The 57,671-nt window shown below is 62.3% G+C and carries 46 protein-coding genes and 3 tRNA genes (2 of these 49 running past the window's edge); 27 read left to right on the top strand and 22 right to left on the bottom strand.

What is annotated here, in order from left to right:
* Nucleotides 1–683, top strand: the 3' portion of a protein-coding gene (locus tag F759_RS0104470) for a cystathionine beta-lyase (protein WP_027798793.1). Its footprint begins 502 nt before the window's first position; only the last 683 of its 1,185 coding nucleotides appear in the window; its start codon lies off the left edge, out of view; it ends in the stop codon at nucleotides 681–683.
* A gap of 62 nt (nucleotides 684–745) precedes the next feature.
* Here the strand turns inward: F759_RS0104470 and serB are convergent, their stop codons facing one another.
* Nucleotides 746–1,585 (bottom strand): phosphoserine phosphatase SerB, encoded by an 840-nt coding sequence (gene serB / locus F759_RS0104465; protein WP_027798792.1) that lies wholly within the window; start codon nucleotides 1,583–1,585, stop codon nucleotides 746–748.
* 345 nt (nucleotides 1,586–1,930) lie between these two features.
* Between serB and F759_RS0104460 the strand changes: the two genes are divergently transcribed.
* The 4 genes from F759_RS0104460 (at nucleotide 1,931) to F759_RS0104440 (ending at nucleotide 7,918) form a co-directional block, all read left to right on the top strand.
* Nucleotides 1,931–3,178, top strand: coding sequence for a cytochrome P450 (locus F759_RS0104460; RefSeq protein ID WP_027798791.1), 1,248 nt, complete (start codon nucleotides 1,931–1,933; stop codon nucleotides 3,176–3,178).
* Nucleotides 3,179–3,340: 162 nt separating this feature from the next.
* Entirely contained in the window at nucleotides 3,341–4,354 is a 1,014-nt protein-coding gene (ku, locus tag F759_RS0104455) for a non-homologous end joining protein Ku (RefSeq protein ID WP_027798790.1), read from the top strand.
* A 154-nt stretch (nucleotides 4,355–4,508) separates the two neighbouring features.
* On the top strand, nucleotides 4,509–7,562 hold the full coding sequence (ligD, locus tag F759_RS0104445) for a DNA ligase D (protein ID WP_027798789.1): 3,054 nt from the start codon (nucleotides 4,509–4,511) through the stop codon (nucleotides 7,560–7,562).
* Nucleotides 7,563–7,615: 53 nt separating this feature from the next.
* Nucleotides 7,616–7,918 carry a hypothetical protein gene (locus F759_RS0104440; protein WP_027798788.1) on the top strand — a complete coding sequence of 101 codons (303 nt, stop codon included), beginning with the start codon at nucleotides 7,616–7,618 and terminating at the stop codon, nucleotides 7,916–7,918.
* A 237-nt stretch (nucleotides 7,919–8,155) separates the two neighbouring features.
* Here F759_RS0104440 and F759_RS0104435 read toward each other — a convergent pair whose 3' ends face one another.
* The gene (locus F759_RS0104435) at nucleotides 8,156–9,118 is read right to left on the bottom strand and encodes a LysR family transcriptional regulator (protein ID WP_027798787.1); all 963 of its coding nucleotides are present in this window, start codon (nucleotides 9,116–9,118) and stop codon (nucleotides 8,156–8,158) included.
* A 170-nt stretch (nucleotides 9,119–9,288) separates the two neighbouring features.
* Here F759_RS0104435 and F759_RS0104430 point away from each other — a divergent pair, with 170 nt between their 5' ends.
* Both F759_RS0104430 and F759_RS0104425 read left to right on the top strand, forming a co-directional pair.
* Entirely contained in the window at nucleotides 9,289–10,305 is a 1,017-nt protein-coding gene (locus F759_RS0104430) for a zinc-binding alcohol dehydrogenase family protein (protein ID WP_027798786.1), read from the top strand.
* Nucleotides 10,306–10,503: 198 nt separating this feature from the next.
* Nucleotides 10,504–11,067 carry a DUF6013 family protein gene (locus tag F759_RS0104425; RefSeq protein WP_027798785.1) on the top strand — a complete coding sequence of 188 codons (564 nt, stop codon included), beginning with the start codon at nucleotides 10,504–10,506 and terminating at the stop codon, nucleotides 11,065–11,067.
* A gap of 72 nt (nucleotides 11,068–11,139) precedes the next feature.
* Here F759_RS0104425 and F759_RS0104420 read toward each other — a convergent pair whose 3' ends face one another.
* Complete coding sequence (locus F759_RS0104420; protein WP_027798784.1) at nucleotides 11,140–11,946, bottom strand: ABC transporter permease; 807 nt, start codon at nucleotides 11,944–11,946, stop codon at nucleotides 11,140–11,142.
* On the bottom strand, nucleotides 11,943–12,653 hold the full coding sequence (locus tag F759_RS0104415; protein WP_027798783.1) for an ABC transporter ATP-binding protein: 711 nt from the start codon (nucleotides 12,651–12,653) through the stop codon (nucleotides 11,943–11,945). Before F759_RS0104415 ends, F759_RS0104420 begins: the two co-directional genes overlap by 4 nt.
* Before the next feature lie 269 nt (nucleotides 12,654–12,922).
* Between F759_RS0104415 and F759_RS0104410 the strand changes: the two genes are divergently transcribed.
* Nucleotides 12,923–15,322: an AsmA family protein gene (locus F759_RS0104410; protein WP_027798782.1), complete on the top strand. Its 2,400-nt coding sequence runs from the start codon at nucleotides 12,923–12,925 to the stop codon at nucleotides 15,320–15,322.
* A gap of 312 nt (nucleotides 15,323–15,634) precedes the next feature.
* Here F759_RS0104410 and F759_RS0104405 read toward each other — a convergent pair whose 3' ends face one another.
* Nucleotides 15,635–16,126 carry a hypothetical protein gene (locus tag F759_RS0104405; protein ID WP_006048904.1) on the bottom strand — a complete coding sequence of 164 codons (492 nt, stop codon included), beginning with the start codon at nucleotides 16,124–16,126 and terminating at the stop codon, nucleotides 15,635–15,637.
* Between the two features lie 333 nt (nucleotides 16,127–16,459).
* Between F759_RS0104405 and F759_RS0104400 the strand changes: the two genes are divergently transcribed.
* From F759_RS0104400 to F759_RS0104390, 3 genes are all read left to right on the top strand, one after another.
* Nucleotides 16,460–18,070, top strand: coding sequence for a sensor histidine kinase (locus F759_RS0104400; RefSeq protein WP_027798781.1), 1,611 nt, complete (start codon nucleotides 16,460–16,462; stop codon nucleotides 18,068–18,070).
* 117 nt (nucleotides 18,071–18,187) lie between these two features.
* Nucleotides 18,188–18,691, top strand: a complete 504-nt coding sequence (locus F759_RS0104395) for a response regulator (RefSeq protein ID WP_027798780.1) — start codon at nucleotides 18,188–18,190, stop codon at nucleotides 18,689–18,691.
* 51 nt (nucleotides 18,692–18,742) lie between these two features.
* Nucleotides 18,743–20,716, top strand: a complete 1,974-nt coding sequence (locus F759_RS0104390) for a hybrid sensor histidine kinase/response regulator (RefSeq protein WP_027798779.1) — start codon at nucleotides 18,743–18,745, stop codon at nucleotides 20,714–20,716.
* Nucleotides 20,717–20,832: 116 nt separating this feature from the next.
* Here the strand turns inward: F759_RS0104390 and mscL are convergent, their stop codons facing one another.
* The 4 genes from mscL to mfd form a co-directional block, all read right to left on the bottom strand.
* The gene (gene mscL, locus F759_RS0104385; protein WP_027798778.1) at nucleotides 20,833–21,279 is read right to left on the bottom strand and encodes a large conductance mechanosensitive channel protein MscL; all 447 of its coding nucleotides are present in this window, start codon (nucleotides 21,277–21,279) and stop codon (nucleotides 20,833–20,835) included.
* Between the two features lie 96 nt (nucleotides 21,280–21,375).
* A complete protein-coding gene (locus F759_RS0104380; protein WP_027798777.1) occupies nucleotides 21,376–22,410 on the bottom strand; it encodes a threonine/serine dehydratase in 1,035 nt (344 codons plus the stop codon).
* Nucleotides 22,411–22,489: 79 nt separating this feature from the next.
* Nucleotides 22,490–23,740: an acetylornithine deacetylase gene (gene argE, locus F759_RS0104375; RefSeq protein ID WP_027798776.1), complete on the bottom strand. Its 1,251-nt coding sequence runs from the start codon at nucleotides 23,738–23,740 to the stop codon at nucleotides 22,490–22,492.
* 193 nt (nucleotides 23,741–23,933) lie between these two features.
* Entirely contained in the window at nucleotides 23,934–27,416 is a 3,483-nt protein-coding gene (gene mfd, locus F759_RS0104370; RefSeq protein WP_027798775.1) for a transcription-repair coupling factor, read from the bottom strand.
* Nucleotides 27,417–27,536: 120 nt separating this feature from the next.
* Between mfd and ispD the strand changes: the two genes are divergently transcribed.
* Both ispD and ispF read left to right on the top strand, forming a co-directional pair.
* Nucleotides 27,537–28,250 (top strand): 2-C-methyl-D-erythritol 4-phosphate cytidylyltransferase, encoded by a 714-nt coding sequence (gene ispD / locus F759_RS0104365; protein ID WP_027798774.1) that lies wholly within the window; start codon nucleotides 27,537–27,539, stop codon nucleotides 28,248–28,250.
* Between the two features lie 46 nt (nucleotides 28,251–28,296).
* Nucleotides 28,297–28,776, top strand: coding sequence for a 2-C-methyl-D-erythritol 2,4-cyclodiphosphate synthase (ispF, locus tag F759_RS0104360; protein WP_027798773.1), 480 nt, complete (start codon nucleotides 28,297–28,299; stop codon nucleotides 28,774–28,776).
* 102 nt (nucleotides 28,777–28,878) lie between these two features.
* Here ispF and F759_RS0104355 read toward each other — a convergent pair whose 3' ends face one another.
* From F759_RS0104355 to ompR, 4 genes are all read right to left on the bottom strand, one after another.
* The gene (locus tag F759_RS0104355; RefSeq protein ID WP_027798772.1) at nucleotides 28,879–29,397 is read right to left on the bottom strand and encodes a carboxymuconolactone decarboxylase family protein; all 519 of its coding nucleotides are present in this window, start codon (nucleotides 29,395–29,397) and stop codon (nucleotides 28,879–28,881) included.
* A gap of 74 nt (nucleotides 29,398–29,471) precedes the next feature.
* Nucleotides 29,472–30,020 carry a peroxiredoxin gene (locus F759_RS0104350; RefSeq protein ID WP_027798771.1) on the bottom strand — a complete coding sequence of 183 codons (549 nt, stop codon included), beginning with the start codon at nucleotides 30,018–30,020 and terminating at the stop codon, nucleotides 29,472–29,474.
* Between the two features lie 237 nt (nucleotides 30,021–30,257).
* The gene (locus tag F759_RS0104345; protein WP_027798770.1) at nucleotides 30,258–31,607 is read right to left on the bottom strand and encodes an ATP-binding protein; all 1,350 of its coding nucleotides are present in this window, start codon (nucleotides 31,605–31,607) and stop codon (nucleotides 30,258–30,260) included.
* Nucleotides 31,608–31,660: 53 nt separating this feature from the next.
* Nucleotides 31,661–32,395, bottom strand: a complete 735-nt coding sequence (gene ompR / locus F759_RS0104340; RefSeq protein WP_027798769.1) for an osmolarity response regulator transcription factor OmpR — start codon at nucleotides 32,393–32,395, stop codon at nucleotides 31,661–31,663.
* 229 nt (nucleotides 32,396–32,624) lie between these two features.
* Here ompR and F759_RS43935 point away from each other — a divergent pair, with 229 nt between their 5' ends.
* The gene (locus tag F759_RS43935; RefSeq protein WP_084534196.1) at nucleotides 32,625–32,951 is read left to right on the top strand and encodes a hypothetical protein; all 327 of its coding nucleotides are present in this window, start codon (nucleotides 32,625–32,627) and stop codon (nucleotides 32,949–32,951) included.
* On the opposite strand, the gene F759_RS0104330 is transcribed toward F759_RS43935, so the two are convergent.
* Entirely contained in the window at nucleotides 32,939–33,169 is a 231-nt protein-coding gene (locus F759_RS0104330; RefSeq protein ID WP_152530584.1) for a hypothetical protein, read from the bottom strand. The genes F759_RS43935 and F759_RS0104330 overlap by 13 nt on opposite strands.
* Before the next feature lie 245 nt (nucleotides 33,170–33,414).
* Between F759_RS0104330 and F759_RS0104325 the strand changes: the two genes are divergently transcribed.
* Nucleotides 33,415–34,578 (top strand): DUF1501 domain-containing protein, encoded by a 1,164-nt coding sequence (locus tag F759_RS0104325; RefSeq protein ID WP_027798767.1) that lies wholly within the window; start codon nucleotides 33,415–33,417, stop codon nucleotides 34,576–34,578.
* A gap of 59 nt (nucleotides 34,579–34,637) precedes the next feature.
* Here F759_RS0104325 and F759_RS0104320 read toward each other — a convergent pair whose 3' ends face one another.
* Nucleotides 34,638–35,474 (bottom strand): squalene/phytoene synthase family protein, encoded by an 837-nt coding sequence (locus F759_RS0104320; RefSeq protein WP_027798766.1) that lies wholly within the window; start codon nucleotides 35,472–35,474, stop codon nucleotides 34,638–34,640.
* A 217-nt stretch (nucleotides 35,475–35,691) separates the two neighbouring features.
* Here F759_RS0104320 and F759_RS0104315 point away from each other — a divergent pair.
* Nucleotides 35,692–35,778 (top strand) — tRNA-Leu (locus F759_RS0104315).
* A 78-nt stretch (nucleotides 35,779–35,856) separates the two neighbouring features.
* Here the strand turns inward: F759_RS0104315 and F759_RS0104310 are convergent.
* Nucleotides 35,857–36,144, bottom strand: coding sequence for a hypothetical protein (locus F759_RS0104310; protein ID WP_027798765.1), 288 nt, complete (start codon nucleotides 36,142–36,144; stop codon nucleotides 35,857–35,859).
* Between the two features lie 521 nt (nucleotides 36,145–36,665).
* On the opposite strand from F759_RS0104310, the gene F759_RS0104305 reads away from it, so the two are divergent.
* Together F759_RS0104305 and F759_RS0104300 are read left to right on the top strand one after the other, a co-directional pair.
* The gene (locus tag F759_RS0104305; RefSeq protein WP_027798764.1) at nucleotides 36,666–40,010 is read left to right on the top strand and encodes a DUF2339 domain-containing protein; all 3,345 of its coding nucleotides are present in this window, start codon (nucleotides 36,666–36,668) and stop codon (nucleotides 40,008–40,010) included.
* On the top strand, nucleotides 40,007–41,539 hold the full coding sequence (locus tag F759_RS0104300; RefSeq protein ID WP_027798763.1) for a DUF3999 domain-containing protein: 1,533 nt from the start codon (nucleotides 40,007–40,009) through the stop codon (nucleotides 41,537–41,539). Before F759_RS0104305 ends, F759_RS0104300 begins: the two co-directional genes overlap by 4 nt.
* Nucleotides 41,540–41,730: 191 nt before the next feature.
* On the opposite strand, the gene F759_RS0104295 is transcribed toward F759_RS0104300, so the two are convergent.
* A complete protein-coding gene (locus F759_RS0104295; RefSeq protein WP_027798762.1) occupies nucleotides 41,731–42,183 on the bottom strand; it encodes a MarR family winged helix-turn-helix transcriptional regulator in 453 nt (150 codons plus the stop codon).
* A gap of 64 nt (nucleotides 42,184–42,247) precedes the next feature.
* Complete coding sequence (locus F759_RS0104290) at nucleotides 42,248–43,393, bottom strand: glycerate kinase (protein WP_027798761.1); 1,146 nt, start codon at nucleotides 43,391–43,393, stop codon at nucleotides 42,248–42,250.
* A gap of 435 nt (nucleotides 43,394–43,828) precedes the next feature.
* Here F759_RS0104290 and tig point away from each other — a divergent pair, with 435 nt between their 5' ends.
* From tig to F759_RS0104250, 8 genes are all read left to right on the top strand, one after another.
* A complete protein-coding gene (gene tig, locus F759_RS0104285) occupies nucleotides 43,829–45,175 on the top strand; it encodes a trigger factor (RefSeq protein ID WP_027798760.1) in 1,347 nt (448 codons plus the stop codon).
* A 232-nt stretch (nucleotides 45,176–45,407) separates the two neighbouring features.
* Nucleotides 45,408–46,061 carry an ATP-dependent Clp endopeptidase proteolytic subunit ClpP gene (gene clpP, locus F759_RS0104280; protein ID WP_006048927.1) on the top strand — a complete coding sequence of 218 codons (654 nt, stop codon included), beginning with the start codon at nucleotides 45,408–45,410 and terminating at the stop codon, nucleotides 46,059–46,061.
* Between the two features lie 179 nt (nucleotides 46,062–46,240).
* A complete protein-coding gene (clpX, locus tag F759_RS0104275; RefSeq protein ID WP_006048928.1) occupies nucleotides 46,241–47,512 on the top strand; it encodes an ATP-dependent Clp protease ATP-binding subunit ClpX in 1,272 nt (423 codons plus the stop codon).
* 198 nt (nucleotides 47,513–47,710) lie between these two features.
* Nucleotides 47,711–50,134, top strand: a complete 2,424-nt coding sequence (lon, locus tag F759_RS0104270) for an endopeptidase La (protein WP_027798759.1) — start codon at nucleotides 47,711–47,713, stop codon at nucleotides 50,132–50,134.
* A 333-nt stretch (nucleotides 50,135–50,467) separates the two neighbouring features.
* Nucleotides 50,468–50,740: an HU family DNA-binding protein gene (locus tag F759_RS0104265; protein WP_006048930.1), complete on the top strand. Its 273-nt coding sequence runs from the start codon at nucleotides 50,468–50,470 to the stop codon at nucleotides 50,738–50,740.
* Nucleotides 50,741–50,872: 132 nt separating this feature from the next.
* A tRNA-Val gene (locus F759_RS0104260) sits at nucleotides 50,873–50,948 on the top strand.
* Nucleotides 50,949–51,004: 56 nt separating this feature from the next.
* Nucleotides 51,005–51,081 (top strand) — tRNA-Asp (locus F759_RS0104255).
* 83 nt (nucleotides 51,082–51,164) lie between these two features.
* Nucleotides 51,165–53,102 (top strand): SurA N-terminal domain-containing protein, encoded by a 1,938-nt coding sequence (locus F759_RS0104250; protein ID WP_027798758.1) that lies wholly within the window; start codon nucleotides 51,165–51,167, stop codon nucleotides 53,100–53,102.
* A gap of 208 nt (nucleotides 53,103–53,310) precedes the next feature.
* On the opposite strand, the gene F759_RS0104245 is transcribed toward F759_RS0104250, so the two are convergent.
* Together F759_RS0104245 and F759_RS0104240 are read right to left on the bottom strand one after the other, a co-directional pair.
* On the bottom strand, nucleotides 53,311–53,652 hold the full coding sequence (locus F759_RS0104245) for a hypothetical protein (protein ID WP_027798757.1): 342 nt from the start codon (nucleotides 53,650–53,652) through the stop codon (nucleotides 53,311–53,313).
* A gap of 116 nt (nucleotides 53,653–53,768) precedes the next feature.
* Nucleotides 53,769–54,458: an arylesterase gene (locus F759_RS0104240; RefSeq protein WP_027798756.1), complete on the bottom strand. Its 690-nt coding sequence runs from the start codon at nucleotides 54,456–54,458 to the stop codon at nucleotides 53,769–53,771.
* Nucleotides 54,459–54,486: 28 nt separating this feature from the next.
* On the opposite strand from F759_RS0104240, the gene F759_RS0104235 reads away from it, so the two are divergent.
* Nucleotides 54,487–55,173, top strand: a complete 687-nt coding sequence (locus F759_RS0104235; RefSeq protein WP_027798755.1) for an ABC transporter ATP-binding protein — start codon at nucleotides 54,487–54,489, stop codon at nucleotides 55,171–55,173.
* 162 nt (nucleotides 55,174–55,335) lie between these two features.
* On the opposite strand, the gene pgi is transcribed toward F759_RS0104235, so the two are convergent.
* Together pgi and F759_RS0104225 are read right to left on the bottom strand one after the other, a co-directional pair.
* Nucleotides 55,336–56,958, bottom strand: coding sequence for a glucose-6-phosphate isomerase (pgi, locus tag F759_RS0104230; RefSeq protein WP_027798754.1), 1,623 nt, complete (start codon nucleotides 56,956–56,958; stop codon nucleotides 55,336–55,338).
* Nucleotides 56,959–57,342: 384 nt separating this feature from the next.
* Nucleotides 57,343–57,671, bottom strand: partial view of an NAD(P)H-hydrate dehydratase gene (locus F759_RS0104225; protein WP_027798753.1) — the 3' portion only. The gene runs 1,258 nt beyond the window's last position; 329 of the gene's 1,587 nt are visible here — the last part of the coding sequence; its start codon lies beyond the right edge, outside the window — the gene reads right to left on this strand; the stop codon is at nucleotides 57,343–57,345.

The raw sequence follows: 57,671 nt of genomic DNA, 5'->3' as shown, positions 1-57,671 counted from the left end.
ACGTTCCCGCGATCACCGCCGCCGCTCGCGCCCGCAACGTGGTGACCGCAATCGACAACACGTGGTCCGCCGGACTCGGCTTCCGTCCGTTCGATCACGGCGTGGACATCTCGGTGCAGGCGCTGACAAAGTATCAATCGGGTGGCGGCGACGTGCTGATGGGCGCGACCATTACCGTCGACCGCGATCTGCATCTGAAGCTTAAGGCAGCGCGCATGCGCATGGGTATCGGCGTATCGTCGGACGACTGTTCGCTGATCCTGCGCAGCCTGCCGACGATGCAGGTGCGTTTCCAGCAGCATGACCGCTCGGCGCTTGCGCTCGCGCAGTGGTTGAAGACACGACCGGAGATCGCCGCGGTATTGCATCCGGCAATTGCCGACTGTCCGGGACACGAGTTTTTCAAGCGCGACTTCACGGGTGCGGGCGGATTATTTTCCGTCGTGTTCGACGGCCGCTACAGCGCCGCGCACATCGACGCCTTCTGCGAGTCGCTGGAGTTGTTTGCTATCGGCTGGAGTTGGGGCGGCGCGCACAGTCTCGTGATGCCGTACGACATTGCGTCGATGCGTACCGAAGGCGACTGGCCGCATCGCGGAACGCTGGTGCGGTTCTATATCGGCCTCGAGGAAGAAGCCGATTTGCGCGCGGATATCGAGCAGTGTCTCGCGGCACTCGCGTGAACTGACGCTGCGTCGGTGCAGTGAGAAAGCCCACCGCGATGTCTTCACGGTGGGTTTTTTCTTCAAAACAACCGCAACAATCCATCCAGCGCCACGTAGTTAAACGCCACGCTGGCCGCTTCGCGCACTACCGGTTTCGCACGGAATGCGACAGAAAGTCCCGCTTCGGCCATCATCTTGAGATCGTTCGAACCGTCGCCCATCGCAATCGCACGAGACGGTTCAATGTTCAGCTGCGCGCAGGTCTCACGCAGCGTGCGCGCTTTCACCTCCGCGTTGACGATTTCGCCAAGCACTTTTCCCGTCAGCTTGCCGTCCACGATTTCGAGCGTATTGGCGCGCGTGAAGTCGAGGCCGAGCCGCGCCTTGAGTTTCTCGGTGAAGAAATTGAATCCGCCCGACACCAGCAACGTTTTCAGTCCGGCTTCTTTCGCGCCTGCCAGCATACGCTCGGCGCCCGGCGAGAGCTGCAGACGTTCTTCATAAACGCGTTCGAGCGCGCTCGCGTCGAGTCCCGAGAGGAGCGCGACGCGGCGCGTCAGGCTTTCGTTGAAGTCCTTGATCTCGCCGCGCATCGAGGCCTCGGTGATCGCGGCGACTTCCGCTTTCAGGCCGCAGAAGTCAGCGATTTCATCGATACATTCGATCGTGATCAACGTCGAATCCATGTCCATCGCGACGAGGCCGAAGTCGCGCAACTGGCGGCCTGCTTCGACAAACGCGTAGTCCAGCCGATGCGTGCCGCAATAAACGTCGAGGTCCGGGCGTTGTGCGATATCGGCGCTGGCGATGCGGATCGCGTTCGCGTCGATGATGGTGACGTGCGAACCCCGCGCGAGCGCGACGAGCGTTTTGTGGTGATCGGCGGAAATGGGCGCGGGGCTTTGGATGACGAGGTTCATGAACGACGCATTGACGCAGGAAAGGGCGAGCGCACAGCTCGCGCGGAAAATCCCGCTATTGTAACGGTTCGACGGCATGCGCCGCCGCCGCAACGCCTGCACGCGAGCCGCGGGTTAGCGGCAATGCAATCCGTGCGCACCCGGTTCATACTGACGCATCAAACGACGCCCGCCGCCCGCTGCATGCAAGCCTCGTTTGCCGTCGCGAGGACTTCGCCATCAGGAGGCCCGGCGAAGCGCACGGAGATTCAGGCACAGACCAAAGCCTCGCTAAGCGCACTCAGAGCGCGGAGAGCCGGGCATTGCAATGCAGAGGCAACGAGGCACACCACTTGGAGACAATGCATGCCCACTGCGACCGCCGACGACGCAGCCGCCCTCGCGCGCGACTTCGATCTGCGCCATCTGAGCCCTGAGTTCTACGTGAACCCGTATCCGGTCTACCACGCATTGCGTACTTATGAGCCTGTCAAGCGCATGCCGGACGGGTCGCTTTTCCTCACGCGTTTTCGCGACGTACAAGCTGTGTACCGCGACCCGAAAACCTTCAGTTCGGACAAGACCGTCGAATTCAGGCCGAAGTACGGTGACTCGCCGTTATACGCACATCACACGACGAGCCTCGTGTTCAACGATCCGCCGCGGCATACGCGCGTGCGCAAGCTGATCGCCGGAGCGCTGACCGCGCGCGCGATCGCGGCAATGGAGCCGGCTCTCGTCCGTCTCGTCGACGGCCTGCTGGATGCGGCGGCCGGGCGCGGGCGCATCGATCTGATCGGCGAGTTCGCGTCGGCGATTCCGGTGGAGATCATCGGCAATCTGCTCGACGTGCCGCATGCCGAACGCGCGCCGTTGCGCGACTGGTCGCTTGCGATTCTCGGCGCGCTCGAACCTTCGCTCACCGACGCCCAGTTCGAGCGTGGCAATCGCGCCGTGAGCGAGTTCGTCGACTATTTGCGCGGTCTCGTCGCGCGCCGCCGACGCGAGCCGGGCGACCCTCAACACGATGTCCTGACGCGGCTGATCCAGGGCGAGCGCGGCCAGAACGGCGAAAGTAGCGAGCAATTGTCGGAAGAAGAGTTGCTGCAAAACTGCATCTTCATTTTGAATGCCGGCCATGAAACGACCACGAATCTGATCGGCAACGGGCTCGTTACGCTGACCGAATGGCCCGACCAGCGGGCCGCGTTGCTGGAGGAACCCGCGTTGATCGAATCGGCCGTCGAGGAGTGCTTGCGTTTCGAGAGCTCGAACCAGCTCGGCAACCGCATGACGACGATCGACACCGAGATCGGCGGCATGCCGGTCGCGCGTGGCACGCCGATCACACTGTGCATCGGCGCGGCGAATCGCGACCCGGACCAGTTTCCGGAGCCGGACAGCTTCGACATCCGCCGCGCGCCCAACCGGCACCTCGCCTTCGGCTTCGGCATCCATCAATGCGCGGGTCTGTCGCTCGCACGGCTTGAGGCGCGCATCGCGATCGGCCGTTTCGTCCAGCGTTTTCCTTCTTATCGACTGGATGGCGAGCCGACGCGCGGCGGCCGCGTGCGCTTTCGCGGCTTTGCGTCAGTACCGTTGCTCTGCCGATAGAATCCCGAAGCCGCAATGCGCCGGACTCCGTAGTTTTTGCCGCCATCATGCAAGACTTACAGCGCGGCGCGCGCCTAAGGCGACGGCCGTGCGCCGCGCTCCGCTAGAAAACCGTGGCACGCTTGCTGCTTCGTCATGGGTCTTAGGCCTAGGGAGCGCACGATGGCACACATGATCTGGAAAGGCGCGATCAGCTTCGGCCTCGTCCATGTACCGGTGCAGTTATATCCGGCGACGAAGTCGGAGAAGGTCGGCTTCAATCTGCTCGACAAGCGCACCATCGACCCGGTCGGCTACAAGCAGATCAATAAGCGCACGGGCAAGGACGTGACGCGCGATAACATCGTGCGCGGCTTCGAATACGAGAAGGATAAGTACGTGGTGCTCTCGGATGAGGAGATTCGCGCGGCCAATCCCGAATCCACGCAGACGGTAGACATTCTTGCATTCGTCGACGCACCCGATATCTCGTTTCTCTATCTCGACACGCCTTACTTTCTGACGCCGGACCGCAAGGGCGAAAAGGTCTATGCGCTATTGCGCGAGGCGATGAAATCGTCGGGCAAGGTCGGCGTAGCAAGCGTCGTCCTGCATAACAAGCAGCATCTTGCCGCGCTGATTCCAGTCGGGCCGGTGCTCGCTCTGAACACGCTGCGCTGGGCCGAGGAGGTACGCGATTTCGACGAATTCAAGCTGCCCGCCGAAGGGACCAAGGCCGCGGGCGTGAGCGCGCGCGAGCTCGACATGGCGCAGAAGTTGATCGACGACATGAGCGACAACTGGGACCCGTCGAAATACCACGACACGTTTCGCGACGACATCATGGCGCTCGTCGATCGGAAGGTCCGCGAAGGCAAGACAGAGGAAATCACCGACATCGAAACGCCGCGTGAGTCGCGTCAATCGGCCGATATTCTCGATCTGTCCGACCTGCTCAAACGCAGCCTTGGACGCGGCAAGAGCAAGCCCGCGTCCGGCACGCGCAAGCGCGCCGCTGACGACGACACTGCCGACGAAGATGCCGATGCGGAAAAAGACAGCGGCTCCACAGCATCGCGTAAAAAACCACGCACGACGCGCTCGACACGCGCGCCTCGGGCAAGCGGCAGCGGCGGCGGCAGCCGCGCCACCGCGAAGTCGACTACGACCGCGCGCAAGCGCCGCGCGGCGGCATGATGGACCGGCGAGCGCAACAGGGGACCGATCGCCGCATGAACCGACGTATGCCCGAACCGGATAGCCGTGCCCAAGCGCCGCAGCCCATCGCCATCGCCATCCTGATCCTGATCTCCGTCCCGATACCGGTCTCGGTCCCGATGGAGTTCGCGCCATGAACGACAGACTCGACCTCTACAACCGCAAGCGCCGCTTCGACGACACGCCGGAGCCCGCGGGCGCCAAGGCGACGAAGAAGCGCGCCGGCCGCAAGGCGGCGCGGCACGCACCGGACGAGGGGCTGTCGTACGTCATCCAGGAGCATCACGCGAGGCGTTTGCACTACGACTTCCGGCTCGAACTGAACGGCGCGCTGCTTTCGTGGGCGGTGCCGAAAGGGCCGTGCCTCGATCCTTCGGTGAAGCGTCTTGCCGTGCATGTCGAAGACCATCCGGTCGAATACGGTTCGTTCGAAGGCGAGATTCCGCCGGGCAATTATGGCGCGGGCACGGTGATCGTCTGGGATCGCGGCACCTGGGAGCCGGTCGGCGGCGCGGCCGAGGCGGCGCGTGCCTATCAGGCCGGCAAGCTCAAATTTCATCTGCATGGCGAAAAACTGCACGGCGGCTGGACGCTCGTGCGCAGCCACATGCGCGGCAACGCCGACAAGGAGCAGTGGCTGCTGATCAAGGAGCGCGACGACGAGGCGCGCGACGAGAGCGAATACGACATTCTTGCGGAGCGCCCCGGCAGCGTGCTCGGTGGCGAGGCGGCGCCCGCCTCGAAAGGAAAAGCCGGCAGGCAGGACAGCAAGCAGACAGATAAGCAGCTTGCCGTTAAAAAGAGCAAGTCGACATCGGTACGCGGCGATCCGAAGCGGCCCGACATCGTGGCGACGCGCAGTAGCGAGTCGCTGCGCGAACTCGCTGCGTCGCCGGCGATAGAGGGCGCGGTCAAGGCCAAACTGCCTGCCACGCTCAAGCCCCAGTTGGCGACGCTTGTCGACGCCACGCCGCCCGGCGACGACTGGTCGTACGAAATCAAGTTCGACGGGTATCGCGTGCTTGCCCGTATCGAAGCGAGTGCGAAGGATCGCAAGGTGCAGGTCTTCACGCGAGCGGGCAACGACTGGACAGCGAAGTTCAGCAAGCAGGTAAAGGCGTTGCAGCAACTGGGCGTGGACAGCGCGTGGCTCGACGGCGAGGCCGTGGTGCTCGACGAGAACGGCGTGCCGAGCTTCCAGGCGCTGCAAAACGCGTTCGACTCCAACCGGCCGCAGGACATCGTCGTGTATCTGTTCGACGTGCCGTTCCTGAACGGCTACGACTTGCGCGGCGTGCCGCTGCAACAGCGCCGCGCGATCCTGCGCGCGCTGCTCGAACCGGTTGGCGACAGCGTGCTGCGCTTTTCAAACGACTTCGAGTTCAGCGCCGACGATCTGCTGAAGAGCGCATGCGACATGGCGCTCGAAGGCATCATCGGCAAGCGGCGCGACAGCGGCTATGTGTCCGGCCGCTCGGCCACGTGGATCAAGCTGAAATGCCGCCGACGCCAGGAGTTCGTGATCGGCGGCTATTCGGAACCGTCAGGCAGCCGCGCAGCGTTCGGCGCGTTGCTGCTCGGCGTGCACGACAGCAAGGGCAAACTGCAATATGCAGGGCGCGTCGGCACAGGTTTCGATGCGGCGCTGCTGCGCTCGGTGAAGAAAGAACTCGACGCGCACGAAACGAAGCGCATGCCATTTGCGAGCCCGCCGCGCGAGCGCAGCCGCACACCGGTGCATTGGGTCGAACCGGTGCTCGTCGCGGAATGCAATTTCGCCGAATGGACGAGCGACGGCATCGTCCGCCAGGCGTCGTTCGTGAGTTTGCGCAGCGACAAGCCGGCGCGCCAGATCGTCAAGGAAGCACCACGCAAGGGAGACGACGTGCAACAGCAAACCGATATCGAGGCGGACTCCGACGCGGCGCCGAAGAAACGTTCGGCACGGGGCGGGGCGGCTGAGGCTGATGGCGACGTGCAGACTTCGGGCGCAAGTAAGAAGCGCGCCGCCGGAAAGGCAGCGCCGAAAGAAACCGTGGAAAAGGGCGAAGACACAGCCGCTAAAACGGCGGTTAAAACCACCGCAAAAACTCGAGCTAAGACGACGAACAAGACGACGAATAAGACAGGCGGCGAAACAACGGCTAGAACGGCGACGGCGTCCAAAACAGCAGCGAAGACAACAGCCGGAGCCGCGGCGAAATCCGACGCATCGAACAAACAAAGCGTCGATACCAGCCTCACAAGCGACGCCGCAAGCAAAACCGCCGCGCCGCGATCGAAAAAATCCGCATCGCCCGCCGAAGTCGCCGGCGTTCGCGTGTCGCACCCGGACCGTGTGATCGACAAGGGCACCGGCGCGCGCAAGATCGACCTCGTGCAGTATTACGAATCCGTCGCGCAATGGATGTTGCCGCATCTGGTCGATCGGCCCGTGTCGCTCGTGCGCGCGCCCGAGGACATCGGCGGGGAACTTTTTTTCCAGAAGCACAGCCAGAAACTGTCGATCCCGAACATTACGCAGCATCCCGGACTCGATCCCGGCCATCCTCCGCTCATCACGGTAGAGAGCGTAAAAGCGCTGGTCGGCGCCGCGCAAATGGGCACGATCGAATTTCACACGTGGAACGGCGTGGCGTCGAACATCGAGAAGCCAGATCGCGTGGTGTTCGACCTTGATCCGGACCCGTCGCTTGGCTGGGAGCGAATGATCGAGGCCGCGCAATTGACGCGCTCTCTGCTCGACGAACTCGGCCTCGCGTCGTTTTGCAAGACGAGTGGCGGAAAGGGCTTGCACGTCGTCGTGCCGCTCTCGAAACACGCGGGCTGGGACGAAGTGAAGGAGTTTTCGCAGGCCGTCGCGCAGCACATGGCGAGCACGCTGCCGAAGTACTTCAGCGCGAAAATGGGCGCACAAAATCGGAAGCAGAAAATCTTCGTCGACTATTTGCGCAATAACCGCGGCTCAAGCACGGTCGCCGCCTTTTCGGTGCGGGCCCGGCCCGGGCTCGGCGTTTCGGTGCCACTCGCTTGGGACGAAGTCGCGGCGACCGCTGGCGGCGATCAGTGGAATATCCGCAACCTGCATGAGCGTCTATCGGAGTTGAAGAGCGACCCGTGGGCCGACTACGCAAAAACGCGCCAGCGCATCACCGCCGCAATGAGAAAGCGCCTCAGCGGAGCTTAGCCGTGCGGGTTTGCGTCGTCGGCTGCAGTACTAACAGATAAAAGGAGCACGCTATGAAGAGCACACCGCAATCGTCGGATGGCGACAAGCAGGCCGATCCGCACGCAAAGAAGCATCCGCGCTCACTGGAAGATGCAGCCGCGCCGCTGCCGCATGAGAACGATCAGAATGCGGAGTCGCAGAACGATGAAGATCCACGGCGTATCGGCAAACAGGCGCATAGCGACGTCGAGCGCGGTCTGCAGGACACCGACCGTCGCGGTGGCGGCGAGTATCAGGAAAAGACGCAGAACGACGCGCATACCGACGTGAACTCGGACGACAGATCACCCGGCGCGGGAGCCGGCAAACGCTGACTCGCGGCGCACTTGAAGCCGGGTTCAGGGGACCGGGCGGCGGCTGAATTCTGGCTGGCGCGGGCGTCGGCAGATGGACTGCCGGCCGACTTGAGGCCCGCTCGAAGCCGATTGGAGGAGGCGCCGACTAGAGGTAGGCTCGAAGCCGACTAGAGGCGGGCTCGGGCCAACGCCAGGGCAATGTCAAGCCAACATCAAGCCAGCTTCACGCCAACCTGACGTCAACCTCACTCCCGCTCACTCCGGCTCGGCATCCCAATAAGGCGGATCGCCGAAATGCCCGGCAAGGAACTCGATGAAGGCGAGCGTCTTCGGCGGTACGAATGCGCGGCTTGGATACACGGCCCAGATCGCCACCTTCTCGGCGAGCGGATAGTTTTCGAGCACGCTGACCAGTTCACCGCTGCGCAGAAACGGCGCCACGTCCCACGTCGATTTGAGCGCGATCCCGAAACCCGCGAGGAGTGCGTCGCGGATCACTTCGCCGTTATCGGTGACGATGCGCCCGCTCACGCGCACTTCGAGCGGTCCGGCCGGCGTTTCGAAGGCCCAGTCGCGCTGGTCCGACAGAATCATGCACTCGTGCTGAGCGAGATCCGACGGATGGTGCGGCGTGCCGCGCTGCGCCAGATACGACGGCGCAGCGCACAGCACGCGCCGGTTGACCGCGAGCCGGCGCGCGACCAGAGACGAATCCTTTAGCGCGCCGACCCGGATCGCCACGTCGATACCCGCATCGACGAGATCGACGAGTTGATCCGTCAACCGCAAATCGACGCTGACACCAGGATAACGGCGCAAAAACTCGCTGATGACGGGCGACACGTGCTGCCGCCCGAACGACGACGGCATCGACACGCGCAAGCGGCCTTGCGGCTCGGCTTGTCCACGGCCCACCGACGTGCGTGCGGCCGCGGCCGCGTCGAGCAGCGCTTCGGCGCGCGTCATGAAGACTTCGCCGTCCTGCGTGAGACTGATGCGGCGCGTGGTCCGATGCAGGAGCCGCGCGCCGAGCAGCTTTTCCAGTTGCGCGATGCGCGAACTCGCCACCGCCGCCGACAAGCCGAACTCCCGTCCCGCCGCTGACACGTTCGCGAGCAGTGCGGCGCGCACGAACAGCGCGACGTCGAGCAAATCGAGCCGTTCACGGCCGCTGGCAGCCGGGGGCGCATTAGCTGTAACGGAATAGGAGAGGTCCATTCTTCGGAAAATCAAAAAGATGTTTCAGCGATTATGCCGCTTTTGTCACAGTAAGAGGCGGCTTACGATCACGTGCATGGATCGGCGATATGTGTGAGCGGTGCGAGCGGCTTCAAACCCGCCGACTTCGCCGGTCCGCCAACCTCAACGGAACAAACCAGGGAGCATCCATGAAAGCCGTCGGCCTCCATCGCTATTTGCCCATTCACCACGACGAAGCCTTGATCGACATCGAGATACCGAAACCGAAAGCTACCGGGCGCGACTTGCTGGTCAAGGTCGAGGCCATCTCGGTCAATCCCGTGGACACCAAGGTGCGCGCGCCGAAAGACAGCGTCGAAAAAGAGCCGCGCGTGCTGGGTTGGGACGCCGCCGGCACCGTCGTCGCGGCGGGTCCGGACGTGACGCTGTTCAAGGTCGGCGATCCGGTCTTCTATGCGGGCAGCATTACGCGGCCGGGCGCGAACAGCGAGTTTCATCTCGTCGACGAGCGGATCGTCGGGCGCAAGCCCGCATCGCTCGATTTCACGGACGCGGCCGCGTTGCCGTTGACGGCGATCACCGCGTGGGAAGCGTTGTTCGACCGGCTCGGCGTCTCGCCGCAAGGCGCCCACGAAGGCCGCACTGTGCTGATTTTCGGCGGGGCGGGCGGCGTCGGCTCGATCGGCATTCAACTGGCCAAACAGCTTGCGAAGCTGAAAGTGATTGCGACCGCGTCGCGTCCCGAGTCGGCGAAATGGGCGGCCGACCTGGGTGCGGATCATATCGTCGATCACTTCGGCGACATGCCCGCTCAGTTGAAGAAGCTCGGCATCGACCAGGTGGACTACGTGCTGATATTCAACGACACCGACAGGAACTTTCCAGGTGCGGCTGAGCTTGTCAAACCGCAAGGCGGCATCTGCACGATCGTCGAAAACAGTAAGCCGGTGCCGGTCGAATTGTTGAAGGCGAAGAGCGCCGCATTTCACTGGGAGTTCATGTTCACGCGTTCGATGTTCGGCACGCCCGACATGATCGAGCAGCACAAGCTGCTGACCGAAGTGGCCCGTCTCGTCGATGCCGGCACCTTGCGCACGACCGTCGGGCAAAGCCTCGGCGCGATCAATGCGGCGAACCTGCGCCGCGCTCATGCTCTGCTCGAAGAAGGGCGCGCAATCGGCAAGCTTGTCCTGACCGGCTTCTGATAAAACGCGTCCACGCAAGCGGGGTAACACCCGATGCTGGCGGAGCGCGCGCGACATCGCTTGGCGGTAGACTGGTGACGCATCATGCTAAAACGGCTGCGTGGCTCATTGCGCTGTCGGCTCCCGCAAGCTTCACCTGGACCACGTGCGGAGCCGCGCTCATGCGCTCGCGCAGCGGCACAACAACGAGGTGACAGTATGAGCTCCAGCTTCAAACTTTCCGCCGTTCCAGTTGTCGTTTCTCTCGCTTGCGTGCTGTCCTGCGGCGTGCTCGCGCCGGCCGCTCACGCGGCCACACCGATTACGGTGACGTCGCAATCCGCGCTCGACGGTCCGATTCGTTATACCGTCCGCGTCACGTCCAAACAGTTCGGCAACTCGCAGGAAACGCGCACGATCCGCTCCGGTCAGTCGGACGACTTCACGTGGAAAACCGTGCCGCCCGGGGGCGCCATTCCCGCGACCGATGCGTGTCCGAACTACGCGTCGCTGCCGCTCGATTCCAACGGCGCAATGATCCGCCAGACGCAGATCCGCCTCGCGCCGGTCGTCGGCGAAGACGGCACGGCGACCGTGCAATTGAGCTTCCAGGCACATAAGCCGGACGGCGTGAAGACCGTCACGGCGAGTGGAAAATCGCTCAAGTGTCCGAACGATGTCAGCGTGAGCCAGGTGCTGCGGTTCACGATGCCGGTGAACGGCAGCACGAAGACGGTCACGCTCAGCGACGGCACGGTCGTGGCGGTCAGCGCCAGGCGCTGAGTGCGCTGAGTGCGGTGAGCGTGCTGAGTGTGCTGAATCCGGTTGGATCGCTGAATCCGGCGTGTGCGCAGTTCAACGCCGTGCGGCCGCTCGTTCGACCAGCCGCGCGGACAGGAACCGGTGCTCCGCCGAAAACAGGCGCCGATACGTGAGCAGCACGGCACCCACTGTTCCGAGCGCCGACGAGGCCGCGATCAGAAACATGATCACGATCTGATAGCGCACCGCCTGCAACGGCGACTGGCCGGCGAGCACCTGGCCGGTCATCATGCCTGGCAGGCTCACCACGCCGACCACGGCCATCTGGTTGAGCGTCGGCATCATGCCTGCGCGCACCGCCTGACGCGCGGGCGCCTGCGCGGCTTCCCAGCGCGTCGCGCCGAGCGCGAGCGCCATTTCGACGCGGTCGCGCCGCGCGGTCAATTCCTCGGTCATCCTTTCTATGCCAAGCGAGACACCCGTCAGCGTATTTCCGAGGATCATGCCGAGAATCGGAATCGCATACTGCGGTTCGTACCAAGGGCGAATGCGGATCACGACGAAGAGCCCGACCGCGGCTACGAGCCATGAACTGATCCAGATCGACAGCAGACTGTCCGCACGTTGTCCCGCGTAGGTGCGAGTGCCGCGTTGCGCGCCCGCGAAGCCGGCGATCAGCGTCATCACGGTCATCAACGGCAGCACGACGAACCAGTGGTCGTAGCGGAACACCCAGCCGAGCACATAGCCGATCGCGAGCAACTGGACGACCGTGCGCACGGCGGCCCACGCGAGCTTGCGTTCGAGATCGAGCTTGAGCGCCACCGACACCGCGCCGTTCACGACGATCAGCAACGCGGCGATCGCGACGTCCCAGAGACTCAGGTTTTGCAAGGTCATCGGCTGGCTGCTCCGTGCATCGTGGTGACCGCAGATTCGTCGAGCACGCCTGCACGCATCGTCAGATGGCGCTCGCTCATGCGCGCGGCTTGCGCCGGATCGTGAGACACCCAGATCGACGCGTGAGCGCGACGATCCGCGTCGAACCATGCACGCACGAGTTCCTCGATGGCGTGCGACGACTCCGGGTCGAGCGACGCAGTCGGTTCATCGAGCAGGAGCACTTCGGGCGCGAGCTGCAGCACGCGGATCAGCGCGGTGATTTGCGCTTCGCCGCCTGACAGTTCGCTTGCGCGTTTGTCGAGGAAGCCGGCGGCGCGGCCCGACTGCGCAACCAGATTTGCCGCGTGTTCGCGGTCAAAGCGCGTGTCGCGATATGCGCGCAATTCGAACGGATAACGCAGATTGTCTTCCACTGTGCCGTCGAGCAGCGCCGGCCGCTGCCGGAGATACGCGACGCTGCGCCGATAGCGCGGGATCGCGGCGCGGGCGACAGGCGCGCCATGCCAGACGACGCGTCCGGCGTCGAGCGGATCGAGCAGCGCAAGTGCGCGCAGAAATACGCTCTTGCCGGAGCCGGACCCTCCGGTGATTGCGACGCGGTCGCCGGCATGCAGCGCGAAGGTGGCGGGGTGCAACAGTGTCTGGCCGCGCGACGCATCGCGCCGGACGATGCCATCAGCGAAGACGAGGGGTACATCGGTCATAGGCAGGCGTAGTAGTGAGAAGCGCGATAAGCGATGAGCAATGAGCAATGAGCAATGAGCAATGAGCAATGAGCAATGAGCAATGAGCAATGAGCGATGAGCGATGAGCGATGCAGCATCATAAAGCGCTGGCAGCGACTGCGAGCCAAAGTAGCGCAATGCGCTGCACAGATACCGCCGAAGCCACGACTAACGGCTCCGCATACAGACCCAGCGGGCACAATATCTGCTGAACGATCGACAATGAAGAAAAATGCGGGAGCTCTTTGATGGCAGGGTCGAGCACAATCGGAAGACGGGTTGGCAAAATCGTCGCGTGGATACTGGCGATCATCGTCATTCTCGTGGTTGCGCTGACCGTTTTTATTCTGACCTTCGACTGGAACCGCGCGCGGCCGTATGTCAATGACAAGGTCACACAGGCTATCGGCCGGCAGTTCACCATCAACGGCGATCTGAAGGTCGGTTTCCGGCATCCGGTCGGCGAGACCGGCTGGAAAAGCTGGGTGCCCTGGCCGCGTTTCTCGGCGGCCAACATCACGATCGCGAACCCCGACTGGGCGAAGCGCCCGCAGTTCGCAACGCTCGACGAAATCGACTTCCAGGTGAAGGTGCTGCCGCTTCTCGCGCATGACATCGTGATTCCGGCGATCAATCTGGTGAATCCTTCAGTCGATCTGGAACGCATGCTCGATGGACGCAATACCTGGACATTCCAGTTGCCGTCATCGAAGACGCCGTCGCAGTGGAAGCTGCAATTGCACGACATCGTGTTCGCGAAGGGCAACATCGCGTTGTCCGACCAGCAGAAGAAGGTCGACGTGCAGATGGTCGTCGATACGCTCGGTCAGCCGATTCCGATCGGCGAGGCGATGAAGCAGCAGGAGGAGGCATCGCGCAAGGCATCGGCGGAAGCGGTCGGCAAGAACGGCGCGAAAAAACTGGGCGCGCAAGCCGATGCGCAGGCGGCATCGGCCGCTTCGGCGGCTGCGGCTGCTGCATCGGGCGCGAACGGCACGAGCGGCATGAACGGTGCGAACGGCGCCAGCAGTACGAACGCAGCGCGTGGCGCACAGCGCGATATTCCGCCGTACGCGATCGGGTGGACGCTGAAAGGCACCTACAACAAGACGCCGGTTTTGGGCAGCGGCAAAGTTGGCGGCGTGCTGGCGCTCCAGGACGCGAACCGGCCATTCCCCGTACAAGCGGATGTGAAGGCGGGCGACCTGCACGTCGGGCTCGTCGGCACACTTACGGACCCGGCGCATCTCGCCGCCGTCGACCTGCGCCTGTGGGTGCAGGGCAGCAGCATGGCAAAGCTCTATTCGCTAACGGGCGTGACCCTGCCCGACACGCCGCCTTACGCAACGGAAGGCCGTCTCATCGGCCAGTTCAAGACGAGCGGCAACGTCTTCAAGTATGAAAACTTTACAGGCCGCGTCGGCGGCAGCGATCTGAACGGCTCGCTCACCTACACGGCACGTCAACCGCGGCCGCTGCTGCAGGGCGAACTCGTGTCGCACCTGTTGCAGTTCTCCGATCTCGCGCCGGTCATCGGCGCGGACTCGAACGCGAGCAAGGCGAAGCGCGGCGATGCGGCTAAGCAGCCTTCGAACAAGGTCTTGCCCGTCGAGGAATTCCGCACCGACCGCTGGAAGGCGATCGACGCCGACGTGAAGTTCACCGGTCGACGCATCGTCAAGAACGCGGATCTGCCGATCACCGATCTGTACACCCACATCGTGATGACGGACGGCGTGCTGTCGCTCGAGCCGTTGAAGTTCGGCGTGGCCGGGGGCACGCTCGCCTCCGATATTCATCTCGATGGTAGCGGCACGCCGTTGAAGGGACGCTTTGCAACCGCCGCGCGGCATCTGAAGCTCAAGCAACTGTTCCCGAACTTCAAGACGATGCAGAACGCGCTCGGCGAAATCAATGGCGACGCCGCGTTGACCGCGACGGGCAACTCGCCTGCGGCTCTCGCCGCGACCTCGAACGGCGAGGTGAAGGCGCTCGTCACCGAAGGCACCGTGAGCCGCCTGCTAATGGAAGCCGCGGGACTGAACGTCGCGAACGTCGTGTATGAGAAGCTCTTCGGCAATCGGGACGTGAAGATCAACTGTGCGGCCGCCGATTTCGTGGCGACCAATGGCGTGCTCGATTCACGCGTGTTCGCACTGGATACCGACGACGCCGTGATCGACATCGACGGCAACGTCAATATGCGGGACGAAACGATGGACCTCGGCGTGCATCCGCATACGAAGGGGTTCCGCGTGTTCTCGCTGCGCTCGCCGCTGTATGCAAAGGGAACGTTCAAGGACCCGCATGTCGGCGTGAACGTGGGTGCGCTGGCGTTACGGGGCGGCGCGGCCGTGGGCCTCGGGCTCATCAATCCGTTCGCGGCGCTGCTGCCCTTGCTCGCGCCGAGTAACAACAAGCCCTTGCCGTGCACTCAACTGCTGTCGCAAGTGCGGCAGGCGCCGACGGCGCCGCCGCCCGGCAGCAAGCAGAAGCAGAAGCCCGCCATTTCGCTCGAGGGTGTGCCCGTCAACAAGCGTTCCTCGGGCGCGGCTTCGGCGGCTTCGGCTGCGTCCGCGTCTTTACCGGCCGGACGCAAGCCCGCCACGGTTTCGCCTGCAAGCGCAGCCGAATACAAGGGAAGCTGATGCACTACCTGTTTCCGGCAGACTGGTTGAACTGGACGCTAGGCGGCGGGCTTTCTTTCGTCTCCTGTGGGTGATCAGCGTGCCGCCGACATAGCCGCAGCTACGTGATTCATCCGCGTGAACGGATCACGCTACGCAGTGGTGAGACGGAAAGGACCAGACGAAGGTGAAGCCGAAGGCACTGTGTCGCTCGCTGCCGCGTCGCGCGCTTCGCTCACGAGAGCACACGTGGCATGGCGAAACGAGACGACGGCCACAAGCAGGAAAGCAAGCAGCAAAACAGGCAGGCAAGCAAAGCAGAAACAAAGCTGCCTATCGCAACGACCGCGGCGTCGCGTCGCCGGCCGCATCCTGCCGGCGAACTCCGCGACGTGCACCTACGCGTGTCGCGCCGAACTCGGTCAAGATTTTGCCGCGAGCGCGGCTTGCGAACACCAGGAAGCCGAAGCCATCGGCCTCATACCAGTAACCGCCGTTCTCGAGACCGTCGAGCGGTTGTTCCAGTGCGTTCGTAATGGATTCGATGCAACGCCGCCGCAATTCCGCTGCGGCCGGATACGGTGGGTGCGCGCCGCGCACGCTGCATAGGAGTACGTCGAGTCCGGGCAGTACATGTGCATAAAGGACCGGCTCGTCTTGCGCACGCGCGCGCGCAATCTTGGTGTCGAGTTGACCGAAGGGCTTGAAATGCCGCAGTACCGCGAGGAACGACTCATCGCCGTCCACCTTCGCGCGTCTACGCTTTTTCGGGAAGGACATAAAAATTCGCCTGAAAAAGAATTGCAAGAAACGCAGCGTCCTCATGCGACAACTCCCGGCTTCGCGCGCCGCACGTCGATCTTTTATAGCATACGACAAGGCCGGATTCACGATGATTGACGACTGAGCCGCCTCACCGCTTCCCGCACGAATCATGCCGAACAGCCTCGCCGCGCGCCTTCGCATTCCAGCACATCTGACTCCATGATAGACGCACGACGCGCCGAAAAAACATCTTGCACTAATAAAAAAGTCATTTTTATGTGGGCTCGCGCATCCCCGGACCACGTTGAAATATTGCCGATTCACGTCGATAATGGCCCGTCCGGCTGGCGGGTTCCCGCTAGCTGCCGCGGCGTGAACGACCTTCGGGCGAACATGAAATTATTCACCAAGGGTCTGCTGCTGATCGCAGTGCCCAGCCTGGTGGAGCTAGCGCTTCTCGGCGTCGTCTTCGATACTCAGGAGCAGACCGCCCAAGCCGCGCAATGGGTCACCAATAGCAAGCAGATTCTTTATCAGTCATCCGCAATTGTCGATCCGCTGCTGCGGCAGGCCGCCCGGGTTCGTACCGGCATGGTGATCGGCGACCCATCGTTGCTCGACCGGCATACGGTGTGGATCGACGTAAGCGACCGTCTGTCGAAACTCGACGCGCTGGTTGCGGACACGCCTCAGCAAGTCGAGCGTGTTCAGAAGATGAGACGCGCGATCGACGCCTATCGTGCGCAGACCGTGATCGTTTCACAGGCGTTGCATGAAGGGCGCAGTACCCGCTCGTTGGCCGCGCTCGAGAGTGGTGCGCTGCCGCAGCCGATCGCCGCATTTCGCGACGAACTCGCGGACTTCGGCGAAGAGGCCTCGCGTCTGGATGGCGAGCGCTCGGCGGCTCTCGCGCGGCGCCGGGAGCATCAGCAATATGCGCTGATCGCGGCCGTGATCGGGTCGATGCTGATCTGGGCCGGCACCGCAGCCATATTCGCTCGCAGTGTCGGCCGGCGCCTCGAGGTGCTGACCGATAACGCGGAGCGCCTGGGTAACGGCCGGCCGCTTGCGGCGCGCCTGTCCGGCAACGACGAAATCGCGGCGCTCGACGCCGTGCTGCATCAGACGGGCGCGCGACTGCACGAGGCGGATGCCGAACAGGCGTTGCTAAAGAAGCGTCTCGAAGCGCGTGCGCAGGAACTGGCCGCCGTCAATGAGGAACTGCGCCAGGAGACGCAAGACAACGAAATGTTTATCTACAGCGTATCGCACGATTTGCGCTCGCCGCTTGTGAACCTGCAAGGATTTTCGAAGGAGTTGCAGGTCTCGTGCGATGAACTCGATAGCATTGTCGTCGAGGCGCAGTTGCCGGAAGCGGAACATAAACGGATGGCGCATATTCTCGACGGCGATGTGCGCGAATCCTTGCAATACTTGCGTAGCGCGGTCACGCGCGCCGCAGCGATCATCGAAGCGCTGTTGCGGATTTCGCGTGCCGGCCGGCTTGAATATCAATGGCAACGGGTGAGCGTCGCGCGCGTGGTGGCGCGCGTCGCCGATACATTGCACGGCGACATTCAGCAGCGCGGGGCGGTCGTCACCGTGCGCGATTTGCCGCCCGCATGGGGCGACCCGGGCGCAATCGAACAGATCTTCAGCAACCTGATCGGCAATGCGTTGAACTACCTCGATCCGGCGCGCAACGGACGCATCGAGATCGGCGCGCTCCAGCCGGAGTCCGTCGAAGAAAACGGCCCGCGCACGGTTCGCATGTGTACGTACTATGTGCGCGACAACGGCCTGGGCATTCCGGCTGCCTACATGTCGAAGGTGTTCCGTGCGTTTCAACGTCTGCACGGCGATGTCGCGAACGGCGACGGAGTCGGTCTGGCGGTCGTGCGGCGCACAGTCGAGCGGCATGGCGGGCGAGTGTGGGTGGAGTCGGCCCAGGGCGCGGGATCGACCTTTTTCGTGATGTTGCCGCAGCAGCCCGCGCACCTCTGATCTGTATGACTTGCGTGGGGGCAGCAAGAAAACCTGTACCGCCTGATTCGCGTTGCATGAGCGAATATTAGCGACGCATCTGCATCAACCGGTCACGAACTGAAGCACGGAGGGCATATGAGTCACGGGGAAACGGTCAGCATCATTCTGATCGAAGACGACGACGGCCATGCAACGCTCGTCGAACGCAATCTGCGCCGTGCCGGGATTTCGAACGGTTTCGTGCGCTTTCGCGATGGTCAACAGGCCCTCGATTATTTTTTCGGTGCGGACGCGACCGATCACGCCGATCCTGTCGGCGATAGCGCCGCGGGCCTCAGCGCCGAGCCCGAAGGACTGACGAATTCGGTCGTGCTGCTCGATCTGAAGATGCCGCGCGTGGATGGCTTCGAAGTGTTGCGGCGCCTGAAGGCGTCGCCGCTGACGGCGCCCGTGCCGGTGATTGTGTTGACTACCACAGACGACCCGCGCGAAATCGCGCGATGCTATGAACTCGGCTGCAATGTCTACATTACGAAGCCGGTCGAGTACGATGCATTTATCGAAGCGGTGCGTCGTCTCGGCTTTTTCCTGCAAGTGGTCAAGCTGCCGTCCGGGCATCGCTTCACTGCGTCATCATGACGTGACAGGATTGTTCACCTACTCGATAGACCTATCTGACAAAGACCGCGCATGACCGAAGAAGTGTCCCCGCAGCCTGCCGCTTGTGTTCTCGTCGTCGATGACGACGAGGGCATTTTGCGGCTCGCGCGCAAGTCGCTCGAGCGCGCCGGCTGCCGGGTCGCGGTTTGCGCAAGTGTCGACGCGGCTCGCGAACGGCTCGCCGCCGGCGGCCTGGATCTGCTGGTGCTCGACTACCAGTTGAGCGGGCCTGAAACGGGCCTCGATTTTTTCCGCCGGCTTCGTCTTGAAGGCGTGCGGATTCCCGCCATCCTTGTGACCGGCTTCACGGACGAATCGCGCGTGATCGAGGCGTTGCGCGCGGGCGTGTCCGATGTGGTCCCCAAGTCCGGTGATTACCTCGATTACCTGCCCGAAGCCGTGGAGCGGGTGCTGTCGCAAGTGCGCTTGCAGCGCGCGTCGGAAGAAGCGTTGCTGCTGCGCGATCGCGAGGAGCATTACCGCAACCTGTCGGAAGCGCTGCCCCACCTCGTGCTCACCTGCAATACGGCGGGCGATTGCGATTTCCTGTCGAAGCAGTGGTACGACTACACCGGCCTGGGCGAAAACAGTTCGCATGGTCTTGCATGGCTCGACGCGGTGCATCCCGACGATCGCGAGGAAGTGCGCCGCAGCTGGCTCAAGGCGGTGGCGAGCAGTGCGGGCACTTATCGGCACGAGCTGCGCATTCGCCGCCACGACGGGGAGTACCGCTGGTTCGATACGCGCATGGTGGCTACGCGCGACACCGAAGGCGCTATCAGCAAATGGTTCGGCAGCTGCACGGATATTCATTCCGAGCGCGAAGCAACGGAAGAGCGCGAACGGCTTCTCGCTTCCGAACAGGCGGCGCGGCAGATCGCCGAAGAAGCGAATCGCGCGAAAGACCGTTTTCTCGCGATGCTCTCACACGAACTGCGCACGCCGCTGACACCGGTGCTCGCAGGTGCAAGCGTGCTCGAGATGATTCCCGATCTGCCGGATCAGGCGCGCTCCAGCGTGCGCATGATTCGCCGCAATGTCGAACTGGAGGCGCGCCTGATCGACGATCTGCTCGATCTCACGCGCGTGGCCAACGGCAAGCTGCGCCTGTCGCTGGAAACGGTCGACGTCCATGACGTGATGGACAGCGTGCTCGAACTTTTCCTCAGCGAGATTCAGGTCAAGCAGCAGGACGTGCATGTGCACAAGGACGCAAAGCATCACTATGTACTCGCCGACCGCGCTCGCCTGCAGCAGATGCTGTGGAATCTGATTCGCAACGCCGCGAAGTTCACGCCCGACGGCGGCCACATCTATATACGCACGCGCGACGAGCGCATGCATGTGCAGATCTCGGTCGAAGACACGGGCATCGGCATCGAGCCCGAACAGATCGGCAAATTGTTCAACGCATTCGAGCAGGGCGATCAGAACATGACGCGGCAGTTCGGCGGCCTGGGCCTCGGCCTGGCGATTACGAAGGCGTTAACCGACGTGCATGGCGGCACCGTCACCGCCCAAAGCCCGGGGCCGCATTGCGGCGCCACGTTCACGATCACGCTGCCGACTGCGGCGGCACCAGCGCAAACGTCGCAGGCGCCATTGCCTGATCATGTGCATCCGGCCGGCCTGCTTAACATTTTGCTGATCGAGGATCACGTGGATACGGCCGAAGTCATGGCGCAACTGATCCGCACGTTGGGTCACGACGTCACGACGGTGGGCCGCGTGGACGACGCACTGGCCGCCACGCAGTTGCAGACTTTCGATCTGGTTATCAGCGACATCGGCTTGCCGGACGGCACTGGCCTCGACTTCATCAAGGCTTATCGCGAGCATTCGAATGCGCCTGCGGTCGCGCTGACCGGCTTTGGCACCGACGAAGACGTGCGCCGCTGCCTCGCGGCAGGCTTCACTTCGCATTTGACGAAGCCGGTGAACTTCGCCCAACTGGAAACGATGATCGAGAACGCGATCAATCTGAAGGCGCAAAAGAAAGCATAAGGCGTAGCGCGATCAGATACCGTGAGCAGATATCAAAAGAAAGGCCTGTTGCGAGTGCGTCGCAGCAGGCCTTTTTGCTGGACTGAGCGCGCGAGCCGTCTAGCCGCGCCGCTCGCTCAGCGTGGCGAGTTTTTCAGCGAATCGCGGATTTCACGCAGCAGCAGCACGTCTTCGGGCGGCGGCGGCGGTTCCGACGGCGCCGCGTCGGCCGGCTTGCGCAGATTGTTGATGAACTTGACCATCAGGAAAATGATGAACGCGAGAATCAGGAAGTTGATAAGCACGGTAATGAACGAGCCATAACCGATCACCGCAACGCCGGCCGTCTGCAAGTCTTTATACGACTCCGGGCTGCCCTTGAAGCTCGCCGGAATCGCGCCGAGGCGAACGAACTTGTTGGAGAAATCGAGGCCGCCTGAAGCAACCCCGACAACCGGCATGATCAGGTCTTTAACAACTGAATTGACGATGGTGGAGAATGCGCCGCCGATGATCACACCAACCGCGAGATCCATCACGTTGCCCTTGAGGGCAAATTCCTTGAATTCCTTGACCATGCTCATAGGGTTTTCTCCCGAATATCGATGACTTAATCATACCAATCTCAGACAGATAGGCCAGCCCTTTGGCCCGAAAACCCGCAGAAGCGCCGCGTATGTTTATTCAGGAAACTGTGACGCGCCGTGCCGGGCACGTTCGATATGCGCAGCAAAAGTGACCGGGTCCGTGTTGGTGCCGCATAGCAAAACCCCCACGCGTTTGCCTTGCAGCTTCTCGCGCAGCGGTCCGAGCAACGCCGCGGTGGCGGCGGCGCAAGCCGGCTCGACAGCGAGCTTCAGTTGTCCGAACAAGGTGAGCATGGCCGCGCGGAGCTGATCGTCTGAAACGGTGACGAGTTCGTCGATATGACGGCGGCACAGTTCATAGCTGTATTCCTCGGTGTGCGGGGCCATCAATGAATCCGCGATACCGTGCATGTGGCCCATCTTGACCGTGTGATTGGCGGCAAAACTTTTGCCCATCGCATCCGCGCCTTCGGGCTCGACACCGAACACGTGCACGCCGGGATTCGCAAGCCGCATGGCCGTCGCAACACCGGCCGCGAGACCGCCGCCGCCGATCGGCACGATCACGGCTTCCAGGTCGGGCGTTTGCGTAGTCCATTCGTAACCGAGCGTGGCCGAGCCGAGCACGGTGCGATAGCCGTTGAACGGATGCACGAAATAGCGGCCTTCCTCGGCCTCGATGCGGCGCACGAGTTCGAACGCTTCCGCAAGATCTTCGGCGAACACGATTTCCGCGCGATATTGCCGGCACAGCGCGACACGCGCTGGATTGGCCGCGCGAAACAGTACGACCTTCGCGCTGATGCCAAGCCGCATTGCCGCATACGCGACCGCCACCGCATGATTGCCGCCCGACACGCACGTGACGCCCGCGCTGCGTTGCGCTTCGTCGAGCGCAAGCAGGTTCGTGAACGCGCCGCGCGCCTTGAAGCTCCCGCCCACTTGCAGCAGTTCGAACTTGAAGTTGACCACCGTACCTTCGAGCGACGCGAAGTCGAGCCTGTCGAAAACCGGCGTTCGGGCCACCCAGGGCGTCAACGCAAAATGCTGTGCGGCGATGTCGTCGAGAGTGGGGATCGGCTCGCCGTCGATCGTATGGTCGGTGTGTTGCGGCGTGGCGGTTGACATGGGCGTGGGCGAGAGTGTGTCGACAGGGACCGTGTGAGTTTTTGCTTGACGCTTATTGCTCGTTGCTCAGGCGGCGGTTTCAGTGCGTATGCGCTTCGACGGACATGCTGTGAATGAACTTGTGCAAGAAGCGTTCGCACTCCACGAGTTGATCGAGAGCGACAAATTCATTCGCCTTGTGTGCCTGCTGAATGTCGCCGGGCCCGCACACGATGCTCGGAATACCCGCGAGTGAAAACAGCCCGGCTTCCGTGCCGTAAGCGACCTTGCGCTTGTCCTGGTCGGCGGTGAGCGCGCGCACGAGTTGCGTGATGGCAGCCTGCTCAGACGAATCGAGTCCCGGCGCCGCGGCGATCTTCGTGATCTCGATTGCAGCCGATGGGTGCTCCTGCAACATTTTCGGCAACAGCGTTTCGCGTGCGTACTGGTCGATGCGCGCGAAGATCGGCTCGGGATCGAGCGTGGGCAGATTGCGGAATTCGAACTGGAATTTGCATTCGGCCGGCACCGTATTGATCGCATTGCCGCCGACGATCGTGCTGGTTTGCGCGGTAGTGAAGGGCACGTCGTACAGTTCGTCGAACGGGCCTTGCGCGCGGAACTGATCGGCCATGTCGCGGATGTAGCAGATGAGGCGCGCCGCGTATTCGATCGCATTCAAGCCCTTCGGCGTGAGCGACGAATGGGCGGCCTGGCCGCGCACGCAGCACTGGTAAGCGTTGATGCCCTTGTGCGCCACGATGGGCCGCATGCTGGTCGGCTCGCCCACGATGCAGCCGTCCGGCTTCACGCCGCGTTTCATCAGATCGGCAATTAGCAGCGGCGCGCCCGCGCAGCCCACTTCTTCGTCGAATGAAAGCGCGAAGTGAATCGGCTTGGCGAGCTTTGTGCGCTGCATGTCAGGTACGAGCGCAAGCGCCGCGCCGATAAAGCCTTTCATGTCGCAAGTGCCGCGGCCGTACAGTTTGTCGCCGCGAATTTCCGGCTTGAACGGATCGCTGTCCCATTGCTGGCCGTCGACGGGCACCACGTCCGTATGGCCCGAGAGCACCACGCCGCCATTCGTTTCGCCGTTGTGTGCGGGGATGGTCGCAAACAGGTTGGCCCATTTGCCGCTTGCGTCGTGGGTAAGCGTGGCTTCGATGCCGACTCCGCGCAATTCGTCACGCACCGTTTCGATCAGACCGAGATTCGGATTGCGGCTGACCGTGTCCATCGACACGAGACGGGTGACCCAGGGAAGCGAGACAGGCGTGGTGCCAGATGCGGAAGCGGACGAAGCAGTTGCGGATGTTTGGGAGGACTGCGCTGAATCAGCGACGTGAGACATGACAAGACTCCGGCATTTGAGTCTTTCGATCATACCCAAAAAATGCCAGGCCGTATGCTGCGGCGCGCATTTGCGCGTCGCAGCATTGCGGAAAAACGCTAGACGTACCGGCTTTTTTGCGCAGCCGCGCTGCGCGTGCTCGACGACGCGCAACGGAACGTGGAGCCTCGATGCGGAACCTTGAAGCGCGAACCTAACGCGCCGCGGCAGCTGCCGTAGTGCCGCGGCTCGGCGAGCCCAGCGCGCGCAAGGTTTCCTTGACGGTTGCCACACGCACCGCGAGATCGGGGCTGCGGGTTTCGATACGCAGCTTGTCCTGGCCCGCCAGCTTGATGTGCTTGTGCTTCTGCACCATCTCGATGATACGCATCGCGTCGATTGGCGGATTGGGAATGAATTGCAAGCCGATCACCGCTTCGCCCGCGTCGATCTTCGAAATGCCCAACGGCTTCGCCGCCAGCCGCAGACGATGCGTCTCCACGAGCGCATGCGCTTGCGGCGGCAGCTTGCCGAAGCGGTCGATCAATTCTTCCTGGATGCCGTCGATCGAATCGTTGTGCTCGCAATTCGCGAGCCGCTTGTACAGCGACAAACGCTCCTGCACGTCGCCGCAATAGTCGGCGGGAAGAATCGCCGGCGCGTGCAAATTGATCTCGGTGGTTGCGGCGAGCGGCGCGGTCAGGTCGGGCTCCTTGCCTTCCTTGAGCGCCTTCACAGCGTCGTTGAGCATATCGGTGTAAAGCTGGAAACCAATCTCGTGAATTTCGCCCGACTGCTTGTCGCCGAGCACTTCGCCGGTGCCGCGAATCTCGAGGTCGTGCATTGCCAGATAGAAGCCCGAACCGAGTTCTTCCATTTGCTGGATTGCTTCGAGGCGGCGTTGCGCCTGCTTGGTCAGCCCTTGAGGATCGTGCACGAGCAGATACGCATACGCCTGGTGATGCGAGCGTCCCACGCGTCCACGCAACTGATGCAATTGCGCGAGGCCGAACTTGTCCGCGCGATGAATCAGGATCGTGTTGGCGCTCGGCACGTCGATGCCGGTTTCGATAATCGTCGTGCACAGCAAAACGTTCGCACGTTGCGCGACGAAGTCGCGCATCACGCGTTCAAGCTCGCGCTCGTGCATCTGTCCATGCGCGACCGCGATGCGTGCTTCCGGCACGAGCGCTTCGAGCATTTGCCGGCGATTCTCGATCGTCTCGACTTCGTTGTGCAAAAAGTAAACCTGGCCGCCGCGCTTCAGTTCGCGCAACATCGCTTCGCGAATCACGCTTTCTTCCTCGCGACGCACGAATGTCTTGATCGCGAGGCGCTTCTGCGGCGCCGTTGCGATAACAGAAAAATCGCGCAGGCCTTCGAGCGCCATGCCGAGCGTACGCGGGATCGGCGTGGCAGTGAGCGTGAGCACGTCAACTTCCGCGCGCAGTGCCTTGAGCGCCTCTTTCTGCCGCACGCCGAAGCGATGTTCTTCGTCGATGATCACGAGCCCGAGCCGCTTGAACTGCACGTCCGACGACAGCAGCTTGTGCGTGCCGATCACGATATCGACGCTGCCTTCGTTGATCTGCTGGATCGACGCGTTGACTTCCCTCGTCGACTTGAAGCGCGACAACTCGGCGATGCGCACCGGCCAGTCGGAGAAGCGGTCCGTGAAGGTTTGCGTGTGCTGTTCGGCGAGCAGCGTGGTGGGCGATAGGAGCGCGACCTGCTTGCCGCCCATCACCGCAATGAATGCCGCGCGCAGCGCCACTTCGGTCTTGCCGAAGCCCACGTCGCCGCATACCAGGCGGTCCATCGGCTTGCCGCTTGTCATGTCGCCGATCACGGCCGCGATCGCTGCGGCCTGGTCCGGTGTTTCCTCGAAGCCGAAGCTCTCGGCGAACTTCACGTAGTCTTTCGGTTCGAGCGCGAATGCGTGGCCCGAACGAGCGGCCCGGCGCGCGTAGAGGTTGAGCAGTTCGGCGGCGGTGTCGCGAATCTGCTGCGCGGCTTTGCGTTTGGCCTTTTCCCACTGACCGGAGCCGAGCGAGTGCAACGGCGCGCTCTCGGGATCGGCGCCGCTGTAGCGCGAGATCACATGCAACTGCGCGACCGGCACATAGAGCTTGCTGTCGCCTGCATATTCGAGGTGCAGGAACTCGGTTTCGCCTTCGCCGAGGTCCATCGTGACGAGGCCCATATAGCGGCCGATGCCATGCTGCGAATGCACGACCGGATCGCCGACCTTCAACTCGGACAGATCGCGCACCATCGAATCGACGTTGCTCGCCTGTTCCTGGCGGCGGCGACCGGCGCGCCGCGCGAGCGGCCCATAAAGCTCGGTCTCGGTGATGATCGCGATGCCGTCCACCGGCACCGCAAAGCCGTTGGCGAGCGGCGCGACGCCCAGCGAAAAACGCGCGTCGCCGGTGAGCCAGTCCTGGAAGCTGTCGCTCGACGCGGGCTTCAGATGATTCTCCGCGAGCAGTTGCAACAGCGTTTCGCGCCGGCCCGCCGATTCCGCCGCGAACAGTACGCGGTTCGGCGTGGTGTCGAGGTACGCGCGCAAGGCCGACACCGGGTCGTCCGCGTGACGGTCGATCGCGAGATTCGGCAGCGGCGTGGACCAGCCGCCGCCCGCGTTGGCCGGCAGCGCGAGCCGCGCGAACGGCTTGGCAAGCGTGAAGAAATCTTCGTCCGACAGGAACAGCCGCTGCGGCTCGAGGATGGGTCGGTCGCGGTCGTGCGAGAGGAAGTTGTAGCGCTGCTTCGTGTCGTTGCTGAAGCGCCGGATCGCCGCATCCAGATCGCCGATGAACGCGAGTTGCGCACCTTCCGGCAGATAGTGAAACAGTGTCGCCGTTTCCTCGAAGAAGAGCGGCAGATAATATTCGATGCCCGCCGACGGCACGCCGTTGCCGATGTCCTTGTAGATCGACGCGCGGCTCGGGTCGCCCTCGAACGTCTCGCGCCAGCGGCTGCGAAATGCGGTGCGCGCTGCTTCGTCGAAGGGAAACTCGCGGCCCGGCAAGAGGCGCACGTCTTTCACCGGATAAAGGCTACGCTGTGTGTCGGGGTCGAACGCGCGAATCGAGTCCACCTGGTCGTCGAACAAATCGATCCGGTAGGGCAACGGCGAGCCCATCGGATAGAGGTCGAGCAGCGAGCCGCGCACGCAGTATTCGCCCGGACGCACGACCTGGCTCACGTGTTCGTAACCGGCCAGTGTCAATTGCGCCTTGAGCTTTGCCTCGTCGAGGCGCTCGCCTTGCGAGAACGAGAACGTGTAGGCCGCGAGAAACGACGCGGGCGGCATCCGGTAGAGTGCGGTGGTGGCGGGCACCAGCAGGATGTCGCAACGCCCTTCACCGAGATCGTGCAGCGTGGCAAGGCGCTCGGAGACGAGATCCTGGTGCGGCGAAAACGTGTCGTAAGGCAGCGTTTCCCAGTCGGGTAACAGGCGCACGCGTGCGTCTGGCGCGAAAAAGCCGATTTCCTGCGACAGACGCTGTGCATCGACGGCGCTTTCGCACACGACCGCAAGCAACGGCACCTTCTCGCGATAGGCGAGATGGTAGCGGGCGATCAGCAACGCGTCGGACGAGCCGTGCGTGCCGTCGAAGGCAAAACGCTGGCCGGCTTTGACGAGCGCGACGGGCGGGGAGTACTGCGATGATGCGGCGATGTCTGGCATAGAAGAGAAAAGGCGGCCTCGGGCTCACACGGACGGCCAAGTTTACGCGCGTCGGGGCGTGGATGCGAAGGACCTATTATAAAATCCGTCCTTTACTTTGACCTCGCGGCATCCGCACTCGTGACTTCCCGTCTATTTGCCCTGATTCCGTGCGCAGGCACCGGCAGCCGTTCCGGCGCCGCGATGCCCAAACAATATCGCACTGTGGCTGGCCGCGACATGTTGCATTATTCGCTCGCCGCGTTCGACGCGTGTAGCGAGTTCGCGCAAACGCTCGTCGTGATCGCGCCTGACGACCAGCACTTCGACGCGCGCCGCTTCGGCGGCCTGCGTTTTGCCGTGCGCCGTTGCGGCGGGGCGTCGCGTCAGGCGTCGGTGTTGCACGGCTTGCATGCGCTCACCGAATTCAACGCGCGCGACGACGACTGGGTGCTCGTGCACGACGCGGCCCGGCCGGGCATCACGCCTGGCCTGATTCGCACGCTGACGCTCGCGCTCAGGGACGACGCGGTGGGCGGCATCATGGCGTTGCCGGTCGCGGACACGTTAAAGCGCATCGACGCCGCATCGGCGGATGGACGCATTGCCCGCACGGAGTCGCGCGACGGCTTGTGGCAGGCGCAAACGCCGCAGATGTTCCGCATCGGCATGTTGCGCGAAGCGATCTTGCGCGCGCAGGCCGACGGTCACGACCTGACCGACGAAGCGAGCGCGATCGAATGGGCCGGCCATGCGCCGAAGCTGGTGCAAGGCAGCTTGCGAAATTTCAAGGTGACGTATCCGGAAGACTTCGATCTCGCCGAGGCGATTCTGCTGCGCGCGTCCGCATCGTGACGGGCAATTTCATCTTTTAATGAACGTACTTGAGGACTTGACGCAGATGGATTTCAGAATTGGGCAAGGGTATGACGTGCATGCGCTGGTGCCGGGACGTCCGTTGATCATCGGTGGCGTGACGATTCCGTACGAGCGCGGCCTGCTCGGTCATTCGGATGCCGACGTGCTGCTGCACGCGATCACCGACGCGCTGTTCGGCGCGGCGGCAATGGGCGACATCGGCCGTCATTTCTCCGATACCGACGCGAAATTCGCCGGCGCCGACAGCCGCGTATTGCTGCGCGAATGCGTGGTGCGCGTGAAGGCCGCAGGCTTTTCGATCGCGAATGTGGATAGCAGCGTGGTGGCTCAGGCGCCCAAGCTGGCGCCGCATATCGAGGGTATGCGCGCCAACATCGCCGCCGACCTCGGCCTGCCGACGGAAAAGGTGAATGTCAAAGCCAAGACGAACGAGAAGCTTGGCTATCTCGGCCGAGGCGAGGGCATTGAGGCGCAAGCTGTGGTGCTGCTGATCAAGGCTTGATGCGCTTCCTCGGCGCCACGTTGTAAAGAGCCGGGCCCTCGGCGGGCGGGAACACTTGCCGCTGCGTCGGTCCCGGCGAGCCCGCGACGAAAGCGACTGATTTTATTCAGCCGCAATGCACTGCGCAGCCGCGTTGATCACAGCCGCGATGCGGCCCACATCGCGCAACTGCGTCGTGCTCATTCCTTCGGCGATCAGCGTATCGAAGTGCGACTTCACGCAGAAGTGACACTTGCCGATGATCGACGCCGCCAGCGCATACATCTCGAAGCGCCGCTTATCCACGCCGCCGTGCGACGCGTAGGCGTTCATGCGTAACTGCGCCGGTTGCGATTTCAGGTCCGCGTTATCGGTCATCTCGACATACGGATACCAGACGTTGTTCATGCCCATCAACGCGGCTGCGGTGAGCGCGCCGTTCGTCTCTTCAGGAGAGAGCACACCCGCGTTGCGAATCGCATTCACGATCACGGTGCTTTTGGCGGCGAAGGCCGCAGCCAGCGCAACACCGACCGCATCGTTGCCTTCGAGGGACGAGCGCGCGATCGTGCCGTCGAGATTCAGCCGGATGTCTTTCGCGTAGTCGGGCACGAGCGCCTTAATGGAAGACAAGAACTCCATTGTCATCTCCTATCGGGTTGTCGATAAAAAAGCCCGCTGCTTTTTCAAGCGTGGCGGGCTCGGACCGGCACGGCTTACAGCGTTGCGCCGCCGACTGCGCGGTTGCACGGACAGAGCTCGTCCGTTTGCAAGCCGTCGAGAATACGCAGCACTTCTTCAGGATTGCGGCCGACGTTCAGGTTGTTCACCGAAACGTGCTGGATCGTGTTGTCCGGATCGACGATGAACGTGGCGCGCAGGGCCACGCCCGCTTCCTTGTCGCGCACGCCGAGCTGGTCGATCAGCTCGCCCTTCACGTCACCGAACGAATAGTGGTTCAGCTTGTTCAGGTCCTTGTGCTCACGGCGCCACGCGAGTTTCACGAATTCATTGTCGACGCTGCCACCCAGCAGCACTGCGTCGCGCTCTTCGAAGTCTTTTGCCAGCTTGCCGAACTCGACGATTTCCGTGGGACACACGAACGTGAAATCCTTCGGGTAGAAGTAGATGATTTTCCACTTGCCCGGGAACGACTGCTCTGTGATCTCTTCGAACGCCGAGGCGCCGTTTTCCTCATGATTGTTGAAGCCAGGCTTGGCAGCGGTGACGGTGAACGCTTCGAGTTTGTCGCCAACGGTTTTCATGCGAGTGCTCCTTGTGTGTTGGAAAAAAGCATGTTCAGGCTACCAGCGCGTCATCACGAGCGCATGACAGGGTTCAACTATAGCTCTATTGAACTATCGGCTCAATAGTTTTTACCTAACGGCATGGATAGTTATTATTGAACGGAGCGGGCATCGGACGTGCGCAGAGGACTGGTAGAGCCCGGGTGCCCGCGTAAGCCCGTGTGTCCTTTTACGCCGTCCGTGCGAACGGTGCGCCTACGCCCCTTTGGCGAGCGGAAACTCGATGGTGACTTCGAGGCCCGGGCCGGGCATGCGATTACGCAAGCGCAACGCGCCTCGATAACGGCTGACGAGCCGCTGCACGATCGCCATGCCAAGGCCCGTCCCGTTTGCCTGGGTGCGCGCGGAGTTCACCCGATAGAACGGCCGCGTCACGAGCGACAGCTGATCTTCGGGAATGCCGGGGCCTTCGTCGACCACCGACAGTTCGACCCGCGAATGCGACACGCGCGTTTCCAGGATCACATGCGGGATGCCGTCGCCGTCGCTCAAACCATATTTGCGCGCGTTTTCCAGCAGATTACCGACCACGCGGCGCATATCGGTTTCGTCCGCTTCGATAACCGCCGACGGCGCGAGCCGCGTGATCAGCCNCATGCTGTCCTCGCTTTGCATGCGCGCCGCGAGTTCGCTCGCGATCACGGACAGGTCGACGGGCTCCGGCACGCGTTGCACAGGGCGCGCATAGTCGAGGAACCGGCCGATGATCATATCCATCTGCTCGATGTCGTCGACCATCGCGTCCTTGGTGCTTTGGTCCGATGGGCTCATTTCGGTTTCGAGCCGCAGCCGCGCGAGCGGCGTGCGCAGATCGTGCGAAATACCGGCGAGCATCAGCGCGCGGTCGGCCTCGAGCTGTTCGAGGTCTTGCACCATCTGGTTAAAACTGCGGTTTGTTTCCGCGGCCACGCCCATGCCGCGCTCAGGTAACGGTTCGGGCGATTGCCCCGAACCGACCTTGCGCGCGGCCATCGCGAGACGGGCGAACGGCCGGTTCACGAGACTCGTGATGAACGCCGCGCCGAACAGCGACAGCGCGAGCGCGAACACGCCCCAGCCGGCCCATTGCAAACCGGTCGCGTTATCGAGCTGATCGCGGTCGAGCGCGACCCAGTAATCGTCGTCGTCGATCTTGAAGCTGATCCAGACGCCGGGGATGTCGTTCACGCTCTGCGCGATCACGGTGTCGTCGCCGAGACGGCCGCGAATGTCGTGTTCGATCAGCCGGTTCAGCGATTCGTCGGGCTGGAGTTTGTACTTGTCGGTCGTTTCGCGCGGATACACGCGCACCCCTTCATTGCTCTCCAGATCTTGCAGCAATGCGCGCCGCAGATCGGGATCGGAATAGAGCAGTGCGGTACGCGTGAGCTTCACGATGGCGACGAGCTGCAGCGCCACGCGCTGCGCGCGCGGCTCGCGTTCGATCACCCGGAAGCTCTGGAACCACGCCGCGAGACTGACTGCGATCAACAGCGCGATCAACAGAAAGGTCCGCCAGAAAAGGCCGCCGAACGCGAGCGTCAGGAGGCGCCGGTCGATCCGCATGGGCCCTTCTTATCTGAAAACAAAAGCAGGAGGTGTGAACAAACTCAGCAAACTCAGGCTGCGCCGTCGGGGATGAACACGTAGCCAAGACCCCAGACGGTCTGGATGAAGCGCGGGCTGCCCGGGTCCGGTTCGATCAGCTTGCGCAGACGGGAAATCTGCACGTCGAGGCTGCGGTCGAACACTTCGTATTCGCGGCCGCGAGCCAGTTCCATCAGCTTTTCACGCGACAGCGGTTGGCGCGGATGACGCGCAAACACCTTGAGCACGGAGAACTCGCCCGTGGTCAGCGGAATTTCCTGGCCGGCCTTGGTGAGCGTGCGGGTGGCGAGATTCAGCGCGAACTCGCCGAACTCGAAGACCTCGGTGGTTTCGGACGGCGCGCCCGGCAACTCCGACGGAGATTGACGACGCAACACTGCGTGAATCCGTGCGACCAGTTCGCGCGGATTGAAGGGTTTCGGCAGATAGTCGTCCGCGCCCATTTCGAGGCCGACGATACGGTCGACGTCTTCGCCCTTGGCCGTCAGCATGATGATTGGCGTGCGATCGTTACTGCCGCGCAGGCGCCGGCAGATGGACAGGCCGTCCTCGCCTGGCAGCATGAGGTCGAGCACCAGCAGGTCGAACCGCTCACGCACCCACAGCTTGTTCATGGATGGCGCGTTCTCGGCGACATAGACATTGAAGCCTTGCTCGCCGAGGTAACGGCGCAGCAGATCGCGCAAGCGCGGATCGTCGTCGACGACGAGGATTTTCGAAGGGTTTTTGGTTTCCATGCCCGGCATCTTAGCGCGATTAGAAAGTGGTGCGCGTTCGCATCATTTATCGAGTTACAGTCAGTTACAAAATTTACCCGCACTGTGGCACGACGTAAAGCGGTGACAGTTAGACTCCTTTACTGAATGCGGCTGTTCGGTGGATACTTCACTCGACTAAAACCCACGCGCCCGGCTCGTTACCGGGTTTGTCATACGCATTTGAGGTAGCCGGTTGCCGCGCCACGAAGGGAACAACATGAAGGGAGGGGTTTGGCCGAATGTGCGCCTGAGCGTGATTGCACTGGCGGTTGCCGGTACGCTCGCAGGCACATTGGGACCAACGCTCGCCCACGCCCAGCCTCCCGCCGACAGAGCTGCGAGCGAGCGCGCGTCCAGGCCTGGCAACTCCAGGGCAAGCCGCCACAGTTCCAGCAGTGAGCGCCCTGCATCAGACGCGATGTTGCGTACCGCGGTTCCCCCCGATCTCGATCAACGCCGCCGTGACGGACACATGACGCCGGACGAACGTCGTTTGCTGAGACAGCATATCGAAGACGCCGTGCGCGAGCTTTACAAGCGGTAGGCGCGTTGCTGGGGTTGTCTGCTTCCGTTGCGCTCATCCACACGTTGCGGACTGTCGTCGACGTTCTCACCTTCTTGCGTTTTATTTCCGTGCTCGCTGCGCGGTTCCGGTTTCAAGTCCAGCACTTCACGTTTCGCCTGATGCGCGCTTAGCCGTTCGCGGGTACACGTCGTGTAAGCGATAGGTGTATGCAGCCGCAACCGATCGTCGCCATTCATCGTGCGCAACACGCTCCGCGTGAATGCACGGGGATCGGCATGGCACATGGCTCATGTGATCTCGACTCACTCGCGAATGCGCGGCGCCATCCCAGCAAACTGCATCACGGCAGCAACGCGGAGTAGGCTTCGGTATAGCCAAACCTGGCCCAGCGCAAGCGTGCGTTTGCGCGTCGCTGGCAGTCCGGGTCATCACGTGAAAAAACTGAGCGTGCCATTGAAGAAGTCACCGACGCGAGCACAAGATGAAACGACGCAGCTTTCTCTCGATGAGCGCTGCCGCCAGCGCGAGCCTTTGGCTGCCTCGCACGTTGGGCGCTCAGGCAGTGACGTCACCGGCGTTTCAAATTCCAGCGTTGCGTCGCGGCTACGGCAAGCTGCTGATCCTCGTTGAACTGAAGGGCGGCAACGACGGCCTGAACACCGTGATTCCGTTCGCCGATCCCGCGTATTACCGGCTTCGCAAGAACATTGGCGTCAAGCGCGAGCAGGCTATTCAACTCGACGGGCGCACGGCGCTGCATCCGTCGCTGGAACCGTTGATGCCGCTTTGGCAAAGCGGTCAACTGGCGATTATCCAGGGCGTCGGCTATGCGCAACCCAATCTCTCGCATTTCCGTTCGATCCAGATTTGGGACACGGCGGCACGTTCGGATCAGTATCTGCACGACGGCTGGCTCGCCCGTGCGTTCAGAAGCGCATCGGTGCCTGCCGGTTGTGCCGCGGATGGCGTCGTAATCGGCAGCGCTGAAATGGGACCGCTCACACATTGCCCTGATGCAAAGGCGCTTGCCGGTCCCAAGCGAATAGCCGGCGCCGAAAAATACATCGCTAACGATGGCGGGCGGCCAAGGCCGATGCAACACGCGGCGCAATTGACGACGGCCTTTCCTTGCAGCGCGTTCGGCGCGTCAATCGAAACAGCGATGCAACTACTCGCGGCCGGCGACATGCCGCGAGCGGAGACAGAAAAAGGCGAGGGCGTCGCGGCGATTCGCTTGACGTTAAACGGTTTCGACACGCATCAGAACCAGCCGTACAGGCACCGCTCGCTGCTAAAACAACTTGCCGAAGGCCTCGCGGCGATGAGATCGGCGTTGACCGAACTGGGCCGTTGGAACGACACGCTCGTGATGACATACGGCGAGTTCGGGCGGCATCCGCGTGAGAATGACAGCAACGGTACAGATCACGGCACGGTCGCGCCGCATTTCATCTTGGGCGGCCGTGTGCTCGGCGGCTTACACGGTGCGCCGCCAGAACTCGGACGGCTCGACGGCCGTGGCAACTTGCCGGTCGGCGTGGACTTCCGCAGGCTTTACGCGACCGTCCTCACGCGGTGGTGGCGGCTCGACGCCCCCGCGATTTTGCGGCAGCGCTTCGAGCCGCTGCCTTTGCTGCGCGTTTGACGGCCAGCGCGCGAGTCGGCCCATGCGCTCGACGTGAAACCTGACGACGCCAGCGGCACTTATTTCGCGCGCCAGGCGATCCACAGCTTGCGGATCGGCGTCAACGCGATACGTTGATGGAGCACGTGATAGCCATCGCGCTCGATTTCATCCAGCAACGCGGACGCGAGCGCGCCTTGCGCCAGCAGCGTGCGCTGCGAGCGGCGCTCGCTGGCGGGCACGGCGGCAAGCGCAGTGTGCACGGCATTGCGAGCGCGCTTCGTTTGAAAGCGCATGAGCTCCGTGAACGCATCGCTATATTTTCGATTGATCAGGTCCGCGGCTGTCACATTGAAGCGCTGCATTTCGTCGATAGGGATGTAGATGCGGCCGTGGCGCGCATCGTTGCCCGTCTCGGCCACGAACTGCGCAAGCAGCAGCGCTTCGCCCAAGGGCGCCGACCAGCCCGGCGCTTCTGTCGCGTCCGTAGGTTCTTTCCTGCTCGCGGCGCGCGCCAGCAGCGAGGCGAAGGTGCCGCCGACCGTTTGCACGTAGCGCCGCAAGTTCGGATAGTCGAGGTAGCGCGCCTGGTCGAGATCCATCTCGAAGCCGCTCAGCAACGCCTGCAGTTCAGGATATTCGGCTCTGACATCGGGTAACGAGGCTGCGAGCGCCTTCGAAACGGGGTGCGTGGGCGAGCCCGCCGCGAGCGCGGCCAGTTCATTTTGCCACCATGCGAGCTTGGTGCGGCTAATGGCCGGATCGCTGACTTCCTTGACCGTTTCCTCGAACTCGCGGCGCAGTGCGAACAGCGCGGTCAAGCGCGGCTGACTGGCCGCGGGAGCCTGCCGCAGCGCGTAGTAAGTGCTCGATCCAGGCGGTGCCGCTTTTTGCTGGCAATATTCGTCGAAGTTCACGGATTGGAATGTGGGGAAGGGCAGGCGGAGAGAGCACGGCATGCGTGCAGGAAGCCAAAAATTGTAGCATCGGCGGCGCAACGATAGATGCGCGGCAGTTGCAGACAAGCTCGAATCAATGCGTTAGAATCTCGCGCTTACGCTTTTGCGCGCGTACTTCTGGAAGCGGCGCGAAGCATGCAGGACATCGGGCGAGACGCACAACGCTTGCCCGGCTGCGAGGGTGGCGAAATTGGTAGACGCACCAGGTTTAGGTCCTGACGCCCGCAAGGGTGTAGGGGTTCGAGTCCCCTCCCTCGCACCACTTATCTGTAACGCAAAACCCCGCCAGGTCATCTGACTCGCGGGGTTTTTCGTTTGCGAGCCGCTTGTGCCGGTGCGCTTAGGCATCCGGCGTCTGGGTCGGCGCCTGCGTGCCTGGCAGATCGGCCTGCGCGGCGCCCTCGAGAAAGCGTCGAGTGGATTCGAACGCTTGCAGCATCTGGTCGGGCCAAGGCGTTTGCAGCATGACCGCCTGATGGTTTTCGAATGCCGACGATAACAGCTTCGCCAGTTCTGGCGAGCGCAGATGGCGCAGCAGCACGCTTACCGCAATCGCCGTCGCCTGGCTTGCGCCTGCGGTCTGGAGTTCCGACGCGGTGAGCGCCGCGATCTGTTTATTGATGTCCACTGAAACTTTCCTGAATAGATTGAAGGACTGACTTGCACGCCGCGCGGATCATCGATTCCGAATGGAGACGATAACCACAGGGCACGGCGGCGGATCCGGAATTTTGACACGGTTGGCGCATTGCCGCGAACCCAGCGGCGCTCTCGCCCGATGGGGCGACCGGATAATCGCGAGCGATTCGTTTGCGCGAACGAGGTGGCAAGACCGGACGCGACAATAACGGTTGTTGTCGGCCCTGAATCGTCAAGTGACCTCGCCGATTATTCCGCACTTATCAATCGCATAATGGCCGGTGAAATTTCGGCAAACGTCGCCGAAAAGGCGCCCGCGTTCAGTTTCAATCGGCTTTGTTGCGGCTCGTTATGAAGTCAAGCGGATAGCCGGATAAAAGCGCCGCTTTACGTGTTATTCTCCGCGCCGATTTTTGCTGGTTTGCCGATACCGTAATCTCGAATCGATTCGTGCGACCGTGTCTTGCGCTCGAACGATATCGCCGCACAAGAAAATAAAAGAGGGATCGGATGAGCGTGATATTTGCCGTGCTAGGCGCTGTCGTCGGCATGCTGGCTTCGTTGTCGAACGACCTTCCCGTCGCCTACGGTGCGTTCTTCGGTGCGGTGGCCGGCTTTGCGCTGGCGCGCCTGCGGAAAAAGAACCCGGCGAACAGAGCGCATGAGCCGTCTGCGTTGCCCACCGCAACGCATGCGCCGGATGTGCCCGAGGACCTGGCCGCGCGCGTCGAGAGGCTGGAACGCGAGGTCAACTTTCTACGCGGCGAGATTCGGCAACTGCACGAAGTTGCGGGTATCGCGCCAGTCGACGGCACTGCACACGCGCAGGCACACGCACAAACCGACGCAGCGCCGCTCGATTTGATCTTGCCGGCTGACACTGAACACCCATACGCAATCGCGCCACAAGAGGCCGTCAAGCTTACGACAAGAGCGGTGGCGGAACACACATCGGCGAACGCGAATGCCGCTGCGTCAGTCGATCGGCACATCGAAACTTCGTCGCTGGCGCCGGCCGCCGCGTACGCGCAAGCCGACATGGCCGAACTTCCGCAAGCTCAAACTCCGCCCGTTGCTCCGCGCGGGCCAGGTGTCGTCGAACGTCTTTTGAAAGCGGCCCGCGACTGGCTTTTCGGCGGGAATACGGTCGTGCGCGTCGGCATCGTCGTGCTGTTTTTCGGCATTGCTTTCCTGCTCAAATACGCGGCCGACAACAGTGTGCTGCCGATCGAATTGCGCCTCGCCGGCGTCGCGCTAACGGCGACCGCCTTGCTCGTGCTCGGCTGGCGCATCGGCGACAGTCGCGGCGCATACGGGCTCGTGCTGCAAGGCGGGGGCGTGGGCGCGCTGTATCTGACGGTGTTCGCCACGACCCGGCTCTATCATCTGCTGCCCGCCGCCGCAGCCTTGCCGCTGATGGTCGCGGCATGCGCGCTCAGCGCGTTTCTCGCGGTACGGCAAAACGCGCCGTCGCTCGCGCTCATGGGCAGCGCGGGCGGCTTTCTCGCGCCGCTGCTGCTGTCGACCGGTGGCGGCAGTCATGTGATGCTCTTTAGTTACTACGCGTTGCTGAACGCGGGCATCTTCGCGATTGCGTGGTTCAAGGCATGGCGTCCGCTGAATCTTCTCGGTTTCGTTTTCACGTTTTCGATCGGCGCCGCGTGGGGCGCGACCGCGTATCGTCCGGAACTGCTCGCCAGCACCGAGCCGTTTTTGATTCTCTTCTTCGCCATGTATGTCGGTATCGCGTTGCTCTACGCGGTTCGCCGCGAGTTGACGCTCAAGCACTACGTTGACGGCACGCTCGTGTTCGGCACGCCGCTCGTTGCAATCGGCCTGCAAGCCGCGCTGATGAGAGACACCGAATTCGGACTTGCCTGGAGCGCCGTCGCGCTCGCCGCGCTCTATCTCGCGATCGCGGGTTGGCTCGCGCCGCGCCGGGAGCGTCTTGGCATGCTGTTCGACTCGATGTTCGCGCTCGCGGTGATCTTCGCCACGCTCGCCGTACCGCTCGCATTTACGGGACCGACGACGAGCGCGACATGGGCAATCGAAGGCGCCGCGCTCACGTGGCTTGCCGTGCGGCAACGGCGTCTCGTCGCGTTCGCTTTTGGCTTGCTGATGCAACTGGCCGCTGCGGAGGCCTTCGTCGTCGGCATTATCGGGACGTTCAGCCATGCGTCGACCTTGCCTGTGCTGAACGGGGCTTATCTGGCGAGCGTGTTGATTGCAGTCGCAGGCATCTTCACAGGATGGCGTTTGCACGGCCGCAGCGAAGCGCGCGAGTGGCATGCATGGATGCCGCAGATCGGGATCGTCGCAAGTCTGTGGGGTTTGCTGTGGTGGATGGCCGGCGGTCTTAACGAGATCCAGACGCACCTGCACCTGTTTGTGTCGGCCGATCGCGAGCGTGTGTGCTCCGCGCTCGTCGCGCTGTTCGCCGTGCTCACCGCGTGGCTGGCCCACGCCGTGCGCCGCAAGCTGCGCTGGCCGCTCGCCGAATGGCCGGCGCTTGTGCTCGCGCCTGTCCTTGCCGCGCTGACCGTGGCGCTGTTCACGGCGGGCATGATGCCCGTGAGCGGTTACGGCTGGCTGGTTTGCGTGTTCGTCGCCGTCTGCACGTATGCGCTCCTCTGGCGTCAACAGCGCGACGTCGATGACCGCGTTCTCGGGCCGCTTCACACCCTGATGTTCTGGACGTCCGGTGCGCTCGCCGCGCTAGAAGGCTATTGGGCGTTGCAGGCCTACGTGCCCGAAGGCGCGTGGAGCTGGAGCGCGTGGGCGTATGGTTTCGGCGTGCTGCTGTTGGTGCTGGCCGGCGCGGGGCACCGTTTGCGCTGGCCGGTCGCGCGTTTCACGCGGGCGTATCAGGTGTGGGCCGCGGCTCCGCTCGCCGCGTTGCTGTGGGCGTGGAGCATCGCAAGCGTCACGAGCGACGGCAGCGCGGCGCCGCTTTTCTGGCTGCCGATCGTCAATCCGCTCGACGTGGCTCAGATACTCGCGTTCGTGGCCTGCGCCGTATGGCTGCGCCGGCTGCGCGCATTGGGCGTGCAATGGCATCCGCGTGCTTTCGATTACGCGGTGCTCGCCACGTTGTTCCTGTGGTTCAATGCGTTGCTGCTGCGTACGCTGCATCATCATTTCGGCGCAGCGTACGATATAGCCGCGGTGTCGGCGTCGTTCACGCTGCAGCAGGTGTTTCTGGTCGGCTGGAGCGCGTTCGCCTTCGCGGGTTTGTGGCTCGCGCGGCGCGACAGCATCGTGCGGCTGTGCGCAATTGCGTCCACGCCGTTAGTGCTCGTGATGTGGCTGTGGACGTTCTATGCAAACCTGACCCAGGACGGCGGCGCGTGGGCGCGCCTGCCATTGCTCAATCCGCTCGATCTGGTGCAGGCCGTGGTCTTCGCGCTCGCTGCGCTGTGGCTCGTGCGCGTTCATCGGCTCGGCGTGCCGCTCGGCGACTATCGGCTGCCTTTGCAGGCGGTGGCCGGTGCGACCGGCTTCGTCTGGTTGAACGCGATGCTGTTACGCACGCTGCACCATTGGACCGGTGTGCCGTACGAGTTCCCGCAGATGTCGCAGTCGATGCTCGTGCAGGCGTCCGTGTCGGTATTCTGGACACTATGCGCACTCGCGACGATGATCTGGGCAACGCGGCGGGCAAGACGTATCGCCTGGTTCGTCGGCGGCGCATTGCTCGCCGCGACCGTCGTCAAACTGTTCCTGTTCGATCTGTCGCACGTGACCGGTATCGAGCGGATCGTATCGTTTATCGGTATCGGCCTGATGTTGCTGCTGATCGGCTACTTCTCGCCGCTGCCGCCCAAGCTGGTGGCCGGGGAATCTGAACAATGAAGCATCTTCTGAAGGTGACGGCCTGGTGCGTCGCGATCGTGTCCGCGTGGGCAGCGGCGCCGGCCTGCGCCGAAGATTTCGCGCGGCGCTTTGTGCTTCAACTCGAAGAAGGCGCCGCCTATTACAGCGTCACGCTGCCTGCCGCTGTCTATGCAGCCAGTCAGCGCAACGATCTCGGCGACGTGCGCATTTTGAACGGCGCAGGCGAGCCGGTGCCGTATTCGCTCGACGCGCCGCGCGAGCCGGCTCGCGCGGCGCCGACCTTGCGCCCGGCCCGATGGTTTCCACTTCGGCCGGCGTCGGCGGGCCAAGCCGGCGCGCCGTTTGGCGTGACAATCGCAAGCGACGGCTCGCTGCGCGCAAGCGCTGCGCCGCCGGGCCGCGCCCAGCACGACGCGGATCTGATCGACGCGGGAGAGGCGTCGCACGAGGGCCGTGCGAGCGCGCTGGTGATCCGTCTTCGTGACGATAATTACCAGGGGCGTGTGTCGGTCGAGTCGAGCGACGATCTGCGTAACTGGCAACCCGCCGGCGACGCGCAATTGCTCAAGGTCAGCTACAACGGCAGCACGCTGAGCCAGGACCGGATAGAGCTGAGCAGTGCGCACGCGCGTTATCTGCGCTTGCACTGGCTCGACGGCGCGCCATACCTTGAATCGATGAACGTGGAAGTGCAGGCGGCCGGCTCGGCTCACGCGCAACTCGCCGACAAGCAGCGCGAATGGCGCGAAAACATCGTCGCGCAGACGGGACCCAAGGCTGGCGAATATTTCTTTTCGACTGGCGGACCTTATCCCGTCGACCGCTTGCGCCTTCATCTGCCGCAACCGAATACGGTGGCGCCCGCCGTCGTCTATTCACGCGGCGAACTCGGCGCGGCGTGGCGCGAGGTGTCGAGTGCGACGCTCTTTCGCTTGCATAACGGCGACGTCGAACAGAACAATCCTGGGCTCCAGTTGACGCCGGACACGGACCGTCACTGGCGCGTGGTCGTCGATACGCGCAACGGCGGACTGGGAAGCGGTGCATTGACTATCGCCGCGGGTTGGCATCCGACGACGCTGACTTTCGTCGCGCGCGGCTCCGGACCTTTTACGCTGGGCGTCGGCAATGCCGCGGCTCTGTCGACGGCGGTCGGCCGCGATGCGCTGCTGATGAGCGCTTCGTCGGTGGTAGCCACGGCGCGCGTCGGCGAACCTCTGGCACTCGCACACAATGCGAATGCGCCGTCTGCACCGAATGCAGATGCTTATCGTCGTTACGTGCTGTGGGCCGCTTTGATTCTCGCCGTCGGATCGCTCGCGGCAATCGCCTGGCGCCTTGCTCGCGGCGTATCGCACCGGATGCCGGCCGGCGATACCGCGGCAGCGGTGTCGGCAAGTGTGGCGAGTGGTTTTGCGAGCAAGCCTGCCGATGCAACAGATGCAGGCCACGCAGCGAGCGCTTCTGCTCAGGACACAGCGAACCCAATGGCCGGCGGTGCGGTGGGCGCGACAGGGACAGCGCATAAGGGCGACGGCAACGGCTGACCTGTGTGCGTCTTGAACCAGCGACGCGCGCTATTCATTGTGCCGCGGGATTGCGGCGCGCTTGAGAGGCGGTGCGCTCTGGAGCGCTGCATAGGGCGCGCAATGAGTCAGCGCGGAAAACGCACGTGAGACATGGGGTTGGCGGTTGGGGGTTGCATCACGAATTCTAAAAGCTGCTTTTCACTTCCGGCTCACGCGTCAGGCGCAGTCATTGTTTCGATGACCTTGTCCAGCGCCAGGCCAAGCGCGAGCTTCTGTTTCTCGTCGAGGCAGTTGAACAGGTCGCCATTCCACTTGCGCGCGATCGGCATGACTTTGCGATACAGCGCGCGGCCCTCGGGCGTGAGCGACACGAGCACCACGCGGCCGTCTTCGACACTGGCTTCGCGTTTGACGAGCCCCTGTCTGATCAAAGCCTCGGCGGCGCGACTCGCCTGACTCTTGTCGAGATTGGCGTGCCTCGCGAGCTCCATGATCGAAAACGGTCCAAACGATCCCACCGACGCGATCACGCGAGCTTCCGGCAACGTCACGCCGAGCTTGTCCTGGTAACGCTCGCTAATACCACGCTCTGCGAGCTTGTTGAGTACATGCAGACGATAGGTGAGGAGCTGTTCCAGGCCGGCTTTGGCGGAGTCCTTCATGGTCTTCCCGTGTTGAGTGACGCGGATGTGGCGCTGTGATTGTTGCCGCAACCGTGCCGCCGGGTCAACGCGCGCCGTACTTTAAACGCGTCAGTTGTTCGGCCTCATCCGCCAGGAGACGTGCGGCGTCGCGGATCGCGAATTCAAGCGTGATCGGACCGGGGGCCGGCGAGAAGCAACCACTGAAATATTCGGCAAGACGCGGCAGTGCGGCGGAGTCCACAGCACCCGAAAGGAGCGTGGCCGGCACACCGGCCGCCTGCGCATGACGGCACGCGATGAAGGGCGCCTTGCCGTGCAGCGTTTGCACGTCCGAACGTCCTTCGCCGGTGATCAGCCAGTTCGCGCCTTGCAGCGCCGCGTCGAGGCCGATCTGCCGCGCGACGGTCTCCGCGCCTGGCTCGAACTGCGCGCCGAGCATGTGCAATGCGAAGCCGAGACCACCAGCGGCACCAGCGCCGGGAAGATCGCGGGCGGTGCGTGCGAGCGCCGCTTCGAGCACATCGGCGTAGCGGCCGAGGGCGGCGTCGATCGCGGCGATCTGGTCGGGCTTGACGCCTTTCTGGGGGCCGAAGACTGCGGTCGCGCCATGCTCGCCGGTAAGCGGATTGTCGACATCGGACATGCCGACGAACTGCGTGTGCGCGAGCCTCGCGTCGAGTTGTGAAACGTCGACGCGGGCAACCCGAGCCAACTGTTCGGGCGAGGGCTCCAGCTCCCGGTCCTGCTCATCGAACAGTTTCAGGCCGAGCCCGGCAAGCAGGCCCGCGCCGCCGTCATTCGTGCTGCTGCCGCCGAGCGCGACGAAAAACCGCCGCACGCCCGCGTCGAGCAGCGCGCTGATCGCTTCGCCCATGCCGCGCGTGTTGCGAGCCTGAACCGGTACGCCCATTCCAACAGGGTCGGTGATGCCCACGATCTCCGCGGTTTCCACGATTGCGCTGCCGTCGGCGAGCACGCCCGTCAGCGCTTCTCGCACCGGGCCCGCTGCGCCGCGCACGGTCAGCTTGCGGCGCTCGCCGCCGCTCGTCAGCATGGCGTCGAGCGTGCCTTCGCCGCCGTCCGCCATTGGGCAGATTCGTACCTCGGCGTCCGGGCGCGCGCGCCGCACGCCCGATGCGATTGCCTGCGCGACCTGCTCGGCGCTCAGCGAGCCTTTGAAGGAATCCGGGGCGATGACGACGACAGGCGAGGACGGCGAATTCGGCATGGTGTCTCTGGATGGTTGGAATAGTTGCGGGCAGGCGAAGCGGCTGACAAGGCGAGTTGGGCGGCGGACGCGGCGCAGTCCCCGAGCGCGTTCGCTAGCTTATCAGCATGGGCCCGCCGACTGAATATGCCGAAAGGCATAGTTGGCATCGTCACGCGTGGCGATGCGTGGAGCAGCAGCGGCTGTTTCGTGCGCCGCAATCTCATCCGGAAAGCGCGAAACCGCTTCAAAAAGAGCCTGAAAACGGCTCCGAGGCCGATAAAAACGTGCGCAACCGTCGAATCCCGGTTAGGCGCGCAAATAGTTTGCTAAAATATTCGGCTCTTTGGACCCAACCGTGCTGCCGGTGGCCTGCAAGCCCGCGGCGCAGGCGCGCAAATGCGGCACGGAGAAGATAACTGAATTCGCTCGAATAATTTTAGGACGATTGAAGCCATGGCTAACGTTGTTGAAAACCTCGGCAAGCTCGAACGCCGCGTAACGATTTCCCTGCCGAAGGACGCCGTGCAGAAGGAAGTAGACTCGCGTATCCGTCAACTCGCGAAGAACGTGCGCATGCCGGGTTTCCGCCCGGGCAAGGTGCCGCTCAAGATGGTGACGCAACAGTATTCGGGCCAGGTGGAAGCTGAAGTGCTGAGCGACAAGGTCGGCAAGGAATTCTTCGATATCAGCCGCGCCGAAAACCTGCGCGTCGCCGGGCAGCCGAGCTTTGCGCCGAAGACCGACGCCGTTGAAGGCGACTACGCGTTCGACGCGACCTTCGAGGTCTATCCGGAAGTGAAGCTGGGCGATGTGGCCACGGCTGAAATCGAGCGCACCACGACGACCATCAGCGAAGCGGAAATCGACCGCACGCTGGAAATCCTGCGCAAGCAGCGCGTGCATTTCCACGCTCGCGGCGAAGCCGGCGAGCATGGCGACGGCGGCAGTGATACGGCAGCCAAGGAAGGCGATCGGGTGTCGGTCGACTTCGTCGGCAAGATCGACGGTGAAGTGTTCCAGGGCGGCAGCGCCGAAGACTTCGCGTTCGTGCTGGGCGAAGGCCGCATGCTGCCGGAATTCGAAAAAGCAGCTACTGGCCTGAAGGTCGGCGAGTCGAAGGAATTCGATTTGGCATTCCCGGCCGACTATCACGGCAAGGACGTGGCCGGCAAGACCGCGCAATTCACGATCACGATGAAGAAGATCGAGTGGCCGCACCTGCCGGAAATCGACGCCGAATTCGCGAAGTCGCTAGGCATTGAAGACGGCGACCTGACCAAGATGCGCGCCGAGATCAAAGACAATCTGGAGCGTGAAGCGAAGCGTCGCACGCAAGCCATCGTCAAGAATCAGGTGATGGACGCGCTGCTGAAAATTTCGGAACTCGACGTGCCGAACGCGCTGATCGAACAGGATCAGGAGCGCCTCGTCGCAATGGCGCGTCAGGATCTGGAGCAGCGCGGCGTGCCGAACGCTAAAGATGCGCCGATTCCTGCCGCTATGTTCAAGGAACAGGCCGAGCGCCGCGTCAAGCTGGGCCTCGTGCTGGCCGAACTCGTGAAGGCGAACAATCTGCAGGCGAAGCCGGAGCAGATCCGCGCTGAAGTCGACGAGTTCGCGAAAAGCTACGAAGACCCGAAGGAAGTCGTCCGCTGGTATTATTCGAACCAGCAACGCCTTGCTGAAATGGAAGCGTACGTCGTTGAAGCCAACGTCGTCGAATTCGTGCTGAGCAAGGCCAAGGTGACTGACAAGGAAGTGAGCTTCGAAGAACTGGCAAGCGCAACGGCGCAAGCGTAAGCGTCGCTGCAACGGCGTGCCGGCTGTCGGAGCGACGGCCCGCACGCCGTTTTTTTGTGCTGCTTTTGTGCTGCTCGTTTTTTTTGTGCCGCTGTTTTGTGGGGTAATGTGCGTGCGTTTTTTCATTGTCTAGCGCACGCGCTCGCACTGATCGCGCACTTGAATACGGGCTGGTCGACCACACCTGTCTAGCATCAGATATTTAGAATATTTCCAGACAAGGATCCATTGCATGACCTTTCGCGCCCAAATGCTGGACACGTTGACCTCCCAGTCGTCCCGGGATCTCGAAGCGCAGGCGCTCGGACTGGTGCCGATCGTCGTGGAAACGAGCGGCCGGGGCGAGCGCTCGTATGACATCTACTCGCGTCTATTGAAGGAACGCATTGTGTTCCTGGTCGGTGAGGTGAACGATCAGACGGCCAATCTCGTGGTCGCACAAATGCTGTTTCTCGAAAGCGAGAATCCGGACAAGGACATCTACTTCTACATCAACAGCCCGGGCGGCTCGGTGTCGGCGGGCATGGCGATCTACGATACGATGCAGTTCATCAAGCCGGACGTCTCCACGCTTTGCATGGGGCTCGCGGCGAGCATGGGCGCGTTTCTGCTTGCAGCAGGCGCGAAGGGCAAGCGCTTCGCGCTGCCGAATTCGCGCGTGATGATTCACCAGCCGCTGGGCGGCGCGCGCGGTCAGGCGTCGGACATCGAAATTCAGGCGCGCGAAATCCTGTATTTGAAGGAGCGGCTCAATCATCTGCTGGCGCACCACACCGGCCAACCCGTCGAGCGTATTGCACGCGACACCGACCGTGACAACTTCATGTCCGGCGACGACGCGCAAGCCTACGGTCTGGTCGATCAGGTAGCCCACAAACGTCCTTGATCGGTGCGGGTTTGCGCTAAATCGGGGCAAATCCCGCGTCTGATCGGTTGTGAAATAATCAAGACTCGTCCGAGCGCCTGCGGCAAACGCCGTCACCTTGCTCAGCCCAGCCGCGCCTAACTGCGAGGCTGGGGCAAACGGCGTATCATGTAATCGAGTGTCCGGAGGCTCACACATCTATGGCGGACAAGAAAGGTTCTAACAGCGAAAAGCTGTTGTATTGCTCGTTTTGCGGCAAGAGCCAGCATGAGGTCAAAAAACTGATTGCCGGCCCGTCGGTGTTCATCTGCGATGAATGTATCGACCTGTGCAACGAAATCATTCGCGATGAAGCAGCAGGCGCCGGTATCGAGGCGGGCTTGTCCAAGTCCGACCTGCCGAGTCCGCAGGAAATCCGTGAAATCCTGGATCAGTATGTGATTGGTCAGGAACGCGCGAAGAAAATTCTCGCGGTCGCGGTGTACAACCACTACAAGCGCCTGAAGCATCTCGACAAGAAGGATGAGATCGAGCTCTCGAAGAGCAACATCCTGCTGATCGGTCCGACCGGTTCGGGCAAGACCTTGCTCGCGCAAACGCTCGCGCGTCTTCTGAACGTTCCCTTTGTCATTGCGGACGCAACCACGCTCACCGAGGCGGGTTATGTCGGTGAAGACGTCGAGAACATCATCCAGAAGCTGCTGCAGAACTGCAATTACGAAGTCGACAAGGCCCAACGCGGCATTGTCTATATCGACGAAATCGACAAGATCAGCCGCAAGTCTGACAACCCGTCCATCACTCGCGATGTTTCAGGCGAGGGCGTGCAACAGGCCTTACTCAAGCTGGTTGAAGGCACGATGGCGTCGGTGCCGCCGCAGGGCGGTCGCAAACATCCGAACCAGGACTTCATCCAGGTCGACACCACGAACATTCTGTTCATTTGCGGTGGCGCGTTCGACGGCCTCGAAAAAGTCATCGTCGATCGTACTGAAAAGACCGGCATCGGCTTTGGCGCAAGCGTGAAGAGCAAGCAAGACCGCGACGCCGGTGAAGTGCTGCGCGAAGTGGAGCCGGAAGATCTGATCAAGTTCGGTCTGATTCCTGAACTGATCGGCCGTCTACCGGTTGTTGCCACGCTTGGCAAGCTCGACGAAGCGGCGTTGATGAAAATCCTCGTCGAACCGAAGAATGCGCTGGTGAAGCAGTACCACAAGCTGTTCAACATGGAACGCGTCGAGCTCGAGATTCGCCCGGCTGCGCTGCAGGCTGTGGCCCGTAAGGCGATCCGTCGCAAGACGGGTGCGCGCGGGCTGCGCTCCATCCTGGAACAGGCGTTGCTGGACGTCATGTACGATCTTCCGCAAATGAAAGGTGTCAGCAAGGTCATCATCGACGACAACGTTATCGACGGCGACGGCAAACCCTTACTGATCTACGAAGACGCGCCCAAAGTCGCGGGTTCGAACTGATCGGCTTCGGGTACCGCAAAAAGCCGTTCATGGCGACGTGAACGGCTTTTTCGTTTATCTTGTGGTCAGAATGGTTGTTTTCACTATGGAGTCACTGAACCTTCGGAGTCACTGAACTTTTCCCACACGCGGAGGCTTGCAATATTTTCTGCCGGCCTCACCTATCGAACGAACTGATTCCACTCATGGGGAAATGAAATGTCAGGAACCCAACTCCTTCCGCCGGAACGCATTACGCTCCCGCTGCTCCCGCTGCGTGACGTAGTCGTCTTCCCGCACATGGTGATTCCGCTCTTCGTAGGCCGCCCGAAGTCGATCAAGGCTCTCGAAGCAGCGATGGAAGGCGGCAAGCACATCATGCTCGTCGCCCAGAAAACGGCTGCGAAAGATGAGCCGACCGAAAAGGACATGTACGAAGTAGGGTGTATCGCCAACATCCTGCAAATGCTGAAGCTGCCCGATGGCACCGTGAAGGTGCTCGTCGAGGGTTTGCAGCGCGCGAAAACGCTTTCCATCGAAGAGCAGGAAACGCAGTTCTCGTGTGAAGTCATGCCGCTCGAACCCGACCACGCCGACAGCGCTGAAACTGAAGCGCTGCGCCGCGCGATCGTGTCGCAATTCGATCAGTATGTGAAGCTGAACAAGAAGATCCCGCCGGAGATTCTGACGTCGCTGTCGGGTATCGACGAAGCCGGGCGTCTGGCCGATACGATCGCGGCGCATCTGCCGCTCAAGCTCGACCAGAAACAGCACATCCTCGAAATGTTCCCGGTCATCGAGCGACTCGAGCATCTGCTCGCGCAACTCGAAGCCGAGATCGACATCCTGCAGGTTGAAAAGCGCATCCGTGGGCGTGTGAAGCGCCAGATGGAAAAGAGTCAGCGCGAGTACTACCTGAACGAACAGGTCAAGGCGATCCAGAAGGAACTCGGTGAAGGCGAAGAAGGTGCGGACCTCGAAGAACTCGAGAAGCGCATCACGGCTGCCCGCATGCCGAAGGAAGCCAAGAAGAAGGCTGACGCCGAGCTGAAGAAGCTGAAGCTGATGTCGCCGATGTCGGCTGAAGCGACGGTCGTGCGCAACTATATCGATACGCTGATCGGGTTGCCGTGGCGCAAGAAGAGCAAGGTCAACAACGACCTCTCGAATGCGGAACGCGTGCTCGACGAAGACCACTTCGGTCTCGAGAAAGTGAAGGAACGTATTCTCGAGTATCTCGCGGTCCAGCAACGTGTCGACAAGGTGAAGGCGCCGATTCTGTGCCTCGTTGGACCTCCGGGCGTCGGTAAAACGTCGTTGGGCCAGTCGATCGCTCGCGCAACGAACCGCAAGTTCGTGCGTATGGCGCTTGGCGGCGTGCGCGACGAAGCGGAAATTCGCGGTCACCGTCGTACGTACATCGGTTCCATGCCGGGCAAGATTTTGCAAAGCCTGACCAAGGTCGGCGTGCGCAATCCGCTCTTCCTGCTCGACGAAGTCGACAAGATGGGCCAGGATTTCCGCGGCGATCCTTCGTCGGCATTGCTGGAAGTGCTCGACCCGGAACAGAACCATACGTTCGCCGATCACTACGTCGAAGTGGACTTCGATCTGTCGGACGTGATGTTCGTGGCGACGTCGAACTCGCTGAATATTCCGCCGCCGTTGCTCGACCGGATGGAAGTGATCCGTCTGTCGGGTTACACGGAAGACGAAAAGGTCAGCATCGCGCAGCGTTATCTGTTGCCCAAGCAGAAGAAGAACAACGGTCTCAAAGATGGCGAGGTCGATGTGACGGAAACCGCGATTCGCGACATCATTCGCTACTACACGCGTGAAGCTGGCGTCCGTTCGCTCGAGCGTGAAATCTCGAAGATCTGCCGCAAAGTCGTGAAGATGCTTCTGCTGAAGAAGGCCGAAGGCGCGGTGAAGGTGGACGGCAGCAACCTCGACACGTTCCTCGGCGTGCGCAAGTACGACTTCGGTCTGGCCGCGAAGGAAAATCAGGTTGGCCAGGTCACGGGTCTCGCGTGGACGGAAGTGGGCGGCGATCTGCTGACCATCGAAGCCGCCGTGATGCCGGGCAAGGGCAATGTGATCCGCACGGGTTCGCTCGGCGACGTGATGAAGGAATCCGTCGAAGCTGCGCGCTCGGTGGTCCGCTCGCGTTCGCGTCGTCTGGGTGTCAAGGACGAAGCGTTCGAGAAGCGGGACATTCACATCCACGTGCCTGAAGGCGCTACGCCGAAAGACGGTCCTTCGGCCGGTATCGCGATGACAACCGCGCTGGTGTCGGTGCTGACCGGTATTCCGGTGCGGGCCGACGTCGCGATGACGGGTGAAATCACGTTGCGTGGCGAAGTGCTGCCGATCGGCGGTCTGAAGGAGAAGCTGCTGGCGGCGCATCGCGGTGGCATCAAGCTCGTCCTGATCCCGGAAGAAAACGTCAAGGACTTGACGGAGATTCCGGACAACGTGAAGAACGCGATCGAAATCGTGCCGGTCCGCTGGATCGACAAGGTGCTCGAACTGGCGCTCGAACGTGTTCCGGCGCCGTTGCCGGAAGAAGAGCCGAAGCCTGCCTCGCCCGTCGCAGCTGAGCCAGGCAAGGACTCGGCCGCTACGGAAGTCGTGAAGCACTAAGCCTTTCAGCGAACGTTACGCTATACAAGAACCCGCGGTCTGTACGACCGCGGGTTTTTTATTGTCCTGCGAATGCGAAAGACGCCTGAAGCCATGCACGTTCCCATCATTTCAGTCACGAAGCCATGTCGCGGATAACTCGTTGCACTCGCATCGAACCTGGCAACATCGCTGATCAATGTCATCGTCGAAATCCGCGAAAAATCAGGCTCAATCCCGGTTGACACGTGGGTTTCGGCCAATTCTAATGACTCGGCTCGGCGTTCCCGCCAGCCAGACGATGTCAGGCGCCGCGAGGCGCCGTTTCGGTTCTAAAACATTCTCGGGGGTAGGATGAACAAGACAGAATTGATCGACCACATTGCGCAGCAAGCTGAAATTTCGAAGGCTGCGGCCGGACGCGCGTTGGACGCCGTAATCGGCGGCGTAAAAGGCACGTTGAAGAAAGGCGGTTCTGTGACGTTGGTCGGTTTCGGCACGTTCGCCGTGGGCAAGCGCACGGCTCGCACGGGACGCAATCCGCGCACCGGCGATGCGATCAAAATCAAGGCGGCCAAGGTGCCTAAATTTAGGCCTGGCAAAGCGTTAAAGGATGCGCTAAACTAATGGGCTTGCTGCTTGAGGAGTGGCGAGTTCGTCAAGAAGAAGGGCGGCGAATTCGAACTCACTGTGTGCTTGTAATCCGCGCGGAGTCAACCAATCAGGCAGCAATAACAGAAGCACATGAATCATGAAGCCGGGTGCTTAGCTCAGTTGGTAGAGCGGCGCCCTTACAAGGCGTAGGTCGGGAGTTCGAGCCTCTCAGCACCCACCAGTTTCAGATTCTATTCAAGTGCTTCAGCGCAGTGACGCAGTATAAGCGTAGTACAAGGAGTGGTAGTTCAGTCGGTTAGAATACCGGCCTGTCACGCCGGGGGTCGCGGGTTCGAGTCCCGTCCACTCCGCCAGTATCCTCGAAAGGCGAACTCCGGTTCGCCTTTTTTATTGCCCGCTGTTGTAAGATCGGGCGTTCTGTTTTTGGCACTCACGCATGCTCGATTTTTTCCGCAATCACAAACGCCTGATGATGTTCATGCTCATCCTCGTCATTGTGCCGGGGCTGGGTTTTGTGGGGATTCAGGGCTTTCGCGGCTTCTTTGACGAAAGTGCAAACGTCGCAAGCGTCAACGGTCACAAGATCACGCGGGCGGAGTACGACAACGCGATGCGTCAGCAACTCGACCGCGCGCGTCAGATGCTCGGCGCGCAGTTCGACATGAAAGCGTTCGATACACCGCAGCGCCGCAGCGAAATGCTGGACGGCCTCATCGAACAGCGGGTACTGGCCGATGAAACGCAGCGCCTGCACCTGACCGCATCCGACGACGCGGTGCGCCGCGTGCTGCTCAACGATCCGGTGATCTCGTCGCTGAAGAATCCGGACGGCTCGATCGACGTCGATCGCTACAAGCAACTGCTTGCCATGCAGGGCATGACGCCCGACCAGTACGACGAGCGCGTGCGTTACAGCATCGCCACCCAGCAGTTGCCTGCCAGCATTCAGGGCAGCGCATTCACGTCGAAGACGCTCGCGCAGCATCTGACCGAACTCGCCGAGCAGCAGCGCGAAGTGCAGGGCATCGCTTTCCATCCGCGCGACTACGCCGCCAAAGTGCAGCCCACCGACGCGCAATTGCAAGCCTATTATGACGCGCACCGCAACGAGTTCGCCACACCGGCTACGGCGACCATCCAGTATCTGGTGATGTCGCCGGCCACGCTCGCCGCTTCCGTGCAGCCGAGCGACGCCGAGCTGAAAAAGTATTACGACGACAACATCGCGCACTACCGCACCGAAGCTCAGGTGCGCGCCAGCCACATCCTGATCGCCGCACCGAAAGACGCGAGCGCGGCCGACAAGGCCAAGGCGAAGCAGAAGGCTGAGGAGTTGCTCGCACAGATCAAGGCGCATCCTGACCAGTTCGCTCAGATCGCGCAACAGAACTCGCAGGACCCTGGCTCTGCGGCAAAGGGCGGCGATCTCGGTTACTTCGGGCGCGGCATGATCGCAGGCGGCCAAGCGTTCGACGATGCGGTGTTCGCACTGAAAAAGGACGAGGTCAGCGGCATCGTGCAAACGGACTTCGGTTATCACATCGTCAAGGTCACCGACGTAAAGCCCGCGGTCACGAAGCCTTTTGACGAAGTGAAAGACCAGATCGCGAGAGACCTAAAGACGCAGTTGGCAAGTAAGGCATTCAGCGACGACTCCGAAGGTTTCACGTCGATCGTCTATGAGAAAGCGAAGAGTCTGCAGCCCGCCGCCGACAAGTACAAGCTGCAGTTGCAGACGGCCACAGTCACTCCGAAGCCCGATCCGAAGCTGCCGCCCGACAGTCCGCTGAACAATGCGAAGTTCCTCGCCGCTGTGTTTGCGAACGACGCGGCCGTGGCACGCAACAACACACAGGCAATCGACGTCGGCTCAAACACACTGATTGCCGCACGTGTGACCGACTACAAGCCTGCGGCCGTGCCCGCGCTGGACGCGATCAAGGACGTCGTGCGACAGAAGGTCATTGCGACCCAGTCGGACGAAGCTGCGCACAAAGACGGCATCGCGAAGCTCGCCGAATTCGAAAAGTCGAAGGCGACCACGGGTTTCTCGTCGCCGTTGAAGGTATCGCGCAACGACGCGCAAGGCGTGCCTCCCGCTGCGCTGAGCGCAATCTACAAAGTCAATGCGCAAAAACTGCCGGCATACGTGGGCGTGGATCTCGGTGACGATGGTTATGCGATCTATCGGGTGAACGCGGTCGTCGCAGGCGGCCCGGTGGATCCGCAGCGTCTCGCCGCGGCACAGCAGCAGATCGCGCAAGTCGAGTCGCAGTCCGAAACAGAGGCCTACGTTCAGGCGCTGCGCGCCCGTTCAAAGGTCAAACTGTACGGGTCGCTCGACAGCAGCAATGCGCAGGCGAGCGACGAATAAGATTCGTCCGCAACGCTGGCCCCAAGGTAAGGTGTGCGCAAGCCACCTTGCTCGCGGTCCGCGCCGGCAGTGATTCATGCAAGCCGCGCACAACGCGCGCATACAAAAAAGCCCCGCGAACGCGGGGCTTTTCCATTTCCCTTTTCAATTTTCGCCATTGACAAGCGAAACGCTCATCAGACGATTAGCGTCGATCAGCGTCTGATCGTTAGAGGCATGAACTGATTGCGCCGGTGGCCTCGCTGCCCGCTGCGCCGTTCGCGCGAAAGCCCACCCACGAGCCCTTGCCGGAATACGAAGGACGCACCACGGCGGCCGCGCCGTTAGGCGGCTGCTGGCCAGGGACATACACGTCTACAGCCTGATCGTTAGCCAGGGTGTCTTGCGACACGACCTGCTGCTGCGAGCTGTCCGCCCACTTTTGCGCGATGCAGGTTGCGACGGCCTTCGGCGCTTGCTGGCTCTGTCCGACCGATTGGACGCCAGCCGGCGGTTGAGCGGCGCAGGCTGAAATTGCCACGGTCAAAGCGATTAACGGTAAGTATTTCACGTTATCTCCTCATAAGTCGCTCAGAATCGAGCCGGGTACACGGGATTGCGCAAGCATGTGATCAAGCTTGCCGATCCGTGTTCCCGAAGTTCCGGAAACAAGTTGTTAGCAGCTTTTCAGTGCGGCGAACTTGTACGAAGGAGTGGCTTGACAGCGGGCCACACGTTGTTGAGTAGCACTGGCTGTGCCTGCTGCGTCGGGTGAATCTGATCTGGCTGGAACATATCGGGCTTATCGGCGATGCCGGCAAGCAGGAACGGCACGAGCTGCACGTGTAGCTGCCTGGCGAGCTGCCCATACAGGTCATGGAACTTTTGCGTATAGTCCGGGCCGTAGTTAGGCGGCACGTACATGCCCACGAGCACGACCTTCGCGTGAGCTTGCTGAGCCTGTTCGATGATCGTGCGCAGGTTGTCTTCGGTGGTGGCAAGGGGCACGCCGCGCAGCGCATCGTTAGCACCGAGTTCGACGATCACAATGCTCGGCTTCAGGCGTTGCATGAGAGCTGGCAAGCGGGCCCGCCCGCCGCTCGTCGTATCGCCGCTGATGCTCGCATTCGCGACGCTATAATCGATTCGCTGTTCAGTAAGGCGCTGACGCATCAGCGCAACCCAGCCTGTGTCGCGGGGCAAGCCGTATTCGGCGGAGATGCTGTCGCCGAGCACGACGATCACTGGCCTGGCCGGTTCCGGCGCGTTCGCGGCGCTAACCGCGAAGGTCGTCGAAAAGAGGGCGGCGGCCACTATGACCGAGCCCATTGCCATCGAGCTCGTTGCCGAAGTCTCTGCATTCGCGCGAAGCTTCATGGCGCGCACTATCAACCTACGCTTCACCATGCTAAACAAAACTGATCCAGTCATTGAAGTGCGGGGTTTGTGCAAGAAGGTTAAGGATGCGACGGGCGAACTGACCATTCTCGACAACATCGATCTGGCTATCGAAGCAGGCAGCAGTGTCGCGATAGTCGGCGCGTCCGGGTCGGGCAAGTCTACGCTGCTTGGACTGCTCGCAGGATTGGACAGCGCAAGCTCGGGCTCGGTTCGGCTGCTCGGCCGCGAGCTAACCACATTGAACGAAGACGAGCGCGCGGCATTGCGCAGCGGCTCGGTCGGTTTCGTGTTCCAGTCGTTCCAGTTAATGCCGCATTTGACGGCGCTCGAAAACGTCACCTTGCCGCTCGAATTGCAAGGCGGCATCGGCACACGCGAGGCCGCGCAGCGCGCGCGACGGCTGCTGGAACAAGTGGGCCTCGGGCAGCGCACCAGCCATTATCCGAAGCTGCTGTCAGGCGGTGAGCAGCAACGCGTCGCGCTGGCGCGAGCGTTCGTCACTCATCCGGCAATTCTCTTCGCCGACGAACCGACCGGCAGTCTGGATGCCGCGACCGGTCACGCGGTCATCGACCTGATGTTCGAGATGAACCGCGCGAACGGCGCAACGCTGATTCTGGTCACGCACGACGTCGAGCTGGCGCGCCGCTGCGATACCACGGTGACGATCGAAGCGGGGCGTCTCGCCTGAAGCATCGATCGACCGCGCAGAGCGAGCGAGGCGCAGAGACTCGTGACAAAAGCAAAGCGGGCCACCCCAAGCCCGCTTTGCTTTACTGAACTTCCACGGCGCGAGAAGAGACCACCGTAAAGCACATTAAACCTACCGGCCACCTGCGGCCGGCTCACACCTTCAACGCTTCAAAGCCGCGCGCGCCCGCGCGATCAACGCCGACGTCGACGAATCGTGTTTCTTTTCGTCGACGCTCGCCGCAGTGAGGTCTACCTCGACCACCTTGCCGAGAATCTTGCCCAACTCGACACCCCATTGATCGAACGGATTGATGTTCCATACCGACGCCTGCACGAGCACCTTATGCTCGTACAACGCGATCAATGCGCCGAGCGAACGCGCGGTGAGCGCTTCGACTAGCAGCGTGGTGGTCGGCCGGTTGCCTGGGAACACCAGGTGCGGAGCGAGCTCGGGCTTGTCGGGACCGGCGACCTTTTTCGCTTCTTCGAGCGTGCGGCCGAGCATCAGCGCTTCGCTTTGTGCGAAGCAGTTGGCGAGCAGCTTCGGATGATGGTTGACAAGCGGATGCTCGGGCGTCAGCACGGCAATGAAGTCGATCGGCACGATGGTCGGGCCTTGATGCAGCATCTGGAAAAACGCGTGCTGACCGTTCGTGCCCGGTTCGCCCCACGTCACCGCAGAGGTCGGATAGTCGACCATTGCGCCGTCAAGACGCGCCGATTTGCCGTTGCTCTCCATCTCCAGCTGTTGCAGATATGCCGGCAGGAAGTGCAACGCTTCCGAGTAAGGCGCGACGAGATAGCTTTGCGAGCCGAAAAAGTTGCGATACCAGATGCCGATCATGCCGAGCAGCACCGGCAGATTCTTTTCGAGTGGCGCGGTGCGGAAGTGTTCGTCCATGTCGTTCGCGCCGGCGAGCAGTTCACCGAACTGCTGGGGACCTATCGCGATCATGATCGACAGGCCAACTGCCGACCACAGCGAATAGCGGCCGCCGACCCAGTCCCACATCTCGAACACGTTTTCTTTCGCGATGCCGAATTTGACGACTTCGGCAGGATTCGCGGACACGCCGACGAAATGCTTCGCCAGCGCATCCTCCGGACAGCCTTTTTCGGTGAACCAGTCGCGCAGCGAGCGCGCATTGGTCATGGTTTCGAGCGTCGTGAAAGTCTTCGAAACAATGATCGCGAGCGTTTCTTCCGGATCGATCTGCTGCATCACGTTGTAGAGATCGGCGCCGTCCACGTTCGACACGAAGTGCGTCGCGATCTCCGGCGTGGCCAGATGATGCAGCGCGTGCACGACCATCTTTGGCCCGAGATCCGAGCCGCCGATGCCGATGTTCACCACGTGGCGGATGCGCTTGCCCGTATAGCCGGTCCACGCGCCGCTCCTCACCTGGTCGGCGAACGCGGCCATCTTCGCGCGCTCAGCTTGCACCTGTGCATGGAACGGCGCGTTCGGGCTGCTCGCGCGCAGCGCGGTGTGCAGCGCGGCGCGGCCTTCGGTGGGATTGACGACGTCACCCGCGAACATCGCGTCGCGGCGCTTTTCGACGCCGGCTTCGCGTGCGAGTTGCACGAGCAGTTTCAGGGTTTCGTCAGTGATGCGGTTCTTCGAAAAGTCGGCCGAAAGACCCCCGCCCGCGAACGCAAAGCGCTCGGCACGTGTAGGGGCGGGGTCGTTCTGAGGGGCGAACCAGTCGCGCAGGTGTGCATCGCGAATCTGCTCGTAATGCGTTTGCAGCGAGGACCAGGAGGGCAGCGAGTTCTGGGTCATAGCGTCCGTCTAACCAAGGGCACGAAGAAAGGCGCGCGCGAAGCGACGCCGAGGATGATGCAACGATGCTGTTAGAGCGAGGCCGCGCGGCCGCGTTCGCGGTGAAATTTTCGAAACCGGTGCAGCGATGAACGCCCGGCGATTTCGCGGCGATCCGCGAGGGACTCATGCCCATGCGCGGCGCCGTCATCCGGCGCGTGCAGCGAGCGCGGCGAATGCGCACGCAGCCGACGAGCACAACGAGTCAGCGCAGCTGCTAACGCGGCTCTCACGTAGTTCCCCAGTATAACGGCCTTGCGTGACAGGCGGCAGCGCTTTGATCCCGGCCGTGTGGAACGCCAGCAGCCAATGCGCGCTATACCATTCGATCCGCTGGATACAGCATTACGCGGGCGACAACGGATAAAACATGCGGTTCAACAAGCTGCGCACCATCGGCGCGAGTTCGCCCGCCGTCAAGCCGGCGGGGCCGTGCCCTTGCGCGCTCAGTGTGTCGGCGGCGAGGCCGTGCAGGTAGACGCCCGCCAACGCCGCCTCATAGCCGGGCAAGCGTTGCGCAAGCAGTGCGCCGATGATGCCGCCGAGCACGTCGCCAGTGCCGCCGGTGGCGAGCGCGGCATTGCCGGTCGGGTTGATCGTGAGACGGCCGTCGGGCGCCGCGATCACGGTGCCGGTGCCTTTCAGCACCACCACGCTCGCGAAGCGCGCGGCGA

The organism is Paraburkholderia dilworthii (assembly GCF_000472525.1).
Lineage (GTDB): Bacteria > Pseudomonadota > Gammaproteobacteria > Burkholderiales > Burkholderiaceae > Paraburkholderia > Paraburkholderia dilworthii.
Note: the sequence above shows the minus strand (reverse complement) of the source record. Positions and strands in the feature narration are given on the sequence as shown.

Bases quoted from the DNA above. Each gene is read 5' to 3' on its own strand.
- tig (WP_027798760.1), top strand. From the start codon at position 43,829: ATGGCTAACGTTGTTGAAAACCTCGGCAAGCTCGAACGCCGCGTAACG.
- F759_RS0104295 (WP_027798762.1), bottom strand. From the start codon at position 42,183: ATGAAGGACTCCGCCAAAGCCGGCCTGGAACAGCTCCTCACCTATCGT.
- ompR (WP_027798769.1), bottom strand. From the start codon at position 32,395: ATGCCGGGCATGGAAACCAAAAACCCTTCGAAAATCCTCGTCGTCGAC.
- F759_RS0104235 (WP_027798755.1), top strand. From the start codon at position 54,487: ATGCTAAACAAAACTGATCCAGTCATTGAAGTGCGGGGTTTGTGCAAG.
- F759_RS0104290 (WP_027798761.1), bottom strand. From the start codon at position 43,393: ATGCCGAATTCGCCGTCCTCGCCTGTCGTCGTCATCGCCCCGGATTCC.
- mscL (WP_027798778.1), bottom strand. From the start codon at position 21,279: ATGAGCATGGTCAAGGAATTCAAGGAATTTGCCCTCAAGGGCAACGTG.
- ligD (WP_027798789.1), top strand. From the start codon at position 4,509: ATGAACGACAGACTCGACCTCTACAACCGCAAGCGCCGCTTCGACGAC.
- F759_RS0104410 (WP_027798782.1), top strand. From the start codon at position 12,923: ATGGCAGGGTCGAGCACAATCGGAAGACGGGTTGGCAAAATCGTCGCG.
- clpP (WP_006048927.1), top strand. From the start codon at position 45,408: ATGACCTTTCGCGCCCAAATGCTGGACACGTTGACCTCCCAGTCGTCC.
- serB (WP_027798792.1), bottom strand. From the start codon at position 1,585: ATGAACCTCGTCATCCAAAGCCCCGCGCCCATTTCCGCCGATCACCAC.
- F759_RS0104395 (WP_027798780.1), top strand. From the start codon at position 18,188: ATGAGTCACGGGGAAACGGTCAGCATCATTCTGATCGAAGACGACGAC.
- F759_RS0104240 (WP_027798756.1), bottom strand. From the start codon at position 54,458: ATGAAGCTTCGCGCGAATGCAGAGACTTCGGCAACGAGCTCGATGGCA.
- clpX (WP_006048928.1), top strand. From the start codon at position 46,241: ATGGCGGACAAGAAAGGTTCTAACAGCGAAAAGCTGTTGTATTGCTCG.
- F759_RS0104325 (WP_027798767.1), top strand. From the start codon at position 33,415: ATGAAACGACGCAGCTTTCTCTCGATGAGCGCTGCCGCCAGCGCGAGC.
- ispF (WP_027798773.1), top strand. From the start codon at position 28,297: ATGGATTTCAGAATTGGGCAAGGGTATGACGTGCATGCGCTGGTGCCG.
- pgi (WP_027798754.1), bottom strand. From the start codon at position 56,958: ATGACCCAGAACTCGCTGCCCTCCTGGTCCTCGCTGCAAACGCATTAC.
- F759_RS0104400 (WP_027798781.1), top strand. From the start codon at position 16,460: ATGAAATTATTCACCAAGGGTCTGCTGCTGATCGCAGTGCCCAGCCTG.
- F759_RS0104405 (WP_006048904.1), bottom strand. From the start codon at position 16,126: ATGAGGACGCTGCGTTTCTTGCAATTCTTTTTCAGGCGAATTTTTATG.
- F759_RS43935 (WP_084534196.1), top strand. From the start codon at position 32,625: ATGAAGGGAGGGGTTTGGCCGAATGTGCGCCTGAGCGTGATTGCACTG.
- F759_RS0104430 (WP_027798786.1), top strand. From the start codon at position 9,289: ATGAAAGCCGTCGGCCTCCATCGCTATTTGCCCATTCACCACGACGAA.
- F759_RS0104440 (WP_027798788.1), top strand. From the start codon at position 7,616: ATGAAGAGCACACCGCAATCGTCGGATGGCGACAAGCAGGCCGATCCG.
- F759_RS0104420 (WP_027798784.1), bottom strand. From the start codon at position 11,946: ATGACCTTGCAAAACCTGAGTCTCTGGGACGTCGCGATCGCCGCGTTG.
- F759_RS0104250 (WP_027798758.1), top strand. From the start codon at position 51,165: ATGCTCGATTTTTTCCGCAATCACAAACGCCTGATGATGTTCATGCTC.
- F759_RS0104355 (WP_027798772.1), bottom strand. From the start codon at position 29,397: ATGGAGTTCTTGTCTTCCATTAAGGCGCTCGTGCCCGACTACGCGAAA.
- F759_RS0104300 (WP_027798763.1), top strand. From the start codon at position 40,007: ATGAAGCATCTTCTGAAGGTGACGGCCTGGTGCGTCGCGATCGTGTCC.
- argE (WP_027798776.1), bottom strand. From the start codon at position 23,740: ATGTCTCACGTCGCTGATTCAGCGCAGTCCTCCCAAACATCCGCAACT.
- F759_RS0104390 (WP_027798779.1), top strand. From the start codon at position 18,743: ATGACCGAAGAAGTGTCCCCGCAGCCTGCCGCTTGTGTTCTCGTCGTC.
- F759_RS0104415 (WP_027798783.1), bottom strand. From the start codon at position 12,653: ATGACCGATGTACCCCTCGTCTTCGCTGATGGCATCGTCCGGCGCGAT.
- F759_RS0104330 (WP_152530584.1), bottom strand. From the start codon at position 33,169: ATGAATGGCGACGATCGGTTGCGGCTGCATACACCTATCGCTTACACG.
- F759_RS0104380 (WP_027798777.1), bottom strand. From the start codon at position 22,410: ATGTCAACCGCCACGCCGCAACACACCGACCATACGATCGACGGCGAG.
- F759_RS0104460 (WP_027798791.1), top strand. From the start codon at position 1,931: ATGCCCACTGCGACCGCCGACGACGCAGCCGCCCTCGCGCGCGACTTC.
- mfd (WP_027798775.1), bottom strand. From the start codon at position 27,416: ATGCCAGACATCGCCGCATCATCGCAGTACTCCCCGCCCGTCGCGCTC.
- F759_RS0104435 (WP_027798787.1), bottom strand. From the start codon at position 9,118: ATGGACCTCTCCTATTCCGTTACAGCTAATGCGCCCCCGGCTGCCAGC.
- F759_RS0104350 (WP_027798771.1), bottom strand. From the start codon at position 30,020: ATGAAAACCGTTGGCGACAAACTCGAAGCGTTCACCGTCACCGCTGCC.
- ku (WP_027798790.1), top strand. From the start codon at position 3,341: ATGGCACACATGATCTGGAAAGGCGCGATCAGCTTCGGCCTCGTCCAT.
- F759_RS0104305 (WP_027798764.1), top strand. From the start codon at position 36,666: ATGAGCGTGATATTTGCCGTGCTAGGCGCTGTCGTCGGCATGCTGGCT.
- F759_RS0104265 (WP_006048930.1), top strand. From the start codon at position 50,468: ATGAACAAGACAGAATTGATCGACCACATTGCGCAGCAAGCTGAAATT.
- F759_RS0104425 (WP_027798785.1), top strand. From the start codon at position 10,504: ATGAGCTCCAGCTTCAAACTTTCCGCCGTTCCAGTTGTCGTTTCTCTC.
- lon (WP_027798759.1), top strand. From the start codon at position 47,711: ATGTCAGGAACCCAACTCCTTCCGCCGGAACGCATTACGCTCCCGCTG.